Annotated in this window: 59 protein-coding genes, 1 rRNA gene, 1 pseudogene and 1 other annotated feature (1 of these 62 running past the window's edge); of the genes and pseudogenes, 12 read left to right on the top strand and 49 right to left on the bottom strand. The window is 36.0% G+C overall.

Annotated features, from left to right (window positions below):
* The 9 genes from PGC35_RS00005 to PGC35_RS00045 all read right to left on the bottom strand — a co-directional run.
* A 16S ribosomal RNA gene (locus tag PGC35_RS00005) occupies positions 1–349 on the bottom strand; the annotation flags it as partial.
* A gap of 752 nt (positions 350–1,101) precedes the next feature.
* On the bottom strand, positions 1,102–1,341 hold the full coding sequence (locus PGC35_RS00010; protein WP_375218260.1) for a DUF4274 domain-containing protein: 240 nt from the start codon (positions 1,339–1,341) through the stop codon (positions 1,102–1,104).
* Between the two features lie 35 nt (positions 1,342–1,376).
* Positions 1,377–1,748, bottom strand: a complete 372-nt coding sequence (locus tag PGC35_RS00015; protein WP_375217739.1) for an immunity 22 family protein — start codon at positions 1,746–1,748, stop codon at positions 1,377–1,379.
* Positions 1,749–1,873: 125 nt separating this feature from the next.
* Positions 1,874–2,128 carry a hypothetical protein gene (locus PGC35_RS00020; RefSeq protein WP_375217740.1) on the bottom strand — a complete coding sequence of 85 codons (255 nt, stop codon included), beginning with the start codon at positions 2,126–2,128 and terminating at the stop codon, positions 1,874–1,876.
* A 528-nt stretch (positions 2,129–2,656) separates the two neighbouring features.
* Positions 2,657–3,100 carry an SMI1/KNR4 family protein gene (locus PGC35_RS00025; protein WP_375217741.1) on the bottom strand — a complete coding sequence of 148 codons (444 nt, stop codon included), beginning with the start codon at positions 3,098–3,100 and terminating at the stop codon, positions 2,657–2,659.
* 14 nt (positions 3,101–3,114) lie between these two features.
* Complete coding sequence (locus PGC35_RS00030) at positions 3,115–3,189, bottom strand: hypothetical protein (protein WP_375218261.1); 75 nt, start codon at positions 3,187–3,189, stop codon at positions 3,115–3,117.
* A 79-nt stretch (positions 3,190–3,268) separates the two neighbouring features.
* A complete protein-coding gene (locus tag PGC35_RS00035; protein WP_375217742.1) occupies positions 3,269–3,814 on the bottom strand; it encodes a hypothetical protein in 546 nt (181 codons plus the stop codon).
* 144 nt (positions 3,815–3,958) lie between these two features.
* Positions 3,959–4,447 carry an immunity protein YezG family protein gene (locus tag PGC35_RS00040; protein ID WP_375217743.1) on the bottom strand — a complete coding sequence of 163 codons (489 nt, stop codon included), beginning with the start codon at positions 4,445–4,447 and terminating at the stop codon, positions 3,959–3,961.
* The gene (locus PGC35_RS00045) at positions 4,448–6,178 is read right to left on the bottom strand and encodes a T7SS effector LXG polymorphic toxin (protein WP_375217744.1); all 1,731 of its coding nucleotides are present in this window, start codon (positions 6,176–6,178) and stop codon (positions 4,448–4,450) included.
* A gap of 370 nt (positions 6,179–6,548) precedes the next feature.
* Here PGC35_RS00045 and PGC35_RS00050 point away from each other — a divergent pair, with 370 nt between their 5' ends.
* Positions 6,549–6,773 (top strand): hypothetical protein, encoded by a 225-nt coding sequence (locus PGC35_RS00050; RefSeq protein WP_375217745.1) that lies wholly within the window; start codon positions 6,549–6,551, stop codon positions 6,771–6,773.
* Between the two features lie 129 nt (positions 6,774–6,902).
* Here the strand turns inward: PGC35_RS00050 and PGC35_RS00055 are convergent, their stop codons facing one another.
* Positions 6,903–7,739 (bottom strand): YitT family protein, encoded by an 837-nt coding sequence (locus tag PGC35_RS00055; protein ID WP_053590048.1) that lies wholly within the window; start codon positions 7,737–7,739, stop codon positions 6,903–6,905.
* 78 nt (positions 7,740–7,817) lie between these two features.
* Positions 7,818–8,720 carry a LysR family transcriptional regulator gene (locus PGC35_RS00060; RefSeq protein ID WP_053590049.1) on the bottom strand — a complete coding sequence of 301 codons (903 nt, stop codon included), beginning with the start codon at positions 8,718–8,720 and terminating at the stop codon, positions 7,818–7,820.
* Between the two features lie 256 nt (positions 8,721–8,976).
* Between PGC35_RS00060 and PGC35_RS00065 the strand changes: the two genes are divergently transcribed.
* Positions 8,977–9,279: a YciI family protein gene (locus PGC35_RS00065; protein ID WP_375217746.1), complete on the top strand. Its 303-nt coding sequence runs from the start codon at positions 8,977–8,979 to the stop codon at positions 9,277–9,279.
* Between the two features lie 88 nt (positions 9,280–9,367).
* Here PGC35_RS00065 and PGC35_RS00070 read toward each other — a convergent pair whose 3' ends face one another.
* Entirely contained in the window at positions 9,368–10,303 is a 936-nt protein-coding gene (locus PGC35_RS00070; RefSeq protein WP_375217747.1) for a Gfo/Idh/MocA family protein, read from the bottom strand.
* 25 nt (positions 10,304–10,328) lie between these two features.
* Complete coding sequence (locus PGC35_RS00075; protein ID WP_375217748.1) at positions 10,329–11,189, bottom strand: alpha/beta fold hydrolase; 861 nt, start codon at positions 11,187–11,189, stop codon at positions 10,329–10,331.
* Positions 11,190–11,666: 477 nt separating this feature from the next.
* On the opposite strand from PGC35_RS00075, the gene PGC35_RS00080 reads away from it, so the two are divergent.
* Together PGC35_RS00080 and rraA are read left to right on the top strand one after the other, a co-directional pair.
* On the top strand, positions 11,667–12,560 hold the full coding sequence (locus PGC35_RS00080; RefSeq protein ID WP_375217749.1) for a YgaP family membrane protein: 894 nt from the start codon (positions 11,667–11,669) through the stop codon (positions 12,558–12,560).
* A 169-nt stretch (positions 12,561–12,729) separates the two neighbouring features.
* A complete protein-coding gene (rraA, locus tag PGC35_RS00085; protein WP_375217750.1) occupies positions 12,730–13,212 on the top strand; it encodes a ribonuclease E activity regulator RraA in 483 nt (160 codons plus the stop codon).
* A gap of 73 nt (positions 13,213–13,285) precedes the next feature.
* Here the strand turns inward: rraA and PGC35_RS00090 are convergent, their stop codons facing one another.
* The 3 genes from PGC35_RS00090 to PGC35_RS00100 form a co-directional block, all read right to left on the bottom strand.
* Positions 13,286–14,008: an exonuclease domain-containing protein gene (locus tag PGC35_RS00090; protein ID WP_375217751.1), complete on the bottom strand. Its 723-nt coding sequence runs from the start codon at positions 14,006–14,008 to the stop codon at positions 13,286–13,288.
* 116 nt (positions 14,009–14,124) lie between these two features.
* A complete protein-coding gene (locus tag PGC35_RS00095) occupies positions 14,125–15,084 on the bottom strand; it encodes a DUF294 nucleotidyltransferase-like domain-containing protein (protein ID WP_375217752.1) in 960 nt (319 codons plus the stop codon).
* A gap of 67 nt (positions 15,085–15,151) precedes the next feature.
* Complete coding sequence (locus PGC35_RS00100) at positions 15,152–16,414, bottom strand: ammonium transporter (RefSeq protein ID WP_375217753.1); 1,263 nt, start codon at positions 16,412–16,414, stop codon at positions 15,152–15,154.
* A 656-nt stretch (positions 16,415–17,070) separates the two neighbouring features.
* On the opposite strand from PGC35_RS00100, the gene PGC35_RS00105 reads away from it, so the two are divergent.
* The 5 genes from PGC35_RS00105 (at position 17,071) to PGC35_RS00125 (ending at position 22,594) form a co-directional block, all read left to right on the top strand.
* The gene (locus PGC35_RS00105; protein WP_375217754.1) at positions 17,071–17,577 is read left to right on the top strand and encodes a hypothetical protein; all 507 of its coding nucleotides are present in this window, start codon (positions 17,071–17,073) and stop codon (positions 17,575–17,577) included.
* Positions 17,578–17,796: 219 nt separating this feature from the next.
* Positions 17,797–18,879 (top strand): CotH kinase family protein, encoded by a 1,083-nt coding sequence (locus tag PGC35_RS00110; protein ID WP_375217755.1) that lies wholly within the window; start codon positions 17,797–17,799, stop codon positions 18,877–18,879.
* A 55-nt stretch (positions 18,880–18,934) separates the two neighbouring features.
* Positions 18,935–19,306, top strand: coding sequence for an SET domain-containing protein (locus PGC35_RS00115; protein ID WP_375217756.1), 372 nt, complete (start codon positions 18,935–18,937; stop codon positions 19,304–19,306).
* Positions 19,307–19,857: 551 nt separating this feature from the next.
* Entirely contained in the window at positions 19,858–21,246 is a 1,389-nt protein-coding gene (locus PGC35_RS00120; protein ID WP_375217757.1) for a TldD/PmbA family protein, read from the top strand.
* A gap of 4 nt (positions 21,247–21,250) precedes the next feature.
* Entirely contained in the window at positions 21,251–22,594 is a 1,344-nt protein-coding gene (locus PGC35_RS00125; protein ID WP_375217758.1) for a TldD/PmbA family protein, read from the top strand.
* Positions 22,595–22,675: 81 nt separating this feature from the next.
* Here the strand turns inward: PGC35_RS00125 and psiE are convergent, their stop codons facing one another.
* Together psiE and hprK are read right to left on the bottom strand one after the other, a co-directional pair.
* Positions 22,676–23,152 carry a phosphate-starvation-inducible protein PsiE gene (gene psiE / locus PGC35_RS00130; RefSeq protein WP_056827339.1) on the bottom strand — a complete coding sequence of 159 codons (477 nt, stop codon included), beginning with the start codon at positions 23,150–23,152 and terminating at the stop codon, positions 22,676–22,678.
* Between the two features lie 203 nt (positions 23,153–23,355).
* The gene (gene hprK / locus PGC35_RS00135) at positions 23,356–24,285 is read right to left on the bottom strand and encodes an HPr(Ser) kinase/phosphatase (RefSeq protein WP_056827340.1); all 930 of its coding nucleotides are present in this window, start codon (positions 24,283–24,285) and stop codon (positions 23,356–23,358) included.
* Positions 24,286–24,479: 194 nt separating this feature from the next.
* On the opposite strand from hprK, the gene PGC35_RS00140 reads away from it, so the two are divergent.
* Positions 24,480–25,151 (top strand): DUF421 domain-containing protein, encoded by a 672-nt coding sequence (locus PGC35_RS00140; RefSeq protein ID WP_375217759.1) that lies wholly within the window; start codon positions 24,480–24,482, stop codon positions 25,149–25,151.
* Positions 25,152–25,219: 68 nt separating this feature from the next.
* Here PGC35_RS00140 and PGC35_RS00145 read toward each other — a convergent pair whose 3' ends face one another.
* Complete coding sequence (locus PGC35_RS00145) at positions 25,220–25,528, bottom strand: hypothetical protein (RefSeq protein WP_053590065.1); 309 nt, start codon at positions 25,526–25,528, stop codon at positions 25,220–25,222.
* 348 nt (positions 25,529–25,876) lie between these two features.
* Here PGC35_RS00145 and PGC35_RS00150 point away from each other — a divergent pair, with 348 nt between their 5' ends.
* Positions 25,877–26,608: a hypothetical protein gene (locus PGC35_RS00150; RefSeq protein ID WP_056827345.1), complete on the top strand. Its 732-nt coding sequence runs from the start codon at positions 25,877–25,879 to the stop codon at positions 26,606–26,608.
* 42 nt (positions 26,609–26,650) lie between these two features.
* Positions 26,651–27,850 carry a polysaccharide deacetylase family protein gene (locus tag PGC35_RS00155; protein ID WP_375217760.1) on the top strand — a complete coding sequence of 400 codons (1,200 nt, stop codon included), beginning with the start codon at positions 26,651–26,653 and terminating at the stop codon, positions 27,848–27,850.
* 75 nt (positions 27,851–27,925) lie between these two features.
* Here the strand turns inward: PGC35_RS00155 and PGC35_RS00160 are convergent.
* The 30 genes and pseudogenes from PGC35_RS00160 to PGC35_RS00305 form a co-directional block, all read right to left on the bottom strand.
* Positions 27,926–28,183, bottom strand: a pseudogene (locus PGC35_RS00160) (hypothetical protein); the annotation flags it as partial.
* Between the two features lie 217 nt (positions 28,184–28,400).
* Positions 28,401–29,033: an orotate phosphoribosyltransferase gene (gene pyrE, locus PGC35_RS00165; protein ID WP_375217761.1), complete on the bottom strand. Its 633-nt coding sequence runs from the start codon at positions 29,031–29,033 to the stop codon at positions 28,401–28,403.
* Positions 29,030–29,740 carry an orotidine-5'-phosphate decarboxylase gene (gene pyrF, locus PGC35_RS00170; protein ID WP_056827354.1) on the bottom strand — a complete coding sequence of 237 codons (711 nt, stop codon included), beginning with the start codon at positions 29,738–29,740 and terminating at the stop codon, positions 29,030–29,032. The genes pyrE and pyrF overlap by 4 nt, the downstream gene beginning before the upstream one ends.
* Positions 29,737–30,651 carry a dihydroorotate dehydrogenase gene (locus PGC35_RS00175; RefSeq protein ID WP_375217762.1) on the bottom strand — a complete coding sequence of 305 codons (915 nt, stop codon included), beginning with the start codon at positions 30,649–30,651 and terminating at the stop codon, positions 29,737–29,739. Before PGC35_RS00175 ends, pyrF begins: the two co-directional genes overlap by 4 nt.
* A complete protein-coding gene (locus tag PGC35_RS00180; protein ID WP_375217763.1) occupies positions 30,648–31,424 on the bottom strand; it encodes a dihydroorotate dehydrogenase electron transfer subunit in 777 nt (258 codons plus the stop codon). Before PGC35_RS00180 ends, PGC35_RS00175 begins: the two co-directional genes overlap by 4 nt.
* Entirely contained in the window at positions 31,421–34,618 is a 3,198-nt protein-coding gene (gene carB, locus PGC35_RS00185) for a carbamoyl-phosphate synthase large subunit (RefSeq protein ID WP_056827361.1), read from the bottom strand. The genes PGC35_RS00180 and carB overlap by 4 nt, the downstream gene beginning before the upstream one ends.
* Positions 34,611–35,711: a carbamoyl phosphate synthase small subunit gene (locus tag PGC35_RS00190; protein WP_053590074.1), complete on the bottom strand. Its 1,101-nt coding sequence runs from the start codon at positions 35,709–35,711 to the stop codon at positions 34,611–34,613. The genes carB and PGC35_RS00190 overlap by 8 nt, the downstream gene beginning before the upstream one ends.
* Positions 35,708–36,988, bottom strand: a complete 1,281-nt coding sequence (locus tag PGC35_RS00195) for a dihydroorotase (RefSeq protein WP_375217764.1) — start codon at positions 36,986–36,988, stop codon at positions 35,708–35,710. Before PGC35_RS00195 ends, PGC35_RS00190 begins: the two co-directional genes overlap by 4 nt.
* A 1-nt stretch (position 36,989) precedes the next feature.
* Complete coding sequence (locus tag PGC35_RS00200; protein WP_375217765.1) at positions 36,990–37,868, bottom strand: aspartate carbamoyltransferase catalytic subunit; 879 nt, start codon at positions 37,866–37,868, stop codon at positions 36,990–36,992.
* 265 nt (positions 37,869–38,133) lie between these two features.
* Entirely contained in the window at positions 38,134–39,426 is a 1,293-nt protein-coding gene (locus PGC35_RS00205; protein WP_375217766.1) for a solute carrier family 23 protein, read from the bottom strand.
* Positions 39,427–39,454: 28 nt separating this feature from the next.
* Positions 39,455–39,994 carry a bifunctional pyr operon transcriptional regulator/uracil phosphoribosyltransferase PyrR gene (gene pyrR, locus PGC35_RS00210; RefSeq protein ID WP_053590078.1) on the bottom strand — a complete coding sequence of 180 codons (540 nt, stop codon included), beginning with the start codon at positions 39,992–39,994 and terminating at the stop codon, positions 39,455–39,457.
* Positions 39,995–40,198: 204 nt separating this feature from the next.
* Positions 40,199–41,125: an RluA family pseudouridine synthase gene (locus PGC35_RS00215; RefSeq protein WP_053590079.1), complete on the bottom strand. Its 927-nt coding sequence runs from the start codon at positions 41,123–41,125 to the stop codon at positions 40,199–40,201.
* The gene (gene lspA / locus PGC35_RS00220) at positions 41,125–41,601 is read right to left on the bottom strand and encodes a signal peptidase II (protein WP_053590080.1); all 477 of its coding nucleotides are present in this window, start codon (positions 41,599–41,601) and stop codon (positions 41,125–41,127) included. Before lspA ends, PGC35_RS00215 begins: the two co-directional genes overlap by 1 nt.
* A gap of 955 nt (positions 41,602–42,556) precedes the next feature.
* On the bottom strand, positions 42,557–45,319 hold the full coding sequence (gene ileS, locus PGC35_RS00225; protein ID WP_275790246.1) for an isoleucine--tRNA ligase: 2,763 nt from the start codon (positions 45,317–45,319) through the stop codon (positions 42,557–42,559).
* Positions 45,320–45,394: 75 nt separating this feature from the next.
* Positions 45,395–45,619: a binding site (T-box leader), on the bottom strand.
* A gap of 52 nt (positions 45,620–45,671) precedes the next feature.
* Complete coding sequence (locus tag PGC35_RS00230; RefSeq protein WP_053590082.1) at positions 45,672–46,181, bottom strand: DivIVA domain-containing protein; 510 nt, start codon at positions 46,179–46,181, stop codon at positions 45,672–45,674.
* A gap of 97 nt (positions 46,182–46,278) precedes the next feature.
* Positions 46,279–47,067, bottom strand: coding sequence for a YlmH family RNA-binding protein (locus PGC35_RS00235; protein ID WP_275790251.1), 789 nt, complete (start codon positions 47,065–47,067; stop codon positions 46,279–46,281).
* Between the two features lie 48 nt (positions 47,068–47,115).
* Positions 47,116–47,376 carry a YggT family protein gene (locus PGC35_RS00240; protein WP_053590084.1) on the bottom strand — a complete coding sequence of 87 codons (261 nt, stop codon included), beginning with the start codon at positions 47,374–47,376 and terminating at the stop codon, positions 47,116–47,118.
* A 19-nt stretch (positions 47,377–47,395) separates the two neighbouring features.
* Positions 47,396–47,878 carry a cell division protein SepF gene (locus PGC35_RS00245; RefSeq protein ID WP_056827369.1) on the bottom strand — a complete coding sequence of 161 codons (483 nt, stop codon included), beginning with the start codon at positions 47,876–47,878 and terminating at the stop codon, positions 47,396–47,398.
* A complete protein-coding gene (locus PGC35_RS00250) occupies positions 47,875–48,567 on the bottom strand; it encodes a YggS family pyridoxal phosphate-dependent enzyme (protein ID WP_275790256.1) in 693 nt (230 codons plus the stop codon). The genes PGC35_RS00245 and PGC35_RS00250 overlap by 4 nt, the downstream gene beginning before the upstream one ends.
* Positions 48,568–48,643: 76 nt before the next feature.
* Positions 48,644–48,883 carry a PRC-barrel domain-containing protein gene (locus PGC35_RS00255; protein WP_053590087.1) on the bottom strand — a complete coding sequence of 80 codons (240 nt, stop codon included), beginning with the start codon at positions 48,881–48,883 and terminating at the stop codon, positions 48,644–48,646.
* A 95-nt stretch (positions 48,884–48,978) separates the two neighbouring features.
* Positions 48,979–49,764, bottom strand: a complete 786-nt coding sequence (sigG, locus tag PGC35_RS00260) for an RNA polymerase sporulation sigma factor SigG (protein ID WP_053590088.1) — start codon at positions 49,762–49,764, stop codon at positions 48,979–48,981.
* Between the two features lie 91 nt (positions 49,765–49,855).
* Positions 49,856–50,563 (bottom strand): RNA polymerase sporulation sigma factor SigE, encoded by a 708-nt coding sequence (gene sigE / locus PGC35_RS00265; protein WP_053590089.1) that lies wholly within the window; start codon positions 50,561–50,563, stop codon positions 49,856–49,858.
* Positions 50,563–51,405: a sigma-E processing peptidase SpoIIGA gene (locus PGC35_RS00270; RefSeq protein ID WP_375217767.1), complete on the bottom strand. Its 843-nt coding sequence runs from the start codon at positions 51,403–51,405 to the stop codon at positions 50,563–50,565. The genes sigE and PGC35_RS00270 overlap by 1 nt, the downstream gene beginning before the upstream one ends.
* Before the next feature lie 815 nt (positions 51,406–52,220).
* Positions 52,221–53,378 carry a cell division protein FtsZ gene (ftsZ, locus tag PGC35_RS00275; RefSeq protein WP_056827375.1) on the bottom strand — a complete coding sequence of 386 codons (1,158 nt, stop codon included), beginning with the start codon at positions 53,376–53,378 and terminating at the stop codon, positions 52,221–52,223.
* A gap of 42 nt (positions 53,379–53,420) precedes the next feature.
* Positions 53,421–54,713, bottom strand: coding sequence for a cell division protein FtsA (ftsA, locus tag PGC35_RS00280; RefSeq protein ID WP_056827377.1), 1,293 nt, complete (start codon positions 54,711–54,713; stop codon positions 53,421–53,423).
* Positions 54,714–54,824: 111 nt separating this feature from the next.
* Positions 54,825–55,175 carry a small basic family protein gene (locus tag PGC35_RS00285; protein ID WP_053590094.1) on the bottom strand — a complete coding sequence of 117 codons (351 nt, stop codon included), beginning with the start codon at positions 55,173–55,175 and terminating at the stop codon, positions 54,825–54,827.
* A gap of 4 nt (positions 55,176–55,179) precedes the next feature.
* Positions 55,180–55,899 (bottom strand): DUF881 domain-containing protein, encoded by a 720-nt coding sequence (locus tag PGC35_RS00290; protein ID WP_056827379.1) that lies wholly within the window; start codon positions 55,897–55,899, stop codon positions 55,180–55,182.
* 23 nt (positions 55,900–55,922) lie between these two features.
* Positions 55,923–56,642, bottom strand: coding sequence for a DUF881 domain-containing protein (locus PGC35_RS00295; RefSeq protein WP_053590096.1), 720 nt, complete (start codon positions 56,640–56,642; stop codon positions 55,923–55,925).
* Entirely contained in the window at positions 56,620–57,417 is a 798-nt protein-coding gene (locus PGC35_RS00300) for a cell division protein FtsQ/DivIB (RefSeq protein WP_053590097.1), read from the bottom strand. Before PGC35_RS00300 ends, PGC35_RS00295 begins: the two co-directional genes overlap by 23 nt.
* Position 57,418: 1 nt before the next feature.
* Positions 57,419–57,671, bottom strand: partial view of an FtsW/RodA/SpoVE family cell cycle protein gene (locus PGC35_RS00305; RefSeq protein ID WP_275790332.1) — the end only. 824 nt of this gene lie beyond the right edge of the window; the window shows 253 of its 1,077 coding nt (coding positions 825–1,077); its start codon lies beyond the right edge, outside the window; it ends in the stop codon at positions 57,419–57,421.

The raw sequence follows: 57,671 nt of genomic DNA on the forward strand, positions 1-57,671 counted from the left end.
AGTCTGGGCCGTGTCTCAGTCCCAGTGTGGCCGATCACCCTCTCAGGTCGGCTACGCATCGTCGCCTTGGTGAGCCGTTACCTCACCAACTAGCTAATGCGCCGCGGGCCCATCCTGTAGTGACAGCGAGATGCCGTCTTTTAACATTCCCCCATGTGAGGAAATGGATTATTCGGTATTAGCCCCGGTTTCCCGGAGTTATCCCAATCTACAGGGCAGGTTGCCCACGTGTTACTCACCCGTCCGCCGCTAAATCAGAAGAAGCAAGCTTCTTCATCATCCGCTCGACTTGCATGTATTAGGCACGCCGCCAGCGTTCGTCCTGAGCCAGGATCAAACTCTCCATAATAGAGAACTTAAAAAGCTCATTTTGTTTTGCTGGCATCATCATTAAATGATGTCAAAATTGTTTGCTATCCGACTAACCGAAGCTAGTCTATCAAGCTATATGTCTTAACGTTTTGCATGTTCAGTTTTCAATGTTCATGTTTAAAATTTATTACGTTGTCGTTTTGGCGACTTTAATATCATACCAAATCTCGTTATCTATGTCAATAACTTTTTTATTTTATTTTCGATGTGAATCAGTAATAAAATTGACAACTTGATTACTATACCACCCTTTTAAACTTATGGCAAGTCTTTTTCTCGAACTTTCTAAATGAAAATGCTTGCATCATCAATCACTAATACTTAAGTAAAATAAAAAGTAACAGAATATAGCTAAACGTTTAGGAATTGATGTGCTTTACAAAATGGCTAAAGGTTACGTTTACTAAAATCTATATTATAGAAGAAACTCTAATGATGTTGAAAATATTTCTTATCAACAATTAAAGAACAAGTAAGAAAAAAAGTTATTGATAAAAGCACTTGTTATTTAGCAAATAGTATATCCCGTTGGTACTGAGTACTCTCACAATAAAAGAAACCTTGATAAAATAGCCATTCAAGTTTTTTTGCTAATTCTATATTTCTTGCTTAACTAAATCTAATAAGAAATCACCAAAGTCGTTAGCAATTATTTCATATGATTGACTCTCTAACTTAACTCCAGGTACAAAAGATACTACTTTAGGTTCTCCTTTATCATCAAGTTGATTATAAACAAAAAATTTCATCACTTCCAGTATCATAAAACATTAATAATCCCGTTCCTAAATCACAATGCTCATTATTAAGAAGTGCTTTTGGAACATTAAACCTATTATTCCAATTATAATTTGCCGCAAAAAATTGGAGGAATAAAGGGTTGTCAATTGTACTTAACCGTCTTATTGTATTGTCTTTATCTGTACCATAACGCATCTCTTCTAGAAAAGTAATCTCTGCGCTATCCATCAACTAAAGCTATTCCATTCTTATTAAGCGTATTCTTACTCATAATTTGTAGCAGTAATAAAATCAAAAGAACCAGCTGAAATAATTTCATAGTTATACTTAAAGTTATACATTAGAATTACTGCATTATAAGATTTTTTTAAATCTATATTTTTCTTAATTTTTGGGATGATAATTTCTTCATACGAACACCCATCTAATAATGTGGAAATATCACTACAACTATTCTTATAGACTGCTTTTTCTATAGTATCCTCATCTGTTTCATCCATATCAATATTAAAATCGATAAAAAATTTAGAAGGAACAGACTCGCCATCCTCATCATATATTAAATCTAAATTCTCTCCTGTAGAGTCTTCTTCGATATTACCTAACCAGATAGAAACCCATCCTTGTTTTTCCATTATCGTATCCTCCTACTTTAATCTACACTTACTTATGCGCCCTCCTTTATCAATACGAGGTTTGCCATTCTCTTGTGGAAATATAGTTCGAGTAGTAAGTGTGGTAGTTTTATCTTAACGTCACTTTAACCATTCTTGTATGTTTCTTTACAAAAAACCTTGAAAGGCCTATTACCAATCAATTTTTTAAGTATATCTAGTAATTCAAAGGGTACATACTCTTCCCAAAAAGGTCCTGCATACTCGTTATAAAATTCTTGGAAAGTATCTGATGCGTCTACACCTAGCCTTATTAAAGCATCCTTTACTAGATTGCTATCTTCGCTTTTATATATTTCTTCTCCAAGAACTACATCTAGTCCATCAGGCAAAATACTCATATTATTTTCCTCCATAAGCTTCTTCTCCTCGTATTTTCCAATAATTAATAGAATCTACTTTTTGAAACGCTCCTCTAGTTGTCTCATCCATTGGATAAAATGGGTTTAATTTTCCTTTATAATTATGTAGTGGAGCTCTTTTAGCATAACTGATAATATGGCACCTAGTTGAAGCTTCATATAAAGGTCCAACCTTTTAGTTGTGAATGATAATAATTATACCTTTTATTTTACCCATTGTTTATCGCCACGAGCTTGTATGATCTCGTTTGTTTATTACCAATGCCCTGTCATAAGACCCTCTGCCATGTAAAATGTTTTCTCGCACGGTTTATCGTACTTTTCATGCTTTCCAAATATTAAAAAATAATGCGTTAATGGTACAACCATCATAAGTTATGAATTTCACGCAAGCATTTTTTATGTCGTCCATAGTATAAATTACTCGCAAAAAACACTTGTTGTCTATTTGACAATCAAGTGCTTTATAGTTAGCTGTATAATGTAATTCATTGCTAATACTTCTTTTTATTCTTCAGTGTCCTCATATAAATTATCCAAGAATTCATCAATATCATTTGCTAAAAAATACATACTCATATCATCAGGATCTTCTGGTTCTTGCTCATGATCCCAAAAATAAATCTTATCATAATAAGGAACCTTGGTCCCTAAACATATAACATTTCCTGATGGGTCATCTCCAATTGGAATAAATCCTGATGGTAACCTTTCATCCATTATATCTATAAAATCTGTCAAATTATCATACATATCTTCAATACCATAAAAAACATTCAAAACACTTGGTCCTTGCTCATCAGATATCATAAATAAATTAGGTACTACTCCCCCATTCCATTTCAGTAAAGACCTCTTATATAGTTCTGTTAATTTAACATTATTTTCAATTTCGAATTCTTCTATTTGTTCTAACGAAAGATTATCATGTGAACCAAAAATTTCCGCCATATATATCCTCCTAATTATTTTCCATTAATGACGCTAACTCCACCTGCATGAGTAAATTCTCTATGAATTTTTTTATCAAGAAGAATCATTGTTTTTCCATTTTGATGATGATGCCAAGTATAACCTTCAGGCGCTTCATTTAAAGAAGCAACTGGTGGGTCAGAATCTTTATTTAATCGCGCCCCTTATATTTGCGTTCTTATAATCTAAAGCACGATTCGTTGGACTTGCAATTTCAATTTCTACCGGCTTAACAGTTGGATGAGCGTATTCAGTGAAATCTGGATAACCATCAGGATACCTTACAGTCAGTCCCTTCTTATTTGTATATACCCAAGTTCTATCTTCATCTATTTTCACAGTCCCACCTTTTTTTATCCATTTCTCTGTAATAGGCGAGTATAGTGGTGTAGTAGCAAGCTGTTCCTTTGTAAATTTTACTTCTAGAGTATCCTTACCCATACCCTTACCAGCATCCTTAGCATTTTCCCCAGCTTTCAATAAATCATGGCCAGTATCCGCGACTTTTAAAGGTTTGACGAAAGTAAAGGCAGCTGCTTCTATCCGTTCGTTTACTGTCGCTTCAGGTCCCACGATGGTTGCAATGTCTCCTAAAAAGAAGTCATAGGAGGCCATTGTAAATAGCGCTAAACCATCTGGTGTTCCTGATCCACTTCCGCCCATAACTTTTCTTTTGCCTTCGAAAGTGACCATAATTGATATCAATCTCTAATGTCTGCTTAATATTGATTGTAATATTGCTTATTTTAATCATAAATGCCTTTAACAAAAAACCTTGAAAAGCATATAGCCAATCAAGGTTTAAATATCATTATATTTTTATTAACGTAGGTATGTTTAGTTAGTATTATTGTTAATATTTTTTTTATACTCTTCAATTATCTTGAAATCTCGTTGTCTATTCTCGTTTGGGATGATGCCTAATTTTTCATATTCCCAAATTACTTGTTGCTCATAACTGTCATCATTTTCTAAATTTCTATAATTATAGTCAATATTAAATTTTCCATTTGAAGTTAATTCAAATGTTAAATTAGTCCATTGTTCTTGTTTTTGATTTTTAAATTCAAACCATAATTCTCTTAGATATTCATATAATTGGTGTAATTGCCTATTAAATTCGTCCTCATTAATATTATCCATATCTTCAATATCTAAACTATAAATAGGTGTTTCTTTTTTATGAGGATAGTAGTAGAAATAAGTTCGATTACTCCACTCTGTTACTTCGGAATATAATAATACTTTATCCCAAGATTCAGGAATAATAAAATTTAAGTGTTGTCCTATTTTTTGATATAGTTGCTCCATTTTTTCTTTATTCATTTATTTACCTCCATATATGTTTTCCAAGACTTCCACAGATTTTTTACCATCAATTTTATACTTTATTTCAAATCTACTTGGTCGTAAAGACTGACCTTCATATATTGGTTTTACATCTACCGACACTTGTTGACCTTCTTTCAAAGCTTTTGCCCAAGAATATTCAAGTTTTTTATAAGCACTTACATTAACATTCCCATTCATTGCAACTATATTATCAATTAGAGGAGAACCATTAAATTGAGTACCGATTAAATGTCCTCCATGATCCCCTTTAGTACTAGGAGCTTTAACCCTATCCTCTCCTCCAGCAGCTAACTGATGTTTGGTATCACGTACACCCTTCTCCAACGCTAATTCTCCTGAAGCCCTCTCAATTCTTCCTAAATCGTCTGTTTGATATCGATATCCATTTGTTTCATATTTTACATTCGGCTTTAATTTAAGTTCATCTAAAAAATGACTATCATCTTTAATAACATTATTAACAATCTTACTACCTTCACCCGTACCCTTACGAGCATCCTTAGCATTTTCCCCAGCTTTCAATAAATCATGGCCAGTATCCGCGACTTTTAAAGGTTTGACGAAAGTAAAGGCAGCAGCTTCTATCCGCTCGTTTACTGTCGCTTCAGGTCCCACGATGGTTGCAATGTCTCCTAAAAAGAAGTCATAGGAGGCCATTGTAAATGGCGCTAAACCATCTGGTGTTCCTGATCCATTTCCGCCCATAACTTTTCTTTTACCTTCGAAAGTGACCATATAATCGCCTGTAATCGGATCAATCGGATTATCAGAATGGTAATTGCTTAGCTGAGGTTGCTTAGACAACTCTGCATAGATCATCTCCAGTTCCGACATACTTTCCTTATTACTTAGTATAATTGGTGCTGTTATACTTGAAAACGCTAATATGTTATGACCCAACAGAGTGCTTGGTTTAATTAGTCCTCCATAACCAAACCGGATAGGACTTGCTCCAGCTAAAAATAATTGAAGCATCGTCTTCAAATGATTTTTTCTATCTGTCATGGTGGATAGGTCAGCTAGTGTGGTTGTACGTTGCGACAAGTCTGTCTTTAAAAAGTTGTAAGATGACAAGGATGCCCACAGATTTGTTTGAAAATGTATATCTGTTAGTCCGTCCTTATACAAGCCCTCTAAATCCGAAAGCCAAGTTTCCATTGTCTGAATGCCCTGTTCAATTGGACTTAGTGCGGTCGTTTGGGTTGCATCAAATTCGTGAAGCCGCGCGACCGTGTCATCACGCTTCCTCTTTGAATTAATAACTCCCTCCTGTACTCCACTATCATCTAGGTGAGGCAGTCCAACAATGTCTCTCACCTGATCCATGATGCTGTTTGTCTCGTCCGTCAAATTAGCTGTCAGCTGGCCGATCAGTGTAAGTCCCTGTTCCAGTTCACCTTCTAGGAATTGTTCTACTATGTAGCCTGCCGAATCAGGTTCAAGTGAGTAAAGAGCTGCCTCCATCTGGTGAAGCACTTGTTTGAAATGCTCGGAAAAAAATTGGAAATATTGAAGAAATGGCAAATGACATTCCTCATAAAAGGAGCGAATGGCATCTCCACCTTCTCCTTTTAATTGATCCTCCAACTGAACTAATCCTTTCACTGCACGGTGAATCACTTCTATTTCACTGCGTAACCTGTCTAACATAGAAATATTGCGTTGTAGCCCTTCTTGAAATAAATCTACGTCCAATACTTTCATAGGCAATTCCTCACAGAGAGTTTAGAAATAGCCACTTTCGAATAATACCAATACTCTTTATTATACAATAATACCCCACAGGTGAACATTCTTCTCCTCCTCTATTAACCTATCAATAGTTATAATATTCCATTTTTAAAGAAGGAGGTAAAGAGAGAAGTTATAATTTTTACAAAAATAATTCCTAAGAATTACAATGTAAAAAACAGTCCATGACTCTTACACTACCAACAAAGGAAAATAGTGGTTATATAGATAGTATTGAACACAGTTTTAAATTAAGTCCTATCTTCTACTTATTGTTCTATTTTTTCATTAGAATCATAAAATAAATAGATTCTAACTTTTAAAGTGCAAAGGGGACAAGTAGATGTTTGCTGTATTTTTTTATGAAAATAATTCTATTGTATTAAATCAAGCTTTAAGAAAAATACCTTCTATTGATGAAGATATTAGAATTAAGGGACGTAAAGGAAAAGTTACTGGTGTTCAGGAGATGGAAGAAAACATTATTCATGTACAAGTAGAGTTTGAAAAAGTAGTGGACAAAAACAAAAATGCTCTGAAAGATCTTGGGAAAAATAAAAAGAGATAACTCACATTGAAAAACGTATCCACTCATTAATCGGAAAAGCCCTCACGTGCTTAATCACTGAGGGCTACAAACATTATTAAGTTTCGAAATTACCATGATAAATTATTTAAGATTAAGTAATCTTGAATATTAGCTAGTGCTAAAACTACTACCTAATACGTCACGAACTTCATGGACGACAACAAATGCCTGATCGTCAACATTGCTGACGGTCTGTTTCAATTGGACTAATTCCTGTTGGTTGATGACAATATAGAGAACATCTTTTTGGTTCTGGCTATAACCCCCACGACCTTCCAAAATCGTCACGCCGCGTGTCATATTATCTAAGATAAATTGACGAATCGCTTCTGAGTGCTCTGAAATGATCGTTACTGCTGTCCGGTTATTCAGCCCTTCAATTACATAATCGATTACTTTAGATCCTAAGAACACCGCTACAAGGGTATACATCGCTTTTTCTTGACCGATAATGAATACCGAACCCGCAATAACAATAATATCAATTACGAGGACACCCTTCCCCAGACTCCAGCCTAAATATTGATTGGCTAAACGTGCTAGAATAGCAGATCCTCCTGAGGTTCCACCTGCCCTAAACATCATGCCGAGACCCAGACCTACAAACACTCCTGAGAATAAAGCGGCAAGCAATGTATCTCCATTCAACTGATGGCCAACGTCTTCCGTTATGAACAGAAAAAATGATGAAAAAATAATCCCGAGTACTGTATAAATCATTGTTTTTTTATCGAAAAACTTATAACCTACTGCTAAAAGAATTGCATTGATCAGAAGGTTCACGATACCAGGTGACCAATCAAATAAATAATGAGTAATCACCGTGACCCCGATGATGCCTCCTTCGGATAATCGGTATGGGATTGCGAAATAGTTAATACCGATTGCGAATAATAGAGACCCTATAACAATTAATAATATTTCCTTGATACTTTTCTGTGTCATTTAATTCCTCCTACAAATTGAACCCGGCAAAAAATAGGGCGTTTAGCCGCGATTCGGCCAAACGCCACGTTATGTAGTTTACTGTTGGTCTTCCAGCTCCCATTTCTTTGCATGTTTCTGAATTATTTCCATTAATATTTTCATTGCTGGCGTCACCCACTTATCCTTATGAAACGCAAGTTGAGTAGTCACAAATTCCTCATTGTGCACCCAAGGCAACGCAACCAGACTGCCTCGTTCCAGCTCATCTTTTACAGTCATCAAGGGTAAATAGGATAGACCTAATCCGCATTTGACTGATTGCTTAATGGCCTCGATATTCCAAAAAGTGATACGCGAACAGCTTACTCCCTCTTCTTTGATCCATCTTTCAAGCAAATCTCGATAACTGCCCGACTCCGTAAGAAGTAACACTTCTCCCTCCAATTCGGTTGGAGTAATTACTGCTTTGTCACATAAACGGTGACCTGGTGGAGCAATCATCACCAAAGTCTCTTTAACTAAATCGCTTGTGACAATATCTGGACCTAATTTTTCAGGATTTGTAAATAATGCTAAATCAAACTTTCCGGATTTCAATTCATTGTTAAGTTCCTGGCTTTCGGATGGTTGCAAAATAAGATGGACATTTGGGTAAGTTCTCTTAAACTCGTACAGTATTGTTGGCAATCTGTATACCATTAACGATTCATTTGCACCAATCAAGACGGTACCAGAAGGCTCCATATTTAAGCGTGAAGAATCGATTGCTTCCTGATAAAGCTGTAATATTTCCTTTGCATACGACGCTAGATGTGTCCCAGCATCCGTCAAAACAACAGTTTTTCCTAGCCGGTCAAAGAGACGATTCCCAACAGCTTCCTCCAGTGCCCTAATATGATTAGTAACCGTGGATTGTGTATAACCCAATTGTTCACCAGCGCGCGTAAATCCACCACACTCCGCGACAACTAAAAAGGTTTTTAGGTTACGAAGCTCCATAGTTATTCCCCCTATACGAATAATATTCTTCATATTGTATAGGAATCAGATCGGAAAGACGATATTTTTTACTCCCAACGAATAGTATAATATTCGAATCTAAATTAATGAAATGAATTAATTTAATTAAAATCATTCAAAATTTTAGGGTTAATGTTAAGATATTTAATACGAATTAAAAATTTTTTGAAATTAAACTATTAAAGATAAGTTTTTGCTACAATAGCCTTTAAATACTTTATTAAGGAGAACCACAATGGAAAAATTACAGTTTTTGTATCAACTTAAACTTATTCCTTCCTTATTAGATCAAGCAAATTGGACTGAAAAAGAAAATTCAATCGTCCAACAGCATTTTGAGGTGCTACAAAATCTACAAGAGGAAGGCAGGCTCCTGTTAGCTGGTAGAACTTTGAACTTAGACCCAATTGGAATTGTTATTTTAGAAGTTGACACAGAGGAAGAAGCAATTGAACTTATGCATAACGACCCCGCTGTCAAAGAAGGAATAATGGAAGCACAACTATTTCCTTACCGAGTTGCTTTATATAAAAAGTAAAAACAATGAATAAATCGGCATATTAACGAGAAAGAGCCCTCCTTTTTATTACCGGAGAGCTCTCTTTGTTTTATAATTAATTCCAACGTCATTTCAACAATTCATCAATCCATCTTTGTACTTTCAAACCTTCCTCAAACGAAACAACTAGGGACTCCCTACCGTTTAACAAGCCATGACATGCGTCCAGAAGACTCTGTGGCTGATTGTCAGGTACAACTTGAACAGCTTCTTGGTCCTTTTCACTTACCCAGAGTTCTGACCAATTTCGGATTGTCATTACTTTTTTTGTTCCCATAACCTTAAATTCTAGAAGTTCTTCCTGTCCAATTCCTGACAGGCTATTTAAAACAATCGGTATCCCACTTTCTGTCTTAGCAATTGCAGACACACCTGTTTCACATAGATCCTCATTTTCTGGGTAGGTTGTATAGTGGGAGGAAATCGTAAAATTACCGAAAAGATGATACATAAGTTGTAAGTAATGTGGAAATATTTCTCTTATGAAGCCTCCTTGTTCTCTTGAAGCAATCCAAGGATTTTGTTGCCATTTCCTTGGCCAATGCGGAAAATATGTATGCAGCTCTATCTTAACAATATCACCAAGAGAAGCTGACGTAATCTCTTTTTTAAGACTTTGTATAGCAGGACTATACATTAACGGAAAATGCATCGATGTCTTAATATTTGCTTCCTCTGATGCTTTTACCATTTTGCATCCATCGTCCGTATCATGAGCAAGAGGTTTTTCAGAGAGAATATTTAAACCTTGCTCAGCTATTAGCTCAGCTAGTGGAGCATGACTTACCGGTGGTGTCCCGATATATACCCAATTTGGTTTTGTTTGTAAAAGCTCGTTTAACGATTCAGCCATCGGAAGTTTGTATTTTGTTGATATTTCCTTTAGTCTTATCTTGTTCTCATCGAAAATGGAAACAATTTCGCAATTAGGATGAGCCAAAATCTGATTAATAATACGCTCCCCAACGATTCCTGTCCCAATTAACGCAAATGTAGTTTTCATAAAATTACTCCCTTTCTTCCTTTACTTATTTATTTTCACTTTTTTCCTTTATCCATTTCTTCACTTCATTTGTTGTTCGATTCGGTTCATCCCACTGGAGCATATGCCCTGCACCTTCCATTGGTATCACAGTTAGATCATCTATATGATCCTTTAATCGCGAAATCCCAATTGCTCTTGCATCATCCAAATTTTCAGGATTAGTAGCATGAATTAACAGGAGTGGAACCTTAATAAAAGGATAAACTTCCACAAAAGGTTCTTCAAAAAATGCTTTTATAATGGATAAGACAGTGAATTTAGAAGCGACTAGCTCAAATCGTACATCTTTCTTTTTGAATAGAGATGCGACATACCTCTCTTTGTTTTCATCCCATTTTTTCGTATATGTATTATACTCTTCAAAGATACTCTCTAAATCAGTAAACACAGAACGATCCATATAATCATTCCATCTAGCAATCGCATAGTCAAATTCCATTTCAAGTTGGTTTTGCGGAAAGGTGAAGCCTCCATCCAACAGAATAGTCCCTAATACATCAGAAGGATTATGCTTTGTAAAATGGAGGGCTAAATCTGCTCCCCATGAATGCCCCATTATATAGAAAGGTTTTGGTAAGATTTGTTGAATTACTTGCCGATACCATCTTGCTAATGCAGAAAACAAATAATCACTTTCTTTATCGAATGAGGATGTTTTCCCATGACCTGGACTATCAAAGATGATAAGATGAAAATCTTTTTCTAAGAGAAATGCTATATCTGAAAAACTATAGAAGCCATTGCCTACAAGCCCGTGGAAACATATAATCGTTAAATTGTTTTTATTACCAAATTCAAAGTAATTAACAGTGCACCCACTCTTTGTTAGATTGTAATTTCGCAAATTAGCTCACCCCTAATCTTTCTCGCCCTTCTATCCCCTATTTCATACAACAGACATTCTCCTATTGTTAAAAAGCATTAGAAATTAATCAGGAGGAAATACTGTCTAAAAAATTTGTATATTGTTTGACATTTTTATTCTGATTTCATTACCTTCCCTAATAGTTTTTTTAGAATCGTAATCGCAACTTGTTAAAACGAATAATCAGCAAACGATTGGGGATTCTAATGTTGAATTGGAATAAACATGTGGCTCAAATAAGTTATAAAAAATTAATCAATCACATGTTTACATTAGATTTTTGAACTTCTTTCATTTCTTGCATAAATGATACGGAACCAAAATCTATATATTCCATTTCACAAGAATTAATATGATGCATTCACTTGTTGTAGTTATCTTTAATCCAATAGTAGCATATCTACCGTATTACTAAAGCTCATTTTTGATAATTCAGATAGGAGGAATTCCAAACAAATGACCAATAAACCACAACAAAACATCGGTTCAAAAAGTGCATTTACTCGTTTCATGATGGGATCAGTGATGACCGCATACGGTACTGCACAACTAATGCGAAATCCTAAAAGCAGAAGCGGTCAAATGCTCATCATGTTTGGTGCAATGACAGCTGCGGAAGGTGCAACTAAATATTGCCCGTCAAAAGCAATGGGTTCAACCATGTTGAATAGTAACATGATACAAAAAATGATGAACAAAAATGCTTCTCTAAGTACATTAGCTGGGGCCGGCGCTACTAGCGGAACTCAATCTTTGCAAAGTTCTACAAGTGGAAATACTACTCAAGCAAGCGGAAACATCATGCAAATGATCGGAAATATTGCACAAAAATTAACTGGCGGAAATGCTGCTCAAAATAATAAGGCAGGAACTCAAAACATGAGTAGTGGTAATCAACAAAATGGCCAGAGTGGCAACATTGCTCAGACAATCGGAAATGCTGCCCAACAAATGACAAGTGGAACTGCTGCTCAAACTATTGGTAACATTGCTCAAACCGTTGCACCACAAGTTGGTCAAATGATGAATAGCGCGGCTAGTATGACTGGATCACAAAATCCTGCTGGAACGAATAATGTTAAGAAACAAGCATCTGCTACAGGTGGAGCATCAAAGACGAACGGTAATGCAACAAATGGGACATCTAATGTACAGAAAAATGCTTCTGCCAAATCAACTAATAGTAATAACAAGCAAGCTACATCCTCGAATGGGAACAACAACCAAAAAACGAATGCAACAAAACCTCTTTTAGACGGTGCAGCCAATAAAGATATTGCAGCTTCATCGGTCATAAATGCTTCAAATTCAACTGACAAAAGTACAACTTCATCAAATATTTTGCAATAATTATAAAACCTGTCACCACACATATTGTGGAGACAGGTTTTTAGTATGTATAAAAAGTGTAATAAACAAGATAATAGGAAACAAAAAAACTTAATTTTTTGACACTTCAATACTATAATGATAAATATGTAATACTTGTAATCTTTTATTTTTACTAGGAGGCGGAATAATGAACTTTAAAACGACTGATTTATGTGATGATTTTTCAAATGAGATTCAAGTAATCGGTTCAGATTTTATATCATACGGTAAAAAGAAAAGTTTTTCAGGACCTATTAGTACTGTCAAAGTATTTGAAGACAATGTCTTAGTAAAGCAATCTCTCGAAACTATACCATCAGGAAATGTTTTAGTAGTAGACGGCGGAGGATCTCGCAGATGTGCTTTATTAGGAGATCGTCTTGGTGAAATCGCTCAAGAAAGAGGATTAGCTGGAGTCATTATAAATGGTTGTGCACGAGATACTTCAGAACTATCCAAATTGGAAATTGGCATTTTTGCATTAGGAAGCAACCCATTAAAAAGTCAAAAAGCAGGAAAAGGTGAACAAGACGTAGCTGTTCAATTTTTAGGAGTCGAATGGAATCCAGGTTACTTTGTATACGCCGACGAGGATGGTGTCATCATTTCTAAACGAAAATTAGTAGATTAATAAAAAAAATCAACTATTAATAAAAATTATCAAATAAGACCTGCATGAACATTTCATGCAGGTCTTTCAAGTTTCACATTCTTGCAAACCGATTATAAACATCATGCAATGTTTCACATCCAATTAATTGCGCTTTTTCTAAGTAAATGCTCCATAGTTTTGCGGTCATTTTCGCATCACCTAATGCGTGATGACGACTTACTACAGGAATGTTGTTATGACTACATAAATCTTCTAACGTCGTCATATTCATTTTAGGTTCAATTATTTTAAAGAGAAAAGATGTATCTACAATTCGATGTTTGAAAGGTGTGCGAAACAATAGAGAACTTGCAGATTGCAAGAAGTTCCTTTCATGAGTAGCGTGATGAGCAACTAATGTGCAGTCTTGTTTATATTCAAGAAATTTTATAAAAACATCTGCTAATGGCTTCGCTTCTAATACTTGTTCATTGGTAATGCCAGTTAATTGCACAATATGCTCTGGTATTTCCTTTTCATAACGGACTAAAGAATAAAAATTATCTTCTTCGAGAATGGTCGTGCCATACATTTTCGTTGCACCAATGGAAAGTATGCCATCTCCTTTTTCTGGAGAAAAGCCAGTTGTTTCTATATCAAACACGACGACATTTAACTCATGTAAGGGTATATTTAAAGCATCTTCTTGATTCATTTCTTTCTGCAAATGTCGTAAAAAGGCCATTTGTTGGGTATTTCGTATATCCCCAATACCGATGTTCGTCCGCTTTCCTTGAAGCCCACGTAAAATTTGCATAAATGGTTCAAATGCCATCTCTAACACCCTTTTTCTAATCAAAAACACCTTAGCGTATTTGTGTACAAATTCATGCCACCATACTATTACTATTCAAAATTCGTTACTTCCTCTGTAACAGTTAACATGAATCATTATTTGGATAAAGTGAAAGCTATCACTTCATCATGAAGCCTTTTACCATCCTTTATTATTCTCTTTATTCCTTTACGCTCTTCTTTAGATAATTTTTCTATATTTAAATAATGCGTATCTGTATAAGTTTCAGCTCGAAATAAAGACAAACGATAGTTTAATAAGTCTGCAAAATTTTTTTCACAATTATGCAGAAGTTTTTCATAACCACTTTGGCGGATCAATGTGTTCATTCGGGTTAATGTAGAATTTTCATAAATCCCCTCTTTAATAGAGAGTAATCGAACAGAGTTAACATAAGGTAAAAAGGCTGCATACTTCAAATTCACACATCCTTGATAAACACCATGTTGCTCCACTAAAATTTGCCCAAATGGTCCTATGACATTTTTTACATGCATAACATTAGCGATAAAACGATGGAAGAGATTCGGGCTTTGCAATTGATATTGATAAATGAAGTATTTTAATCGATGGATATAGCCGAGTTTACCGTGTAATACTCTTGCATCAAAAAAAATTTGTAAATACCTAATATTCTCCCAGCTTTCATTTTCCATCCATTCCCGAAGTTGTGTATGCCAGCCTTGAAATGACTTGCACCAGATTGGATTAGAGCTCATAATATTCCCTTGACAATACGGATAACCAGTAATATTAAGTCCATATGATAGTTCTTCACCAAGCTTTTTAAAGTACTCATCATTTTCTTCATTCGATATTGCATAAACGATACCATGATCCTGATCACTTATAACGCCCTGTTCAAATCGTCCGCCACTCCCTGTTATAAACCATGTAAAGTCGCATGGAGGATTCTCACTTTTCATTTTGCATTTGGCTATTCCCATTACTTTGTGCATCACAAGATCATGAAAATCATTGAGAGAAACAGTATCATCTAGAAAGGTAGTAATATTTTCATCCTTCCATTCTCTAATAGATTCATACGTTTCCACAATAACACTTCCTTTTATGCAAAAAGCCCCTGTTACAGAGGCTTTTTATTGTTGAGTTATAATTATTTTATGATTTCGATTCCTCTAAAATCATTTGTTCTGGATACCCATAATTACCGTGTTCGCTCATATCTAAGCCCATGATTTCTTCTTCTTCAGAAACACGAATGCCACCCATTACTTTTTTCATTATAAATAAGATAGCATAGGAAACTATGAAAGCAAATAGACCACAAGCGACAACCCCCATTAATTGGACCCCTAATTGTTCCAATCCACCACCATAAAATAATCCTGGTTTACCAACACTTGCAAGCTCTGGTGTGGCAAAGAATCCTGTTGACAAAGTACCCCACACACCCGCCGCTCCATGTACTGATAGCGCATAAATTGGATCATCAATTTTTCTCTTTTCAAAGAATCTAGCGCTGTAGAATACAAGTACTCCAGCTATAAAACCAATAATAACAGATGCCCAAACATCTACAAATGCACAGGAAGCTGTAATGGCAACTAAGCCTGCTAATGCACCATTTAATATAGTTGTAATATCTGATTTTCCTAATACGACCCAAGAGATTAACGTTGCAGCAACTGCGCCTGCACCAGCAGCAAGTGTAGTATTTAAAGCAACAAACCCAAAGAATGCTCCATCTACTGATACTGTACTTCCTGCGTTGAATCCAAACCAACCAACCCAAAGGATTAATACTCCTAATGTCGTATAAACTTGGTTATGACCTGCAAGATTATTAGCTGATCCGTCTTTGTTGAATTTGCCGATTCTCGGTTTAAGCAACATTGTTGCAGCTAACGCTGCCATTGCCCCAGTTAAATGAACTACAGTGGAACCCGCAAAATCTTGCTTACCGTGCTCCGCTAACCAGCCACCACCCCATACCCAGTGAGCAATAATAGGATATACGATAATTCCGAAAAGAATGGTAAAGATCACATAAGCTGAAAATTTTGCACGCTCAGCAAATCCCCCAAGAGCAATTGTCACAGCAATGCCTGCAAAAGCTAGTTGGAATACAAAAAATACAGTTGTGGCAAGACCAGCATCTTCGATAAGACTCCCATCGTAGAAAAAGTCTGACATTCCAACAAAGAAATTTGCATTACCCCCAAAAATAAAACCGTAACCTAGTGCCCAAAACACTAATGAAGCTAAACCAAATGTGAAAATGGTTTTCCCCGCAACGTGACCCGCATTTTTCATCCGTGTAGATCCAGCTTCCAGAAGGATAAATCCTCCAACCATAAAAATAACTAAAATTGCAGCAACCATCGTCCATAAACTGTTCATCAAAAACATGACTTCTTCCATTAAATTTCTCCCCCTTTTTATAATGTTATGTTATATAACATATTTGTGTTAGGAAACATAACATTGTTTATATAATAATTATTTTACTTGTATTTTTCTTTAAGTCAATACCATTATCAGAATTTATTTTATTTTATGTCAATAAAAGTGACATACGAAAGAGTTACTAGTCCACTTAACTTTACTAAGGATTTTAAAGGAGGGATAAAAAACGAAAAATATTGAAGCTTACTTCATATCATTCTCTTTTCTTTGTTTGTTTTAGGTTGTGGATGGGTTGGTCGATCCGTGGACTTGCAAGTGAGAACAACTAATCGGGAGATGCGATTGTCGATCCTCTATAATGTCTAAGAGTTCGTCCAGAAGGCATTATAACGATTGTGATATAACAGCCATTGTCGCTTTATGGCTGTACACAAGGAATAAGGAAGAGTAATCCCTTTCAATAATTTTCTATAAAAGGACTACATCCAAGTCGAAGCATTAAGCCATTAGGATAGTCATTCTTGGAGGGGAAATAATTATGTCACTAAATAACAACGAAATGCCTTATCCCTGATTAAGGCATTTGTCCCTTCAACAATAAATACGTTGCGTATTATAATCTAAATCTGTTATTAAGGAGGTGCCTGTTATGGGAGGAAAAAAAGGAAATAGTGGTAGTTCATCTTCTGGAAGCTCGTCTACTGGTTCTACATCTTCAAGTCACTCTTCAAGTAGCTCTTCTAGTCGCTCTTCAAATCATTCTTCAAGTAGTAGCTCACATGGCAAAAAAGGAAATAGTAGTAGTTCGTCTACTGGTAGCTCGTCTACTGGAAGTTCATCTACTCGCAGCTCGTCTTCAAGTAGCTCTTCTAGTAGTAGCTCACATGGCAAAAAAGGAAATAGTAGTAGTTCGTCTACTGGTAGCTCGTCTACTGGAAGTTCATCTACTCGCAGCTCGTCTTCAAGTAGCTCTTCTAGTAGTAGCTCACGTGGTAAAAAAGGAAATAGCAGTAGTTCGTCTACTGGTAGCTCGTCTACTGGAAGTTCATCTACCCGCAGCTCGTCTTCAAGAAGTTCTTCAAGTAGTAGCTCACTTGGCAAAAAAGGAAATAGTAGTAGTTCGTCTACTGGTAGCTCGTCTTAAAGTAGCTCTTCTTCATAAACCACATTTACTATAAACCCATTTAAAAGAAAAAGTTAGAAGCCTTCCTTTAATCAATTTCCATTAGGTTAAGGGAAGCTTTTAATCCTAAGTAGTTGATTAATGCTAAATTCTATTCATTTTACTGACTACTAACATAGCCCTCGTAAAAAGAAAAGTACTAAGGCTATGTTAGTAGTCAGCTCCAGCCATAGCATAGCATTTTACTAGCCATTAAATAGCAGGAGGTGATTACATGTCAAATCTAATTCCTTCTTATTTCTTAAAGATTAAAGAAGAAGACCTAAACCGTTTAAGAAAGAATCTAAGAAATGATGACTCTGTTACCAGCAAGTTGAAGGTTGATAAAACCGTTTATGATATAAACATTGCCTATCGCGGTGCTTATACACGAAAGTTTCGAAAACGATCCTATGTGATTGATTTCGATTCTGAAATGTTTTTTGGAGCTCGTAAAATACATCTTAATGCAGAATACAGAGATCCGTCTCTTATTCGAAATAAACTATCGCTCGACTTCTTTCAAGACCTTGGTGTTCTTTCTCCAGAAAGTCAGCATATAAACTTTTACAGAAACGGAACTTTTAAAGGGGTATATCTTCAATTGGAATCCGTAGATGATCTATTTTTGAAAAAAAGAGGGTTACCAGCTGGTCCCATTTATTATGCCATCAACAATGATGCGAATTTTTCCTTTACGAGAGACGAGAAGCCAAAGGAATCGCTTTTAGACGGCTATATACAAGCGTCAGGAGATCCATCAGACGATGACTTTCTTCATGATTTGATTACCATCGTAAATACGACGCCACAATCTAAATTTCTCGGGGAAGTCTCCCAGTATATTAATATGGACAAATACTTGCACTGGTTGGTCGGGGCAATTTGCACAATGAACAACGACGGTTTTACTCACAATTACGCCCTTTATCGCAATAGTGAGACACGTATGTTCGAAATACTCCCTTGGGATTATGATGCGACTTGGGGTCGAAAAGTCAGCGGTGGAATCATGGAGCATACTTACGTTCCTATTGAAGGCAAAAAAGGAAATCATCTATTATATCTTCTCATCCAATTACCGGAATTTCGAAGGCTTTATAAAGAAGTATTAGAAGAAATCTTGGAAACTAAGTTTACGGTTAAGTACATGGAAAATAAAGTACTAGATTTACATCAATTAGTCCGTCCCAACCTCCTTCTAGATCCTTATAAAAATAATAAGATTGAGATTTTTGATAATGAGCCAAAAATCATTTTTCAATTTATTCGTGACCGAAATAATTATTTAAAAGAGCAATTAAAGAATCTTAAATAAATAATATTTATATAGTTTTGATACACTTTTAATATTACAGAAAGGAGTTTTCACAGTGGGACCCTTTTGTATTAAAGAAACGGGGAAGTATGGAAAAGGATTATTTGCTACACGTGACATTAAAAAGGATGAACTTATCGAGGTATCACCTGTTATAGTTTCACCTAGAAAAGAATGGAAATATATGAAGAAAACCATACTTTTAAATTACTGCTTCCATTGGGGTAAACGTACTGCAATCGCACTTGGATATGGAGCACTTTTTAATCATTCCTATACTCCTAATGTAAGATTTGTTAATAATAAAAAAAGTCTATCCATTGACTTTTATGCCATAGATGATATTAATAACGGGGAAGAATTAACCATTAATTACAATGGGGACCCCGAAGATAAATCAAAACTTTGGTTTGAAGTAATTGAGTGATATACATTCTGCTCACAAACTATCCATAAACATTATTTCTATTAATTCATAATTTAACATTAGCCCGTAATAACTCATTTACTTATGAAGCGGAATCTCCGTTATAAGTAAAATGAGTTTTTTTTGCCTGCCCCAAAGCGACTTAGAATGAAAAGAAAGATATATTTAATAAATTAAAGCTATCCCCTTCTCTTGATTTATTTTGAAAAAAATTTAATTACTTGATGAATAATAATTACTGATGTAAGAGAGTGGGAATCCCACTCTCTTCATTTATTTCGCCACTACTACAGGAGGTTTTGGACAGGATACATAACCACTAAATAACTCGATAAGTTGATCGTTATATACACACCCCAAGCGTCAATGATCAAACATTAAAAGAAATAATGAAAATAAGAATATTCTCGGCTACGTTTCATACATTAATTGTGCTCGCAATGATTTACTATTTTTTTATCAGAAATCACAAAAAATACTAAATTATCAAATTTATAAGTGTATTTACAAAAATCATACGCTATAATCCAAAGTAGAAGGGGGATAGAAAATTGATAAAACAATCAGTTATAGAAAATGTATTGGAAGCTGCTCTATCGACGGGCGGTGATTTTTCGGAAGTTTTCATTGAAGATAAGTATGTGAACAGAATGGAAATGCAAAGTGGAAAGATAGAGAAAAGTATTTCCGGTCGTGATTTTGGAGTAGGTATCCGAATATTTTCAGGTTTTCAAAGTATCTATACCTATACGACTGACTTTACGGAAGAAGGTTTGCTATTAGCTGCAAAGCGTGCAGCACATGCCATAAAAGGGGGATCCCACGGAATTATTCACCCGCTACAAAGAGAGCTGTATAATCCGATTCACCAAATTGCACAAATGCCACAAACGGTTGAACATGCAAGGAAGGTCGCAATCATTCGGAAAGCAAATGAAATCGCTAGAAATTATGATGAACGCATTCAACAAGTTGGTCTTCGCTATTTCGATGAGGAACAAAATGTACTGATTGCAAATTCGGAAGGTAAATTTGTTGAAGATACCCGAGTTCACAGTAGACTATCTATTCAGGCTACTGCTACTGACGGAGTAGAAATGCAGACCGGCTTTTATGGGCCAGGTGCGCATGCAGGGTTTGAATTTATCGAAAATCTTAATCTTGAACATTATGCAGGTGAAGCTGCACGAATCGCTGTAACTATGCTTGGAGCGGATGAATGTCCAAGTGGTAAATTTCCGGTAATTATTGACAATGAGTTTGGAGGGGTTATCTTCCATGAAGCATGTGGACACGGATTGGAAGCGACTTCTGTAGCAAAGAATAATTCAGTTTTTGCTAACCGTATAGGCGAGAAGGTTGCACCAGATATCGTGACTTATATAGATGATGGTACCCTACCAAACGAATGGGGATCTCTCAATATAGATGATGAAGGTGAAAAAACACGCAAAAATGTATTGATTGAAAATGGTATATTAAAGGGCTATTTAATTGACAAGTTTAATGCACGCCGTATGAAATCAGAAGCAACTGGTTCTTCTCGTCGTGAATCTTATCGTTTCAATCCAACTTCTAGAATGACTAATACGTATATTGCACCTGGTACTTCAACACCTGAGGAAATTATAGCTACCACTGAGTATGGACTTTACACAAAATACATGGGTGGAGGTCAAGTAAATCCTGCAACAGGTGATTATAATTTCGCAGTTATGGAGGCGTACCTTGTGAAAAACGGGAAAATAGATCGTCCGGTTCGAGGTGCAACACTCATTGGTAATGGCGCTAAAACATTACAGCTTGTAGATCGTGTTGGAAATAATCTTGCCCATGGTGCAGGAATGTGCGGTGCAACAAGCGGAAGCCTTCCTGTTAATGTCGGGCAGCCAATGATACGTGTCAGTGAAATAACAGTTGGTGGTACGAAGGGAGTTTAGAAAAATGAATATTACTGAATTTCAAGAAGAACTTCTTAATAAAGCAAAAAACGTTGGTTTCACCGAAGCTGAAGTATATTATGAACGATCTGAATCCTTCCAATGCATGATTTTTGAGGGAGAAATTGATAGCTATGAAACTTCGGAAGACGCAGGATTTGGTCTACGAGGTCTATATAACGGGAAAATGGGGTACGCGTATACAGAAAAAGTGGATGAAAACTCTATTCTATTTTTAATAGAAAGAGCGAAAGAAAATGCCGAAGTACTGGACGATAATGATGGTACAGATATTTTTGAAGGTAGTAATGAATATGCTGGCCATAATTTCTATAGTGAAGAGCTAGCATTAGTCCAAATTCCTGACAAAATTGATTTTATCAAATCAATTGAAAAGAAAGTATTGGCATACGATCCTAGAATCATCACGTTAAACTATTGTATTTTGCAAGACTTTTCTGGAGAGAGATTGTTAACAAACAGTAAAGGCCTCTCATTGAACGAAAAAAAGAACGGACTCATCATTTTCATTTCTGCTGTTGCAAAAGATGGTGAAGAAATGAAGACAGGTAGTTACATTAAAATGACTCGAGATTTCCACGCTTTGAATGCTGATGACATCGCAAAAATGGTAGCTGAGGAAGCTCTATCTAATCTTGGCGAGAAATCAATTCCTGCAGGTAAATACCCAATTATTTTGCGAAACGATGCAGCAGGGTCACTACTTGCCACATATTCACCGATTTTCTCGGCAGAAAACACGCAAAAGGACCAATCACTTTTAAAAGGCAAAGTTGGACAAAAGGTCGCAAACGATTTATTCACATTACTTGATGACCCTTTCCATCCAGAAGCAGTAGCAGGCTCAAATTTTGATGGAGAAGGAGTGGCGACCAAAAGACGCACCATTGTTTCAAATGGAATACTCGAGACTCTTCTGCATAACCGTAAAACCGCTAAAATGGAAGGAAGCGAAACAACCGGGCATGCTCATAAACCATCTTACAAAAGCACCCTGACCGTTGCCCCTTTGAACATGTATATTGCACCCGGAGAAAGAGCAAAGGAAGACCTTATATCTTCCCTTGCAGAAGGTGTTTTGATAACAGGTTTGTCAGGGCTTCACTCAGGGACAAATGTAATTTCAGGAGATTTCTCCGTAGCAGCAACTGGTTTTCATATTAAAGATGGAAAAATATCATCTGCTGTCAAACAAATGACTATTGCAGGTAATTTCTTTGATTTAATAAAGGGGATAGAAGAAATTGGAACCGACCTCCACTTCCTTCCAGGCGGATATGGTTCACCTTCATTACATGTAAAAGAGCTTTCTGTTACGGTGGATTAAATAAAGTATAAGAAATTATCAACAATCCAACGATTTACAGAAACGAAGAATTCAAGCGTTTTTTAACAGAATGAGGCATCCTCAACTAGGGAGGGTGCCTCTTTTTATTTCCTCCGTATTCTTAAAAAACCAGTGACGATTCGGTCTTTCTAAAGGAGTAACATTCATAATAAAATATCCGATTATTAATATTAAAATAACTAATGAATACAGTAATGTGTCTATAGGGTGGTCATGCTCTACAATAATGAGTCGAATCATAGCGGTAATTCCAACATACAAAAAATAACGTAGCGGAAAATGGTAGTCTTCTTTAAAATATTTTACAATCATTGTTATAAATTCAAAATACAAAAAGAAAATGAGGATATTTGCGAGGAATTGCTTGTAGTCATTGCTCCCTTCCACCATCAACATCTTTACAAAGATAGTGAGCTCTTTGATGAGGAGGAATGATAATATTAGCGCCAAAAGCACTAAACAGAAATTCAAAAAAATTTGCAACACTTTAGGTATAACCTCTAGTACATCTGATAGCCCTACTCTTTTCTTAGACATTCAATTCCCCCATTCATTTTTCTTCACATCGAATGATATGATTAATAAGTATATGTTAGGTTTTCTTACATGTCTAGAATTATTTATGTGAAAATTCAAAAAGAAGACCCTTTTATTATACAAATATATTGTAAACGAGGTGTTAAATTAATAAAACCATTCCTCCCCCACCAGGTAAAAGTGGAGATAAGAATGGTTTTAAATTAATTTGACTTTGGTTCATCAAAATCTTTCTCGAGTCGTTTTACAAACTCTTCTGCAGCACTATACCCTTGTTGTTTTAAATACCAGTTATTTGCTGCTGCTTCAATTAAACCAGCAACATCACGTCCAGGCTGTAGCTGAATTTGAATATGCGGGATTTGAACCCCCATGTAATCAATAAACTTCGTCTCCAGCTCTAACTCATTATTCAGCGCATTATGCTCCCACTTTGTTAATTCAATATCAAGTGCAATCCTTGTTTCTTCTTGAAACGCCTTTCTTCCATAAAGACGAACAACATTTAGTAATCCGATACTGCGTAACGCCAAAAATTCCTTGTTCTTTTCATTATGTGATCCTAATAGGGTTTGAGGACTTAACTTTTTCAATACGACAATATCGTCTGCTACTAGACGATGACCTCTACCAATCAACGTATGGGCAGTTTCGCTCTTTCCGACCCCTGATTTACCACGTAGTAAAATACCCATTCCCGAAACGTTGACACATACACCATGGATAGCTATTTCGGGTGCCATCGATTTAATGACAAAAGCATCAATTTTCTCACTGACTTCACTTGTAGAGTCAGCAGTGCGTAATACAGGAATTTTCTCCTCCACACAATAGGAGATTAAACCAGGTGGCTCCTCTTGATTGGATGTTATAACGATACATGGTGGATCATAACGTACAATATTCCCTATGCGTAGCTTTGATTCGTTTTCAGAAAGAGTATGTAAATAGTTTATTTCATTTTTCCCCAATATTTGTACATGATCTGTCGCTATAAAATCAAATTTATCCATAAATTCAAGACCAGGACGTCGCACTTTAGATTGCTTTAATACGCGGTTTAAGTGACCATGTCCACTTAACACCTCAAACGAAAACCTGTGGACAATATCTTTTACTGTCATTGTTTTCATAGTTATAACACTCGCCTTCTAAATATCATCGTTAATCGTGCTCTTTTCAGCATTTTCAGATGGTAAAACATAAGATTATATGTGTAATGACAATTCATTATACTATGAGAATTCATCGGATGAAACTAAAGAATGCTTAAAATAACTAATAAGGGGTATATTCTTGTAACATTGCTTCACGGAGGTGTACAAGTATGTACCTTGATATAGTTATCAAAATAGTTGTTGGTCTTTTAGCGTTGATGACTGTAATCCGCATTCTAGGTAAGAAAGAGCTAGCTCAGCTAACTCCATATGATGTCATATATACACTTGTATTAGGAGGAATTCTTGAAGAAAGTATTTTTGACGAAAAAGTGAAAATTTCTCATTTCCTTTTGGCTATAACAACCTGGGCACTATTAATATTTTTAATTGAAAAAGCGACTAAAAAATGGGACCCTATTCGAGTTCTATTAAAAGGAGAACCTGTTAAGCTCATCAGTGATGGTAAGCTTGATATGAAGAAGTTTAATAAAAATCATTTAGAGATGGAACAATTACGGTCTGCCTTAAGAAAACAAGGTGTGTTTTCTCTCCGCGAAGTAAAGGATTTGTTTTTAGAACCTGGAGGCGATTTAACTATTAATAAATACATTCAATATGAGCCAATAAAAAACGGAGATTTTCCAACAAAGGCAACTGATCAAGATCCAACAGTGCTCCTAATAGATGAGGGTGTAGTAAAAGAGGATATCTTAACTTATATAGGTAAAGATAAAAAGTGGTTATTAACAAAGCTTTCTGAACAAGGGTTTACTGATATCAAGAAAATTGCTTATTGTGAATGGTCGGAAACAGAAGGTTTATTTGTACGAAGCTATTAGAAGACAAACAAATTTAAAATTGCAAAAAGGCGTCTATCATGTTGATGGACGCCTTTTCACTTGTAAAGTCACACAAATTGGTTTTCTTTATTATCTGATTTTGATGCGTCAATCATTAAGAAAATAGCTGTAAGTATATGCATGATCATTCCAACAAAGGGAATCCACGCGATACAGGATGTAACTATTCCCAATATGCTGCCAGTAGTAGACCCTCCTTCCTTATTAGTAATTACTAGAGTAATAATATGTAGGATTAACATCACAAATAATGGTATCCATAAAAATGAGAGTACAATTGTTGCCCCTAGAATAGGAATTCCTAAAATTGCTTCAAGGCCACCGGTGACCCACTTTAAAACTTTTGAAGATGACATAAAATTCCCCCTGTTTATTTTTCTGAAATCTTATAATAACGTTAAATATACCACATTTTCCAAAATATATCTGTCAATTTATGATATTGTTCCTATGTCAATTAACTTATATTAATTTAATTTGAAAATTTTTCGACAGTTATTAAACTTCTTTTCAGTACATTCTTTACAATATTCTATAAAGTTACCATATTATGTTGACATTATTCTATGGAATCATACAATAGAATTAGGACATAAGTAGTTTTGAATGTATTTTTATTATTTTTAACCAATTACCTTTGTATCATTTTTTACGAAGAATTATTTTTTTGCAATATTATTAAAAAATTATTAGGGGTTGAAATTATGTCAAGTGATAACAAAAATAAGTCAATGGGTTGGTTGAAGGGAGTTCTTACAAATCAAAATCATTTTCCCGAAACAGAACAAAAAGGAAAAGAAGAAGTCTCTATTCAGCTAATAGAAGAGTATAGTAATATGGAGGATTCCTTTCCTCCAGAACAGCCTAGTAAAAAGTACATATTATCAAAAGATAACCAAGATAAGTTATCTTTAGATTTAATTGTTTCGTTAGAGAACCTACTAAATGATCGCCAATTGATGTTTTATAAAAATGAAGGACTCGAAGAACAATTACAAACTGCAAATGAATCAAATAGTCGTTTAAAGCATGATTTGGTAAAGAAAGAACAACTTGTTCAAGACAAAAATAAAGAAATACGTACACTTGAAAGTAATCTTACAAACAAACAAATGAGCTATGATCAGCTCCTAGAGGATTATAAGGAGTATCAAAGCACTTCAAGCAGTGATTTTGACAATATTTCAATTCAACTTGAGAAAGAGATCAATAAATACAACATGCTTAAAGAAGAGTCCTCCAATAATCAGTATCAAAACATGCTATCCATTAGAGAGCTGGAAGAGAGAATAAGAGAATTGGAAGTTGAAAATCAAAAATCCATTGAACAATATACACAAGTACTAGAGGAAAAAACTGAATTAATGAAAACAATCAATGATTTTACTGAGAGAATGTCTTTTTCATTCACTACTAAAGTAACTAACAAAGATTAAAAAAGGAACTCTCCATTCACTAGTAGAGAAAGGAGACAACTTATGTCAGTCTATCTAGTAAAATTAGTAGAATTAATATCAATCAATATAGAATCAGATCAATCATTTTTGCATATTAAATTTACAACTGAAAAAGATGTAGAATTACTTTGGAAAATTGATGATTTTACAGCTGAGAATCTGAAGGCATTGACTGTGTTTGGTGAACATCATAAATACAGACTATCCTTTTATAGCTCATGGGATTCAACTAAAAATCAATATATTAGTTATTTAACAAGGACTTTCCTAGATCAAAGTGAAAAAATCTATTTTGCTTGTTCAGAAGCATACGTAAAAGGATTAAAAGCTATTAAAACTGACGAAGTAAATAGCCAGATTCTTTTACCGTCGATTGCCAATTCTTTATCTATTGAACCTGAAAAAAAGAAACATAAAAAATCTTTGCAAAGTTTTGCCTGGGTATCCTTAGTCTTTATGAGTGTATTGACGATCGTTCTTGTGGCAAATTCACTCTTATCTATGGCAGAAACGAATGAAAATAGTAAAGAACTTAAAAAAAATAAAACGCAAGAAATAGAAATACCTATCGCTAGTTTGAAAGGAAAAACCGACTCTTTTCAAAAAACTAATATTCCCGAACAAGAATCGGTCCTGCCTTTAGTAGAACTAAGTGAGAACGTTAACTTTAGCATTCAGGAAGGAAATGTTGCCCTGACTTTTGATGATGGCCCTTCCAAATTCACTAAAGAAATTACAGATATTCTAAAGGAACATGATGTTGGTGGAACATTCTTTTTTATTGGAAAAAATGTAGAGAAGCATCACGATTCTATTCAATATGTCAAATCCAATGGGTATTCTATTGGAAGCCATTCTATGCATCATCACAATTTTACTAATCTATCTGTAGAACAACAGGAATACGAACTCTTACATACAAACAAATTAATTGAAAATATAACTCAGGAGAAAATAACTCTTTTTAGACCACCATACGGCTCTAAAAATGAAATTACAATAGAATTAATGGATAAAACGAACACCAAGATGGTACTTTGGAATGCTGATACGGAAGATTGGAAAAGTCAAAATGCAAACGAAATTGTTAATTATGTTGTCAATTCTAAAACCTCAGGGTCAATAATCTTACTTCACGAATCACAGGCAGTTATAGAAGCATTACCAAGAATAATTGAGCATTTGAAAAATCAAGGTTTACATATTGTTAGTCTAAACTAAAGATAAAATAATATATAAAGGAGCTGCCTTTCAAACTAAAGGCAACTCCTTTATTAGTCACATTTAATAATACCTTTACCAGCCAAATACGGACTTCATGTCGCTTATACTTTTCTCTTGTTGTTTTAAGCTTTCTAAATATTCTTCTCCAGTTGTCGTGTTTACTTCCATACCTAAGTCATCAATACGCTTGATATGCTCTGGATCTTGAGCTGCTTTTGAAATTGCATCTGCTAGTTTTTTGGCTATTTCTTCATCTAGACCTGCTGGAGCACCTATTCCTCTACTTAACATACGATCAATTTTTGTTCCTGCAATTTCGTTCAAAGTTGGAACATCAGGTAGAAACTATCATCATTCTTAATGAAAAAATACTTTACATTTTAAAGTATGCTTTTAATATTAGTAGGAAAAATCATCGCTTTAGTTGAGATATATTCATATATTGTTGGAAAATCAGCATATGTAGTTGGGATAATGGAAATTTGTCGCAAACAATTTTATTCCAGACAAAAAAGGAGTTGTCCCTTATCGGACAACTCCTTTTTGATTATTTCAACAAGCCTTGCTTCAAATCACTATGCCACTTAGTCAGCAGTGGTAAATCTTCTTCTGCGATTGTTCCAGCTTCCTTTGCTGCATACACGAGTGCATCATAATTTGTTAAACTTACGAAGGTTATTCCTGCTTCTTTGAATGCTTCCTCTGCTTTAGGAAGACCGTATGTAAAAATACTCACAACTCCTAGAACATCCAAGCCTTCTTTTTGCAGTGCTTCCACTGCAACTAAGCTGCTTCCACCTGTAGATATTAGATCTTCAATTACAACTACTTTTTGTCCAGGCACAACTTTACCTTCAATTTGATTGCCACGACCATGCTCTTTGGCTTTCGAACGAACGTACATCATTGGTAGTTCTAATACGTCGCTAACCCATGCGGCATGTGGAATTCCAGCTGTTGCTGTCCCAGCTACCGCTTCTGTTCCTAGAAAGTTTTTTTCAATTGCTTCTGCTAACCCTTTTGCAATTTCTTTTCGGATTTTAGGAGAAGACATCGTAATGCGGTTATCACAGTAGATTGGAGATTTAATACCGGAAGCCCATGTGAAAAGGTCATTTGGCTTTAGCTCTACAGCTCCTACTTGAAGTAATGCTTTTGCGATTTTATTTTCTAATGTCATGCGTTTTCCTCCCACATGTTTAATACTTTTTCATACGCGAATACTGGATTTTCTGCTTTTGTGATTGCACGGCCTACTACAATGTGAGATGAGCCAAGTACTCTTGCATTTGAGGGAGTAGCAACACGAACTTGATCGTGTGTGTCTCCTTCTGCTAAACGAATTCCTGGTGTCACACGTAAGAAGTCATTGCCGCAAGCTTCTGCAATTTTTTTTGCTTCTAAAACGGAACAAACGACACCGTCGAGATTTGCTTGTTTTGCTAGTTTTGCATAGTGAACAACAGACTCATCAATTGTCGCTTGAATGAGTTGTTCCTCTTGCATTTGCTTCTCAGAAGTTGATGTGAGTTGCGTTACTGCAATAATAGAAGGTCTTCTATTTCCAGCAGCTGTACCTGCTTCTAACCCCTCTCTTGCCGCACTCATCATCGCTTCTCCACCAGCCGCATGGATATTAACGAGGTCTGCTCCAAGTCGAGCAAGTCCTTTCATCGCTTGTCCTACAGTGTTTGGGATATCATGCAATTTTAAATCTAGAAAAACATCATGACCCATTTCTTTTAACTTATAAACAATGGAAGGGCCTTCTTGTAAATATAGCTCCATGCCTACTTTAACAAATAGTGTCTGTTCAAAAGGAGACAAGAATTGATATACATCTTCTGCAGTAGCAAAATCTAATGCAATTATCGGACTGTTTTTCATAAACGATGACTCCTTCCAACTAGTTCAGATACCGTATTAAAACCTAATTCATCTAATTTATTTGGGAGCTGGTCAATTAGAGTCGGGCAAACAAAAGGATCTACAAAGTTTGCTGTACCTACTGCAACAGCACTAGCCCCTGCACTTAAGAAGTCAATGACATCTTCAATAGTAGCAATTCCACCCATACCAATAATCGGAATAGATACTTGCTTTGCTACATCATATACCATTCGAAGTGCTACAGGTTTAATTGCTGGCCCTGATAATCCTCCAGTTACATTTGCTATTACAGGTCTTCCTGTTTTAGTATCTAATCGCATCCCGAGCAGCGTATTAATCATCGTTATTCCGTCTGCTCCACCTGCTTCCACTGCTTTTGCAATGTCATTTACATTTGTAACATTAGGTGAAAGCTTTACATATACCGGAACGGAAGATACTGCTTTCACTGCTTTCGTTAATTCTTCCGCCACTTTCGGATCTGTCCCAAATGTAATACCACCTTGTTTTACATTCGGACAGGAGATATTAAGTTCCAGTGCATGAACATTTGGTGCTTTGGAGATTGCTTCTGCAACTGTAACATAATCTTCTGTAATATAACCTGCTACATTTGCGATAATAGGCACATCATATTGCTCTAGCCAAGGGAGTTCATTTTCCATTACTTTCGTTAAGCCTGGATTTTGTAAGCCAATTGCATTTAACATTCCAGCAGGTGTTTCAGCTACACGAGGAGTTGGATTTCCTAATCTCGTTTCTGGTGTAGTTGCTTTAATCATAATTGCTCCAAGCTTAGAAAGATCATATAACTGCGCATATTCTTTTCCAAATCCAAAGCAACCCGAAGCTGGCATTATCGGATTTTTCAAGGAAAGGCCTGGTAATTCGACTGCTAATCTATTCATACTCGAATCACTCCTGACTCAAACACTGGTCCATCTGAACAAACTTTCACATAATCAGCATCTGTTTTTTCTGTAGTTTCGCACACACACGCAAAGCATGCACCTATGCCACAACCCATTCTTTGTTCAAATGATAGATATCCTTCTTTTTCTGGATACATTTTCTCAATCGCAGCAAGCATAGGCGTTGGACCACAGCTATAATACACTGAAAAATCATCCTCTAATGTTTCAAGCACATTTGTAACAAATCCTGCATGACCAAAGCTACCATCAGCTGTTACGATAAATGTTTCACCGAGTTCCGTAAATTGTTTCTCATAGAAGACTACATCTTTTGTTTGGAAACCTAGCACATGAATTGGCTGTACTCCTTTATCAACCAATCTTTTCGACAGCTCATAAAGTGGAGGCACTCCAATTCCACCTCCTACAAGTAAAGCTTTTTGACCCGCTTGTATTTTATCAATTGAAAAACCATTTCCAAGAGGTCCAAGTACATCAACCTGGTCCCCTTGTCTTTTTTCAGAAAGAAGGATAGTCCCTCTTCCATCGGCGCGGTAAATCATTGTAAATTCTAATGTTTCTTTGTTAATAGAAGATATACTGATTGGTCTTCTAAGCAAAGGTTCCATTTGATCAGACACACGTATATGGACAAATTGACCTGGCTGATTCATTTCTAATGCGAGCTGTCCACTTAATGTTAGTTCAAAAATGTTCGTCGCAATTTGTCTTTGGTTTACGACTTGCATTTGTTCTTGTCTGATCATGCTCGAACCTCCTGTTTCTGCATTATTTCTGTAGAGAATGTCATAGACTCAATTACTCTCAACATTGCTTCTGCTGTATCTAAAGAAGTTAAACACGGTATACCATTTTCTACTGATTCACGTCTAATGCGGAAGCCATCTCGTTCTGGTTGCATGCCTTTAGTTAGAGTATTAATAACAAACTGTGCATTTCCTTTTTGAATGACATCTAGAATTGTTGTGCCTTTTGAGCCAATTTTATCTACAATATCAACTGGAATGCCCGCTTTTTGGATTATATCTGCTGTTCCTTCTGTTGCTATAATACGGAAGCCTATATTATAAAATCTTTTTGCAATCTCAGTAGCTTCTTCTTTATCTTTATCTGAGATGGTCATTAGGACAGAGCCATGATCTTTAATTTCCATTCCAGCTGCTACTAAACCTTTATATAAAGCTTTTTCTAAGGTAATGTCTTTCCCCATTACCTCCCCGGTCGATTTCATCTCTGGTCCAAGTGTAATATCCACTCGGCGAAGTTTTGCAAAACTAAATACCGGTACCTTTACGTATACTCCTGGGCTATTTGGAGCAAGCCCTGGTTTGTATCCTTGTTTTACAATGGATTGACCTAATATTGCTTTTGTCGCAATGTTTGCCATTGGAATTGATGTAATCTTACTTAAGAAAGGTACTGTACGACTTGAACGTGGATTTACTTCAATCACATATACTTCATCTTTTGAAATGACGTATTGAATGTTCATTAACCCTACAATATTTAATCCTTTAGCAAGACGAGTTGTGTAATCTACCAGTGTATCGATATGTTTTTGTGATAGTTTTTGCGGTGGATACACAGCGATTGAGTCACCAGAGTGAACTCCTGCTCGTTCAATATGTTCCATGATTCCCGGAATGAGTACATTTTCCCCGTCACAGATTGCATCAACTTCGACTTCTGTTCCAGTTAAATAACGGTCGATTAACACTGGTTTTTCTGGACTTGCTTCTACCGCATTTTCCATATAATGTTTGATTTCATCTTCGTTATATACGATTTGCATCGCACGACCACCAAGCACATAGGAAGGTCTTACTAATACTGGATAACCAATTTCATTTGCGATTACAATCGCTTCCTCTACAGAAACTGCAGTTTTTCCTAATGGTTGTGGAATTCCGATTTCGTGCAGGGCAGCTTCAAACTTATTACGGTTTTCCGCTCGATCAATATCCTCTAGTGTAGTACCTAGAATTTTAACTCCTCTTTCTTCTAATGCATCAGCTAGGTTGATAGCTGTTTGTCCTCCGAATTGAACAACAACTCCTTTTGGTTGCTCTAGGTCCACGATATGCATTACATCTTCTATTGTTAATGGTTCGAAGTATAATTTGTCTGAGATAGAGAAGTCAGTTGAAACTGTTTCCGGATTATTATTAATAATGATCGCTTCATATCCTGCTTCTTTAATTGCCCATACAGAATGTACAGTTGCGTAGTCAAACTCTACCCCTTGCCCAATACGTATCGGACCAGAACCTAATACAATGACACTTTCTTTTTCCGAACGGATGGATTCGTTTTCTTCTTCATATGTGCCATAGAAGTAAGGTGTTTCCGATTCAAATTCTCCTGCACAAGTATCAACCATTTTGTATACTGGTACAATTCCATGTTCTTTTTTGAAGTCATACACTTCTATTTCTTTTACATCCCAATATTTTGCGATTGTTTTATCAGCAAATCCCATACGTTTTGCTTTGTATAATACTTCTTGATTGAAAGGATTTTCTTGAATAACCTTCTCATATTGCACAATGTTTTGTAGTTTGTTTAAGAAAAACATATCGATTTGGCTCCACTCATGGATTTGCTCTACCGATACGCCTCTACGCAACGCTTCTCCGATGAAGAACAAACGCTCATCACCTGCACGTCGAATACGTTTTTTCATCCACTCGTCTGTAATGGATTCACTGTTTTTCATTTCTAAATGGAAGTGTCCAGTTTCAAGAGAACGAACTGATTTTAAAATTGCTTCTTCAAACGTACGACCAAGTGACATTACTTCACCAGTTGCTTTCATCTGTGTTCCAAGATTACGTTTTGCAGATTCGAACTTATCGAATGGCCATCTAGGAATTTTAGCAACAATATAATCGAGAGCAGGTTCGAAGCAAGCGTATGTTTTTTCTGTTACAGGATTCATCATTTCATCCAATGTTAATCCGACAGCTATTTTTGCAGCTAGTTTTGCTATTGGGTAACCAGTTGCTTTTGATGCAAGCGCTGAAGAACGACTAACACGTGGGTTAACTTCAATAATGTAGTAGTTAAAGCTATGTGGATCAAGTGCTAGCTGAACATTACATCCACCTTCAATTTTTAATGCACGAATAATTTTTAGCGATACATTTCGTAGCATTTGGTTTTCACGATCTGATAATGTTTGAGTTGGTGCAACTACGATAGAGTCCCCTGTATGAATTCCAACTGCATCTACGTTTTCCATATTACATACAACAATTGCATTATCCGCAGAGTCACGCATTACCTCATACTCTATTTCTTTATATCCAGCAATGGATTTCTCAAGAAGACACTGCGTTACTGGGCTATATTTTAATCCGCTTGTTACGATTTCCAATAAGTCTGCATCATTATGACAGATTCCACCACCTGTTCCTCCTAGGGTGAATGCCGGGCGCACGATTACAGGGTAGCCAATTCTTTCAACAAATGCTTTTGCTTCCTCTAAATTATGAATGATATCACTTTCTGGAACTGGTTCATTTAATTCATTCATCAATGTACGGAATAAATCACGATCTTCCGCTTTATGGATTGCCTCCAGTTTTGTACCTAGAATTTCAATACCTAGTTCATCCAAAATACCTGATTCATCCAGCTGAATGGCCATATTCAGACCAGTTTGACCACCTAGTGTTGGAAGTATTGCGTCAGGACGCTCCTTACGAATAATTTTGCTTACAAAAGGTAGAGTGATTGGTTCGATATATACTTTATCTGCTATTTCTGTGTCAGTCATAATTGTCGCTGGATTAGAATTTACAAGGATTACTTTATATCCTTCCTCTTTTAATGACATACACGCTTGCGTTCCAGCATAGTCAAACTCAGCTGCTTGACCGATTACAATTGGACCAGATCCGATAACTAAAATTGTTTCTATATCTTTACGTTTAGGCATTTGAATTCTCCTTTTTGTCTCTAGCATTCATTAATTCGATAAACTGATCAAATAGATGAGTAGAATCTTCAGGTCCCGAAGATCCTTCAGGATGGAACTGTACACAGAACACTGGGAACTTTTTATGTCTTACACCCTCAACCGTACCGTCATTCAATGCAACATGTGTAATTTCTAAATCTGTATTTGCAATTGAGTCTGCATCAATTGCATAACCATGGTTCTGAGAAGTTAACTCTGTTCTTCCAGTAGTTAAATCTTTTACCGGATGATTCCCTCCACGATGTCCAAATTTTAATTTAAATGATGTTGCTCCACTTGCTAGAGAAATAAGCTGATGACCAAGACATACTCCGAAAATCGGAACGTTTCCAATAATTCCTTTCACCATTTCGATAGCCTCTGGAATATCGGTTGGATCTCCAGGTCCATTTGAAAGCATTACACCATCTGGATACATACCTAAGATTTCTTTTGCGGAAGTGTTATATGGCACAACTATAATGTCGCAATCGCGTTTGTTTAATTCTCTTAAAATACCGTGCTTCATACCAAAATCTACTAATACTACTCTTTTTCCGCGTCCTGGACTTGGATATGGACGTGTTATGGAAACCTGTTCTACAACATTTCTTGGTATTTCAGTAGATTTCAATGTCTGAACTATTTCTTCTACCTTAACTTCTTCTCCAGCTTTTGTTAGCTGCCCTTTTAAGGACCCGTGTTTACGAATAATACGGGTTAACTTTCTTGTATCGATTCCTTCAATTCCTGGAACATTTTTTGCTGCTAAAAATTCACTTAATGAGCCAGCACTTCTAAAATTAGATGGTTGTTCTGCAAGCTCTCTAACAACTACACCAGAAAGTCCAATCTCAATAGCTTCAAAATCATCAGGGTTGACACCATAATTACCAACCATTGGGTAAGTAAACGTTAATATTTGACCACAGTTGGAAGGGTCGGAAATAGATTCCTGATAACCGGTCATAGCCGTTGTAAATATTACCTCACCAATTGTCCCTTCCTCACTTCCAAATGCATTTCCTTTAAATACAGTGCCGTCTTCTAATATTAAATATCTTGTTTTCATGCGTTCTCCTCCTGCCATACGATTTCTCCGTTGAAAATAGTTACTTGAGGCCATCCATTACAAGCCCAACCGTCAAATGGTGTATTTTTACCTTTTGATAAAAATGCTTCTTTATCAATCGCTTGTTCTTTTTCTAAGTCAATCAAAACTAAATCAGCAGGTGCCCCCTCTTCTAGTTTTCCAAACTCAAATCCAAAAACCTCAGCAGGCTTTATCGTTAAGTAATCTAATAACTGTTTCAAAGTCCACTCACCAGTTTTCACAAAATGTGTATACAAGAGAGGAAATGCTGTTTCTAGTCCGACAATTCCAAATGGTGCTTTTTCGAATCCAGTTGCTTTTTCTTCTTCTGTATGAGGAGCATGATCTGTTGCAATAAAATCTAGCGTGCCGTCGAGCAATCCAGACCGAAGTGCAAGCATATCTTCTTTCCCTCTTAATGGTGGATTCATCTTCCAAACGGCATTATTCGATGGAATATCATCCTCGTTAAGCAATAAATGATGAGGACTTACTTCTGCTGTCACTTTTACTCCAGCTTTTTTAGCATCTCTAATTACACGGACAGATTCTTTCGTACTAACGTGACAAACATGATAATGTGCCCCCGCTGCTTCAGCGAGTAAAATATCCCGGGCTATATGTACTGATTCTGAAACGGAAGGGATCCCTTTTAGTCCAAGTTCTTCATTTCGTTTTCCTTTGTGCATAACTCCACCGTATATAAGTGAGTTATCTTCACAGTGAGCTACCACAGGAATTTGAAAATTTGCTGCTTCCTCCATCGCTTCTAGCATTGTGCCAGCTGCTTGCACGCCTACTCCATCATCTGTTAAAGCAAATGCTCCTAGCTTTTTCAATGCTTCAATATCTGTTCTTTCTTTTCCAGCTTGGCGAATAGTGATAGATGCATACGGCAACACTCGCACAAGTGCATTTTTCTCTATTAAGTCTAAAACATGGGTGAAGTTTTCAACTGTATCTGGTACGGGTCTCGTATTTGGCATTGCACAGATGGTTGTATATCCACCTTTAGCTGCTGCTTTCGTTCCACTTTCAATCGTCTCCTTGTGCTCGCCACCTGGCTCACGTAAGTGAACATGTACATCGATGAAACCAGGAGAAAGTAACATACCTTTACCATCGATTACTTGTGCATCATTTATAGTTTCATTCGTCCCAATTTTAGTGATTACTCCGTTTTCTATCACAACTGAAGTGTTTTCTAAATTTCCTTCATTGTTAACTATTTGAACGTTTTGAATAATTTTTGTCATCCTATTCTCTCCCTTTCAAAATCATTTCAATGACTGCCATCCGAATGAAAACACCATTTTCTATTTGCTTAAAGATTCTTGAACGATCTACTTCAGTTAGTTCACTCGCTATTTCAATATCTCTATTAAATGGACCTGGATGCATAATGATTGCATTTTCCTTCATCCTTTTTTCTCTTTCTACAGTCAATCCATACGCTGCATGATAACTTTCATTTGTAAAGTATGATTTTCCATCATGTCTTTCATGCTGTACACGAAGCATCATCATTACATCACTTGTCTCAATTATTTCATCCATATTGTTGACAGCATCAAATTCTGCTTGCCACTCGGGTGGGCATACAAAATTAACTTTCGCTCCAAGTCTTATAAGCGCATCTGCATTTGAACGGGCAACTCGGCTATGTGCAATATCTCCAACTATAGTTATTTCCTTATTTTCAAACGTCCCGAATTCTTGTTGGATAGTCAATAAATCAAGAAGACTTTGTGTAGGATGATTCCCTGTTCCATCTCCACCGTTAATAATGACAGGTTTTACTTTTTCTATTAATTCATCAAAGAAGTTATTTTGTTCATGTCTGATTACAACCGCATCAACCCCAATTGATTCCAAGGCTTTCACCGTGTCATATAGTGTTTCTCCTTTTAAAGTGCTAGAAAAGCCAGCCTCAAATGGAAGTACATTTAAATGTAACTTTCTCTCGGCCATTTCAAAGCTCATTTTTGTTCGTGTACTCGGTTCAAAAAATAAGTTAGCCATTGTGTAGTTATGTTTTAACGTGGATTGTTCGCCTTCACGAAATGCTTGAGCAAGTTTTAAAATATCCATAATTTGTTCTTTAGATAATTCTTTCATCGATACTAAGTTTTTCATCTATATCCCCCTATATTAAATGCATGTTGGCATATTTGCGTTCAGATTTTTATCGATTTAGCTCGATAAATTCCTCGAAAGATCTATGACATCCGCCGGAGGATTTAACTTTATTCAGAAATTTGTCTCAATGAAGTTAAAAACCTTCTCGAAAAGTCTCGAGAAGGTTCGTTTTTGCATAGACAAGTAAAGGATCTTATGGAAAATCCCTACTCTTCTAGCCGAACCTTTTGTTGACTCTCTGTTCAACTTCTTAAAAGGTTAATTATTCTTTTTGTTCCATACCTGCAATTGGTTCTTCTTTTCTTCCTGGAAGCACTAGGTTTAAAATAACCCCAATAATCGCTGCTAATGCCATTCCTTCAATACTTAATGATTCTGATACAACAAACTTCGCACCACCGATACCTATTACTAAAATTACAGATGCAATTACTAGATTACGATTATTACCGAAGTCAATATTGTTTTCTACCAGCATTCGAAGACCACTTGATGCAATAATTCCGAATAGGAGTATGGAAACTCCACCTAGAACTGCTGTTGGAATCGATGCGATCACTGCCATAACTTTTCCAAGGAATGAAATAGCTATCGCAACGACAGCTGCACCTAAAATTACATATACACTATATACACGTGTGATGGCCAAAACTCCGATGTTTTCACCATAAGTCGTTTTAGGTGGACCACCAATTAGTGAACTAACAAATGTTCCTAAACCATCACCTAGTAAAGAACGATGTAAACCTGGTTCTTTTATATAATCACGTTCAACTACTTTACCAAGTACTAATTGATGACCTATATGTTCTGAAATTGTTACAATTACGATTGGAACCATAATTAGCAACAACTTAGAAGTTATTACAAAATCATAATCTATTCCTGGAATTAAGAAGTCAGGAACTTCAAACCACTGCGCTTGTTTTACTGCTGTGTAATCAATAATCCCAATGGCAGCTGAGTAAATATAGCCTACTATTAAACCGATTAAAATTGGCATAGTGCTTAAAATGTTTTTAAAATAAATGGTGCAGAAAATCGCTGTAAATAATGTTACAAGAGCAGCAGAGAAGTGTGTAAAGCTATATACCGAGTTACCATCTACTTTTATATTCATCGCCATATCTACAGCTACTCCAGCAAGTCCTAATCCAATAACCATGATTACGGGACCAACTACAATTGGGGGTAGTAGTTTCATAATCCATTTATACCCGCTTTTCCAAATAACCAGGGCAACTATTCCGTACGTAATACCAACAAACATCCCACCGATCATTGCACTTCCGGCTCCACTAACATTTGTTGCTAAAATAATTGGAGCAATGAATGCAAAGGATGAACCTAAGTATGCTGGTACTTGAAATTTCGTGATTAAAAGAAAGAAAATCGTTGCTATACCGCTAGTAAGTAATGCAATTGCAGGACTTAACCCAACTAGCTGTGGCACTAAAATAGTGGAACCAAACATCGCAAACATATGTTGAAAACTTAATGTTATAAGTTGTCCTCCTGATGGCTTTTCGTTTACGTCTAACACTGCATTTGTCATGGGATTTTCCTACCTTTTTCCATAAGATTTATTCAAAAATGGTAACTGCATCAACCTCATCTGTTTCTACTACTTTTACAACAATTCTTTCACTACTTGATGTCGGAATATTTTTACCAACATAATCCGCTCTAATTGGAAGCTCACGATGCCCCCTGTCAATTAATACCGCTAATTGAATTTGAGCAGGTCTACCTAAATCCATCACTGCATCCATAGCAGCACGGACCGTTCTTCCTGTGTATAACACATCATCTACTAAAATAACTTTTTTATTTGCTACGTCATGCGTAATGTCCACTTGTTGAACGAGTGGCTCATTCGATTCATTTTTTAAAGATAAGTCATCTCTGTATAACGTAATATCCAGTTCTCCAGTTTTTATTGCATTCCCTTCGATACTTTCAATTTTTTTAGCAAGCCTTTTTGCTAGAAAAGCACCTCTTGTTTTTATCCCTACTAGAATACATTCTTCAATTCCTTTATTACGTTCAATTATTTCATGTGCAATTCTTGTCAAAGCCCTATTAATAGACTGTTCATCTAAAATGCTAGCTTTCTCCGCCATATGTACCCTCCTTTTATTGATAAAAAATAAAAAACCTCTTGAGCTAGAGATGCCCAAGAGGTTGTATGTGCGTAATAAAATAGGGTGCACCCACAAAATAAGTCCGCAGACAAATAGTGAGTCACTTTCACATGTACCTTCTCAGCCTCTCTGGACTGTTATTAAAGGTGAAGCTATTTACTTTTCTTTGCTTAGTATAAAGCATTAATCTTCTTTAATCAATGATTGTTTTCGTAAATCCTGTAATAAATTTGTGAAATCCTCTGGAAGTGGGTATGAAAACTCCAAATATTCACCTGTTTTGGGTTGAATAAACCCTAGTACCCCTGCATGTAAAACTTGTCCATCAAAATCGATTGTTTTCTTTGGACCGTACTTTGGATCTCCTGCTAGTGGATAACCAATATACTTCATGTGTACACGAATTTGATGCGTTCTTCCAGTTTCTAACTGACATTCAACTAATGTAAATTTATCAAAACGTTCTAAGACACGGAAATGCGTAACTGCATGTTTTCCATTGTCTACAACTGCCATACTTTGTCGGTCTTTTTTGTCTCGACCAATAGGAGCATCAATTGTTCCCTTGTCATGAGGGATACGACCATGTACAACTGCAGTGTATTTCCGTGTTACTGTTTTCTTTACTAGTTGATCAACTAACGAAACATGCGCAACATCATTCTTTGCTACCATTAATAATCCAGTTGTATCTTTATCGATACGGTGAACAATTCCTGGACGTAAAACACCATTAATTCCTGATAAATCTGTTATTTGATACATTAGACCATTTACAAGAGTACCAGTTACATGTCCTGGAGCAGGGTGTACAACCATACCACGTGGTTTATATACAACTGCAACATCTTCATCCTCATAAATAATTTCTAAATGTAAATCTTCTGCAACAACATCAAGTTGCACTGCTTCAGGAGGAGTTACGACAATTACGTCTCCTTCCTTCACTTTATAGTTCGATTTAGCAGCCTCTGTATTCACAAGTACATGTCCATCTTTTATAAGATTTTGGATTTGTGTTCGCGACCATTCTGTGTCAAATGATGCTATCGCTTTGTCGATTCTCTCTTTTGCAAGTTCTTTTTCAATAATAAACGTTAATTCTTCCATTACTTCACCTTTTTCTTTTCAGCTCGTTCTTCTTTCAGTATAAATAATATGACAATTACAACACCGATTGTTAATGCTGCATCTGCAACATTAAAAATAGGAAAATCATAATTAATGATTGGGATTAAGACATCAACAAAGTCCACTACTTCATTTCTCCAAAGTCGATCGATAAAGTTTCCTATCGCTCCACCTAATAGTAGCATTAAACCAGACTGAAACATTGGTTTACCTTTTGCTTCTTTATGAAAGTAATAAATAATACCAATTATGACGACAATCGTTACGACTGTAAATAAACCAATTTGGCCTTGTAACATTCCCCAAGCGGCTCCACGATTTCGATGAGAAAGTAATCCAATATAAGGATCCAATATTGGAATTCGTTCTCCTAATTCCATATTTTTAACTATTAACCATTTAGTCCACTGATCAAGCGCAATTACTAACGCTGCCAATCCATAAAATTTCCACACAACAATTCCCCCGCAATCAAATTCACCTTGGCGTTTTTACACCAGATTTTATCGAACAAAAATCTGTGGTATTTCCCCCGAAGGTTTTAACTTTATTGATCTTGTGCATAGTAAGACCTACCCAATAAAATTAAAAGAATCTACAACAGTTTACCATACATTCTATATATACGTAAAAGATGACCTATTAAGAAAAGCGCAAGCGACTATGTCAGCCCCGACAAGCAAATGTTCTTCACACAAAGAAGTCGCTCTTTGACTTCATTGTGTGAAGGTTATTTGACCTCGAGGGGCTAGTCGCTGGAGCTAGACAGCATAAGAAAAGCGCAAGCGCAGAAGGAATACAGTCTAAGTTCGCGACATCGTGTCGCAACGACTGTATGACCCACTTCCTGTGGGCCTCCGACAAGCAAATGTTCTTCACACAAAGAAGTCGCTCTTTGACTTCATTGTGTGAAGGTTATTTGACCTCGAGGGGCTAGTCGCTGGAGCTAGACAGCATAAGAAGAGCGCAAGCGCAGAAGGAATACAGTCTAAGTTCGCGACATCGTGTCGCAACAACTGTATGACCCACTTCCTGTGGCCCTCCGACAAGCAAATGTTCTTCACACAAAGAAGTCGTTCTTTGACTTCGTTGAGGGAAGGTTATTTGACCTCGATGGGCTAGGCGCTGGAGCTAGACAGCATAAGAAGAGCGCTAATACCCCTTTAAGACATTACCTGTTCTCAATCGATATCGGAGTGCTTTGGACAGACTTCGGCTACATGACTACCGTGAGATTATTTTGAAGGGGTGGTCGTGACTGTCGTCACGACCACCTCTTCTTTTTTCGATAATCTTGTACTAGTCGTCTGATTCAACGCACAGAATATTTGCTGGAATACTATTTATAATAGTTTAGACTTTCTAACTGAAAAAAATGTGGTCCTACTATTACGGACCACATTGATTTTATTAGATATAATGTTGCTCTACAACATCTGCACAACGAGTACATAATGTTGGGTGTTTTTCGTTTGCTCCCACTGTTTCAGAAATTGTCCAACAGCGTTCACATTTTTCTCCATCTGCTTTTTCCACCAAAACAGAAGCATTTTCAAGAACTAAGCTAGCTTCTGTAGCATCTTGTTGAGAACCTGCAAGTTCAAATTGAGATACGATAAATAATTGAGCAAAATCAATTGTATCAGTATCAAACAATGGTTTAAATTCATCTTTCACATATAACGTTACTTTAGCCTCTAAAGATTTACCAATTGTTTTAGCATTTCGTGCTTCTTCTAATGCTTTTAATACATCATCACGTAAATCCATGATTTTACTCCACTTAGCAGCTAATGCTTCATACTCTGGGTATTCAACTGCGTCTGGCATATCTGTAAGTTGAATGCTTTCTTCAGTTTCATTCTCTAAATAAGACCAAAGCTCATCTGCTGTATGAGGTAAAATTGGTGTCATTAATTTTAATAGGGAAAGAAGTGTATCATACATAACTGTTTGCATTGCACGACGATCTTTATGATCTTGACCATAAATGTATACTACATCTTTTGCAATATCCAAATAGAATGAGCTTAACTCACCTGAAACAAAGTTATTTACTGTATGATAAACGCTAGCAAAGTCGTAACGTTCATAAGCAGCTCTTACTGTTTTAATGACTTCTTGAAGTTTCATGTATACATATTGATCTACTTCACGAAGATCTTTAAATTCAACACGATCATTCACTGGATGGAAATCGCTAATATTACCGTGTAAGAATCGGAATGTATTACGGATTTTTCTGTAAACCTCTGTCACTTGTTTAAAGATTGCATCCGATACTCGAACGTCTGCTGTGTAATCAACAGAAGCTACCCAAAGGCGAACGATATCTGCACCAAGTTGGTTCATCACTTTAGAAGGCACAATAACATTACCTAATGATTTACTCATTTTACGTCCTTCACCATCTAACGTAAATCCATGGCTTAATAACCCTTTGTAAGGTGCATGACCATATACAGCCGTGCTTGTAATTAATGAAGAGTTAAACCATCCACGATATTGGTCTGAACCTTCTAGATATAAATCAGCAGGGAATACTAAATCGTCACGTTCAACTAAAACTCCTTGATAACTAGAGCCAGAGTCAAACCATACGTCCATAATATCTGTTTCTTTTGTAAAGATTCCATTTGGACTTCTTGGGTGTGTAAATCCTTCTGGAAGTAATTCTTTCGCTTCTTTTTGGAACCAAATATTTGAACCATGTTCTCGGAATAATTTTGATACATGAGAAATAGTTTCTTCAGTAAGGATTGGCTCTCCATCTTCCGCATAAAACACAGGAATTGGAACACCCCAAACACGTTGACGAGAAATACACCAGTCTCCGCGATCGCGAATCATATTGTATAAACGAGTTTCACCCCAAGTAGGAGTAAAATTAGTATTACGAATCGATTGCAATAATTCATCTCTAAAAGCTTCAATTGATGCAAACCATTGTGCAGTAGCACGATAAATAACTGGTTTTTTAGTACGCCAGTCATGTGGGTATGAATGCGTAAAGAATGTAAGTTTTTCTAAAGCCCCAACTTTATCAAGAGCTTCTGTAATTGCTTTATTAGCATTATCATAGAAAAGACCTTCGAAACCTGGAGCTTCTGCAGTCATAACTCCTCGGTCATCCACTGGACATAAAACGTCTAAACCATATGCTTTACCAACATAAAAGTCTTCTTCCCCATGACCAGGCGCTGTATGAACACAACCTGTACCAGATTCTGTCGTTACATGTTCCCCAAGGATAATTAAGGAATCACGATCATAAAGTGGATGTTTTGCAACAAGACGATCCATTTCTTTTCCAACTAATGTACGCTCAACAGAATATTCTTCCCAACCTAGCTCGGATGCAACAGATTCCACTAAGTCTTTTGCAACAATAAATTTTTTATCTTTTACTTGAACTACCGCATACTCTACAGATGGATGAAGGGAAATTGCTAAGTTTGCCGGAATAGTCCAAGGTGTTGTCGTCCAAATAATAAATTTAGTTCCTTCTTCTAGAACGCCTTTTCCTTCTGTTACTGAAAAGCTTACATAAATAGAAGGCGATTTTTTATCTTGATATTCAATTTCTGCTTCTGCTAGAGCAGATTCACTAGAAGGTGACCAGTAAACTGGTTTCAAACCTTTATAAATATACCCCTTCTTCGCCATTTCTCCGAATACCTCGATTTGACGAGACTCAAATTCTGGTTTTAGCGTAACATATGGGTTTTCCCAATCGCCACGAACACCTAGACGTTTAAACTGATTGCGTTGGTTATCAATTTGCTCGTAAGCATATTCTTCACAAAGCTTACGAAACTCTGCTAAAGTCATTTCTTTTCGTTTTACACCTTTATTTGTAAGTGCCTGCTCAATTGGTAATCCATGTGTATCCCAACCTGGTACATAAGGTGCATGAAATCCAGTCATTGATTTATGTCGAACAATCATATCTTTTAATACTTTATTTAGTGCATGCCCCATGTGAAGATCACCATTTGCATATGGAGGACCATCGTGTAACACGAAAAAAGGACGTCCTTGTGTTCGTTCTTGTACTTTTTTGTAAATATCCATTTCTGCCCATTTTGTTTGGATATCTAACTCTTTAACAGGTAAATTTCCACGCATTGGGAAATCGGTTTTTGGCATTAATAACGTGTCTTTGTACTCCATTTTAATTCCTCCTTATTTTTGAAAAAGCGTAAGGTGCTAGAAAAGAGCTAGAAAATAAAAAAAACCCTCATCCCAAAAAGGGACGAGAAGTTATAGCTCGCGGTACCACCCTACTTGCGATTTTCTAGAAAATCGCCGCTTAGTATGTCATAACGGGACATAATCCGAAGACACTTACTAGTTAACTTTCAGTGCCTTTGCTCAAAAGGGATAATCTAAAAAAGTTTCATTGCCTGAGCTCTCACCATCCTCAAGTCGCTTTACGAAATCTAATTTAGAAGTCTTTTTCAACGCATATTTATATGATATGAAATTATTATAGGAAAAGTAAGTGCATCAGTCAAGAAATGTATTAGTCCTCTTTAATAGATATGCGATCTATTTCTGTTGTATCTACGTCATATTCCATTAAATGATTCCAATCATCTGTATTAATTAGGTCTAGCTGTGCTTCTACAAGCATTTTAAAACGATTACGGAAGACTTTCGATTGTTTTTTCAGTTCTTCAATTTCTAGCGCTATTCTTCTCGCTTTCGTAAGTGCTTCATTAACAATACGATCCGCATTTTTTTCTGCTTCTTTAACAATCAACTTAGCCTCTTTTTGGGAGTTACGACGAACTTCTTCTGCTGCCTCTTGTGCTACAACGATAGATTTATGTAAAGTCTCTTCAATCGATGTGAAATGTCCTACTTTTTCGCTTGACGATTTCAGTTGTAATTCAAGTTCTTTTTTTTCTTTCATCACAATTTCAAGGTCTTTCATAATTTGGTCTAAGAATTCATTTACTTCATCCTCATTATACCCTCTGAAGCCTTTACTAAATTCCTTGTTATGTATATCAAGTGGGGTTAGTGGCATCTATTCCATCTCCTTTACTATCCTATCATTCTTTCCCTCTATTATACATTTAGAAGAGAGGGAAAACATCAAAATTCGAACATAATTTATAGATTATTTAATTTTTTACATCTAAACGACCAATTTGTAGTCTAATTTTGTCTTTTTTTGTACGACCTTCAATCATTAAAAGTTTAACTCTTCCCAAACCTCTTATAGAAATTAGGTCTAATTCTTGTAACTCTAAAGAAATTTGATCTTTCTCCGTCCAGTTTACTTTCACTTTTCCACTCTGAATAAGCGAGGAGGATTTTTGTCTGGATATGTTAAAAACAGATGAGATGACAGTATCAAGTCTTAATGAACTGACAGTTAAAGTTTCTGAGGACCATTCCTCCTGTTGTACAAAATAATTAGTAGGATCTTCTACTATTTCAATATGCACTTTTACTTTGCCAATCGCAGTAAAGTTGGCACGTACATAGTCTAACACTTCAGTAGCTACCACAAATTGTATAGAACCATCTTGCACTCGAATATCTCCAAATTTGCTACGATCAATTCCTAAAGACATCATAGAACCAAGGACGTCTTTATGTCGTAATGTCACAAACTTTTTAGGATATTGAACTTCCACTACAGTCATCATGAAGTCTTCTAGAGAAGGCACAAAATAGGATGGGTATAAAAGTAATCTTTTACGTTCTACTTTATCTAAAGCTCCATTCGACGCTACATCTATATCTCCATATTGTCTTCGAATAGAGTCTACAATAAATTGCTGTCTTGGATCTAAAAAATCAGTTAGCTTTGGAGCATACCGATCCTCTACTTCTCGCATCATATTCACTACCTGTTCAATGAAAGGCTGCTCTTCTCTTCTAAAATGCTGCAATACATTTTCCATATAAAAAATTCCCTCTCAGATATAGTAAAAACCTCACGAATGTGAGGTTTAAAATAAGTATACTAATGATACTATACCTCTAAGTGCAATATTTAACACAAAGATTGCAACGATAGGAGATATATCGATCATTCCAATTGGTGGAATAATTTTTCTAAACGGTTCTAAGTATGGTTCACAAATTCTTCCTAGTAACTGACCAAAACTCGATTGTTGAATACTAGGAACCCATGACATTAATATATAAATAATCAATGCATATGTGTAATATTTAACAACATAACTTAACAAAATTAAAACTATGTCCATAAGATTGTTTACTCCTCTATCAATTTAGGTCATTATAATAATAATCCGATATTGCACCAGCAACTTCTACTGAATCGGGTGCACAGAGGAATATATCTGTACCTATTCGTTGAATGTCTCCTCCTAAAGCGTACACTGTTCCACTTAGAAAGTCGATAATTCTGATTCCCTGATCTTTATCAATCCGTTGTAAATTCACAATTACAGCTTTTTTACTTTTTAAGTGTTCGGAAATATCTTGAGCTTCTGCATAAACACGTGGCTCTACTAATATAACTTTAGAAGACTTTTGCACATTTTGAATACTTACAAGATTTGATGCTGCCACTTCTTTGGAGGCAGTATTAAATTTACGTTCTTTTGTAGTAGGTTTTATCGGTTGCTGTCTCATTTGATTTTCTACTTGCTGCTGTTGTTGTTGAGGTCTTGGCTGCTGTCCTGTTGAACTTTCTTCGTCCTCTTCTAAGTAGAAGAAATTTTTCATCCAGTTTTTCATGCTCATTGAATTTCCTCCCTCTCTTTACCGACTAAAGCTGTCCCTATTCGTACAAATGTTGCTCCTTCTTCTATAGCAATTTCATAATCTCCAGACATACCCATCGATAATTCAGTACACGGGGCATACGGCAGTTTTTGGAGAGCGATTCTTTCCTGTAATTGCTTTAACTTACGGAATACATTACGGATAATATTCTCATCTTCTGTATTAGGAGCCATCGTCATTAAACCAATTACTCGTATTCGAGAATATTTGTCTAACTCACCGATAAAGGATTCTACATCTTCCATCGATAAGCCATGTTTGGATTCTTCCTCAGATACATTGACTTGAACAAAGCAATCCTTCGTTGAAGTTGCCCTTTTTTCAATTTCTTCAGCTAAACTTATTCGATCTAAAGAGTGTAAATAGTCTATGTGATTTATTACTGACTTTACTTTTCTTGTTTGAAGTGTACCTATGTAATGCCATTTAACATCATTTTGAATGGCATCTATTTTTTTGTTTAATCCTTCTGGTCGATTCTCACCTAGGTGTTGTAATCCAGCTTCAATTACTTCAACTGTTCTTTCAACGGATACTTCTTTTGTAACAGCAATAATCGTAACATCAGAAGTTTCACGATTTGCACGTGTTAGAGCCTTATTCATTTGATCTTTAATTGTTCTTAAATTTTGCTTAACATATGTCATCGAAAAACCAACTTTTCATCAATTGTTTTTGTTTATTGTATCAATGAAAGGCTTATTTATCAATGATGAATACATACTAGAGTGTATTTTTTGATACAATTATAACATCTTTACCAATTATAGCTATATTTTGCACGGCAATTTTTTTAGTTTCGCTTTTTTTATTAAAGAATGCTGGATATGAACCTTGTGCTTCTACAATAAATGAAGTAATAAATCCTGTATCCTTATCAATTTCCGCATCAACAATATACCCCAATAATTGGCCACTTGTTGCTTCTATAACTTCCTTTTGTTGCGCATCAGAAAATTTCATCATCATCCTCCTTTCCCCATTATATGAATTGAAAAATAAAAAAACGCTTTTTCATTTGAGAAAAAGCGTTTTTTATATGAGAATGTTTTGTATTATTATTCTTTCGGATTTAACTGCCCTTGGATAATAGATAATGCGCTTTTCTCTAGCCTTGAAATTTGAGCTTGTGATAAGCCAAGATCGCTTGCTATTTCCGTTTGGGTAGCCCCGTAGTATATTCGTTTTGTTAGGATTTTCTTTTGTCTAGCATCTAACTTTTGAAATGTATCTTTTACTGTAAAATACGTTACCCATTGTTCTTCCGATACATCATTATCACATAATTGATCCATCATATAGATAGCGTCTCCTCCATCGCTAAAAATTGGTTCTTGTAACGATACTGGATCCTGAATCGCATCTAATGATAATAAAATATCTTCCACTGGAATTTCTAATATTTGTGACAAATCTTCAAGTGTCGGTTCTTGTAAATTATCGTTAATATACTGTTCTTTTGCTTTCATTGCTTTATATGCGATATCTCTTAAAGATCTAGAAACACGGACAGAATGATGGTCGCGTAAATGCCTTTTAATTTCTCCAATTATCATTGGTACGGCATATGTTGAAAAACGGACGTTATGCTTTAAATCAAAATTTTCAATTGACTTGATAAGACCAATACAGCCAACTTGGAAAAGGTCATCAGCCTGTTCACCACGATATGCAAATCGTTGAACAAGACTTAAAACTAATCTTAAATTACACATGACTAGCTCATCTTTTACAGATTCTTCGCCTGCTTGTAATCGAATAAACAGTTCTTTCATTTGTTCGTGGGAAAGTAAAGGAAGCTTAGATGTATCAATGCCGCATAATTCTACTTTTGTTCTCGTCATAGATCTTCCTCCGGACTCTTTTAATAGTTCTTAATCAGTTTGTCCGAGAGAATGAACTTTATTCGAAAGGTGCGACATCCAATTTCACCCATTAGGCTATTGGTTCATTTAAAAGCTCTTTTAAATCCAATATTATTTTCTTCTCTAAACGAGAAATATAAGATTGAGAAATGCCAAGATGATCTGCTACTTCTTTTTGAGTCATTTCCTCTTTTCCATTTAATCCAAAACGACATTGCATAATATATTTTTCTCGATTCCCCAATAGATTAATCGCGTCAAACACGTGTTGTCGCTCTAACTTTTTCTCGACATCTTCAATAATCAAATCTTCACTTGTTCCTAAAATATCTGATAGAAGGAGCTCATTACCATCTGAATCAGAATTCAAAGGTTCGTCAAAAGAAACCTCCGATTTCATTCGATTCGTTTTTCTCAAATGCATTAATATTTCATTTTCGATGCACCTTGATGCGTATGTTGCCAGTTTAATACCTTTATCCAAATTAAAAGTTTCCACCGCTTTTATAAGACCAATCGAACCAATACTTATTAAATCCTCTATATTCGTATTTGTTTGATCAAATCTTCGTGCTATATAAACTACAAGACGTAGATTTCGTTCTATTAAAACATCTCGTGCATATTCATCTCCATCCATAAAAGCAAGGAGCATCTCTCTCTCTTCTTCTCTTGTTAGTGGTTTTGGTAAAGATTCATTTCCACCAATGTAGTGTACACTACTCTTCCTTAGAGAGATTATCCAAAAATAGATTCGACGAAAAAACTTTAACAACATTAACTGACACTCCTTTTCTTTAGATGATAGTAGGAAGAGCTATGTAAGATTCCTTCAGCTCCATGTGGAAATTTATCACGCAACCTCGTCATGACTATATAACCTCTTGGTAAATTTTGTTCGTTCACTTTCCACTCATCATACTTCATCCCTATGACCCATGTTTTTTCTTGTTGAATCGTAGTAATTGGTATTAATCTTAATTTGCTTATGAACTCTTTTGGCAGGTTGTCCAAGCCAACTTTTCGATCGAACTCCCAATCACAAATTGCTTGAAACAAAGACTCTGGAAGAATATCTTGTAACATTTCTGCAGCAACAAAATGAACCGGTTCATTAGAAAGTGGTTCTTTGCAAACATTCCCTGAGTCTATAAAAAGGGTTAATTCCTTTGTTTGTCCAAACAAACGGAGATGTGAGGAGAATAACAGCTCTCTTTCTGAATTAGCAATATTAATATGCAATACATGCTTTGTTAATAAATACAAGCCTCCTGTGGCAATCAAAGCGAAGTTTACAAACATGAAGAGACTGCTACTGGTGTGATAGAGTGGAGCGATAGCTGTAAGTAAACCTCCAGCAAATAGACTTGCAAGTAAAGTAAGTGCAATAGCCTTAATGATTTGTGAACGTTTACGCCAAAAAGCTATACCGATCATAAGAAAGAAAGATAAGAAAACAGAAATGAAATAGTGTGAGAATGTGACTGTAATTGTTCCTGCGATAAAAGCGGATAAAAACAAATATCTTTTTTTGTTTTCTATCCAGCCAATACGATTTGCAAATGCCAAAACAGTGTAATTAAAAAAAGTATTGGTTGCAATCATTACTTCTGCATACATAGCTTCCCTCCTTTTGATTAAATCGTAACATGTCATTTGTAAGAAAAATGTCAAATCAGGGGAGAGAAATCATTCTTTTTTTACGACAAGAAGTGCTATGTAGAATAACTAAATTTAAGTGAAAAGGGTAATAGAAGAGAAAGAGGCAAGTTAAAAATATGAGGTTTGTTATCAAATTAGTGAAAAAGTAAGATACGAAAGGCAAAGTCACTATCTATAGGCTTTCGCGCTGGCCGCACGTCCGCATGAGCCACTGTATGCGCCTGCACAGACAACTGACATCAGCCGCTGACAAACGCAAATGCTAGTGACTCCTATTAACGTTACTATTTAATGAATTTCGAGTAATGGTCTCTGTTATAGTGAAATTGGTCTCGGTTATGCTGCGATTAGTCACGGTTGTCATTGAATTGGTCTCGGTAACGCTATAAATAGTCTCGGCTGTAACTTAATTGGTCTTGTTCTGACATTTGGCGTCATTTTTAGTTAAATATGAAACTAGCTAACTCACATAGAGATAACTCTTCGCTTATCATTAACAAATTACTTCTGACGAGGCTCATGCGTATGGTGCGGCAAGCGCACATCCGACTTTAAGAATTCAAAGTATCAATAAATAATATATAGAAGTATTGAAAATTTTCATCAATTCGTGCTGACCGTACGTCCGCAAGAGCCGTTGTTTGTGCCTTTGCACACTGCAAGCGCACATCCGCGTTCAAAATTATAAGGTACTGATTTGTTTTTGTTTTTCTAAACGCACATAATAAAAAAAGCAACCACCTATTCGTGATTGCTTCTCTGTTTTAAAAAAATTAGTTTCTTCTTTGACGATTTCTTAAGAATGTTGGTATATCTAATGCATCCTCTTGCTGGTGTTGTACATTCGGTCGCTCTTGGTGTAATGGTTGATGTTGTTCTTCTTTACGTTGCTCACGAAGTGGAGGAGGAGTAGTTGCCGCTTGTTGTGCACGTGCTGCTCCAAATCCAGTATTTCTTGGTTTATTTTGAGTAAGCAATTCTTCATTGAAACCAGTTGCTATTACCGTAACGATAATTTCATCCTTTAAATTATCATTAATAACCGAACCAAATATCATATTCACTTCTTCATCTGAAGCAGAAGCAACGATATCTGCAGCTTCCTGAACCTCAAATAGACTTAAATTTGATCCGCCTGTAATATTCATTAGGACTCCTGTAGCTCCATCAATTGAAGTTTCTAGAAGTGGGCTTGAAATTGCTTTTTTTGCAGCTTCAGCAGCTCGATTATCTCCACCTGAAATACCGATACCCATTAGAGCTGCACCTTTGTTAGACATAATCGTTTTAACATCGGCAAAGTCAAGGTTGATCAAACCAGGAACAGCGATTAGATCTGAAATACCTTGAACCCCTTGACGTAATACGTTATCTGCTTCTCTGAATGCCTCTAGCATTGGAGTATTTTTGTCCACAATTTCAAGAAGACGATCGTTAGGAATTACAATCAGTGTATCTACAGCTTCTTTCATCATACCAATACCGCCAATTGCCTGAGTCGAACGTTTACGACCTTCAAAAGTGAATGGACGAGTCACAACTCCTACAGTTAACGCACCAATATCACGTGCGATTTGGGCAATTACAGGAGCTGCTCCTGTTCCAGTTCCACCGCCCATACCAGCTGTAACAAAGACCATATCAGCGCCTCGTAATGCTTCCTCAATTTGCTCTTTACTTTCTTCTGCTGCTTTCTTACCAACTTCCGGATTTGCACCTGCTCCAAGTCCACGAGTAAGTTTTCCACCAATTTGTAATCTAACTTCTGCTTTAGACATGTTAAGCGCTTGGGCATCCGTGTTTACAGCTATAAAGTCAACACCCTGTACTCCATGTTCGATCATTCGATTTACTGCATTATTACCGCCGCCACCTACTCCAATAACTTTAATGATGGCTAATTGGTCATCGTTCGTTTCAAATTCTAGCATGCTATTGCCTCCTATATTCTTTCAACTATGATAATGGTTTTGTTATTCAAAAAACTTATCGAAAAATTTCTTGGCTTTGGTAATTGCACTTTCTTTGTTTTCATTGTTCCCGTTTTGAACGGTCTGTTTTTGTTTCTTAGGACTTGGTGTTGATTCAGTTTGTGCCATTTGTGATAATGCATGGCTGCTACCAATTTTACCATAGAAAAGATCTTCTTTATAGGCATATCTTATAAGACCAACAGCAGTTGTATATTGTGGTTCACGAACACCAATATAATCCGGCGTGTATAAACGTACTCTTGTTTGTAGAATATGTCTTGCAAGTTGTCCAATACCTTCTAGCTTGGCAACTCCACCAGTAATTACAACACCACCAGGTAAGTCTTGTAGACCCATTCGGTAAAATTCTTCTAAAACCAACTCGAAAAGCTCTTCTAAGCGAACACCAATAATTTCAGCTATATATCTCTGAGAATATTGTTCTTTCATATCTGCACCAATGACTGGTACTTCAAAAAGCTCATCATCTGATGCATCATCATAGAAGGCATGTCCATATTGAATTTTAATTTTTTCAGCTTGTTCTGTAGGTGTTTTTAATACAATCGATAAATCTTTCGTAATATGATCGCCACCTACTGGAATTACGGAAGTATTAATTAAATGTCCTTCGCTAAAAATGGCGATGGTGGTAGATCCTCCACCTATATCTATATAGGCAGTCCCGTGATTTTTTTCATCTTCGGTTAAAGCAAAATAACCACCTGCTAATGGCTGTAAATATATCTCTCTTATTTGTAACCCAGCTCGTTCCACACATCTTAACACATTATGTAAAATTGTTTTTGATGTAGTCATCATGATTCCATCCATTTCTAGACGGGTTCCAATCATTCCTCGCGGATCTTTAATTTCATCAAGATGATCGACGATAAATTGCTTAGGAGCTATATTGATCAGTTCACGTTCAGGAGGAATTGACATTACTTGAGCAGATTCAATCACTCTATCTAAATCTGTATCTGTAATTTCTCTGTCCTCACGATTAACAGCGACTACACCTTTTACGTTTTGAATGTTTGCTAGATTAGCAGGAATACCAAGCACTATTTCTTGAATTGACATCCCAATCATACGTTCAGCTTCACTAATAGCTTTCTTAATGGACTGCACGGTTGCGTCTATATCTACAATGGAACCTTTACGAATCCCATTTGATTTAACATTTCCTACACCAATAACATGCAGCGAGTCATCACTCATTTCACCGATTAAAACTTTAATCGATGACGACCCAATATCTAATGATACGTACAATTCTGATTGATTCAACCCGTGGCACCTCCTAAAAACTCTTTATTTATTATTCTATTGTAAAAAACTAATAAAGTCTAAAAATTTCTAATCAAATAGTCGATATTTCATGACTTTGCGCAAATATGACTATGTATTATTTCTTTCAGACCACTTTGTCAAAATTAACCGACGTATAACCGCAATATTTTGGAATAAACGAACTCCAAAAGCAAAGATTGCAGCTAAATATAAGTCAACACCTAAATGTACTCCTAAAAAAGCTAGGGCGGCTGCTAAAACTATGTTAAAGAAAAATCCAGAGACAAATACCTTATCATCATACACCCCTTGTAAATGGGCCCTAATTCCTCCAAATAAAGTATCTAATGCTGCAAGTACAGCTATAGACAAATAATTTTCATATATCTCCGGGATTTGTATATCTGTTAAAAGACCAAGTGAAATTCCAAGTATTAGACCTAATAACGGCAACCACATTTATTTACTCTCCTCCTGGAATTTCAAATAAAAATTGTTTATTGATTGATTGATCATAAGCACCTATGTCTAAATCGGTTACCGGTTCTCCAACTACTAGTTTTAAGTTATCAATGTAAAAGTCATCTCCGATAGTCGAAGCCTCTAATTGATTATACATTTTTTTAGCGTCGTCGTAAGTGGTTGTGCCAATTTTTATCGTAAATGGAGCCGTTTTTATAGCAAGATTATTAACGGTTGTCCTTCCATTCACATCCCTTATTGCTGAAGAATAAATCATCCTTTTTCCATCGACTTCAATCGCTTTAGCTTTGAAATGATTAATTTCATTTATAAGACGAACAAGTAAATCAGGAGTTATTCCTTCAATAGCTTGTCCAACAGCAATACTTTCTAAGGATGGTTCCACAGTTATTGTTAAGCCCGGGCCATTAAAATCTTTTAATCCAATGTCTTGTTTCAACTGTTCAACGGTTTCATTCAAAGCAGTTTTGGGACTTTCGTTTACCATATTTTCATATTTATCAATCGTTTGCTCCAACACACGCACTTCCGACAATAATTCTGAATGTAATTCAGTTTCTTTTGCAAGCTCTTGTCGTATTGCCCAAACATCCCTAGTATCTCGTTCCTCAGGTTTTTGTACAGTATTGTACTGGACTGCTAACATAAAGCCAACTATTAACAAAATTAATGTAAACCGAATATAGACGGTTTTTTTCATTTATTCGGCCTCCTTCACCTTGTTTAATTTTTGTCGTCACGTAAAGCAGGCATCGTTATTCTCCCTTTTTCCTCCACAGTTACGATAATGTTATCACTTGTTAATTGATCAACAACACCTCCACCTAGATTGACAGAAGCAAGTAATACCTCTGGATCGCCTACAGCCTCAATCGTAAAAGGTGCTGGAAACGTTTTACCGTCAACTGTAATAACTGGACCTGTACAACGAATATAGGAATTTGAATGGAGTCTTTGCCCATTGATAGATACAGCTTCTGCACCAGATATTTTTAACTCATTAATGACCTTAAATACATGGCTCTCATGGACAATATAATCATTTGGATTCTCTTGTGACGGGTTATAAGCACCATCTTGAAGAGAGACTGCAATTCCTTTTCCTTCGGAAGGAATGTCACCGATTAATAATCGTAACATTTCTGCCTCATCCACTAACTCTTCAACGTTCTCTTCACTATTCACAAAAGACTGTTCAAATTCTTTGATTTCATGCTGTTTCTCATTTATTTCATCCGAGAGCTCATTATTTCTTTCTTTTTGCTCGATTAACTCTTTTTTGTATTTTTCCTGTTCATTAAAATTTACTGAGTTTTTAGCTTGTTCTTTGTTTGCAGAAGAAATACTATACGAGTATGCGAGTATAAAACCTAACACTAAACTTACTAAAGAAATTAGTACTAGTCCTCTCGAAGGTATTCTAAGGAGTTTGTTCTTCTTCAACCTCCACCGCCTCCTCTTCAACAACATTGTTATACACTTCTTTATACGGTTGGAAAAAGGAGCCAACTTCAAGATCAATAATTCCTTTTATATCTGGTTCAAGCTGAGACACGATGGATGGATAGAAGTTCATTTTTTCAGAGAAAGAAGGAATTATAGCTTGAACCTCATTTCCATCATTCATAAAAACTTGAATCGAATATGGGTCATTCTCTGTCGGCTTATAATTAATTTGAGAAATAGTTAATAATACTTCGGAGTCCAAGTTTTTTAATTCTTTTATGAGCCTTACCCTAATTTTCTCTTTATTAAAACCTGATAGGATAGGGCCATCTATTGGTACTACTTGTCCTTCAGGTTCTATAGTCTTCCCATTCTCTAGAATAATATGAAGACCTTCACCGTTTTCCTCATAACCAACTTTTTTATATTCTTTTATTTGAATTTCTACACCAGTTAACCAAGTGCGTTTAACTTTAGCAGATTCCACCCAATCATTTTGTTCTATCATTTCTGTCACTTTGTTTTCTCTGAAGCCCCACATCGATTCTCCTAGTTGTAGTGTACTTTGTTCTATATATTGTTCATCAGACAATAAAGAAGCACCACTAACTGTGATTGATTGAATCTGACTGTAAGAGGATTGAAAATATAAAACTATCAATAGTGTAGTAACGAAGAGAAAAAGTAGAATGGAAAACTTTTTATTTGTTCTTCGTCGTCTACGTTCTTTAAAGGTTGGTATTCGATCTTCAATATCTATTACTTTTTCCATTCTACCGCCTCCCTTCTCTTATAGAATCATTTGCTAAGTTTAAGATAATACCAATTATCCCCCATGTGGTAACTAAAGAAGATCCACCGTAGCTGATAAATGGTAAAGTAACCCCTGTAACTGGTAGTAAACCTGTAACTACTCCCATGTTTAAAAATGTTTGTACTGCCAATAAGGAAGTGAAACCAATAATAGTTAATTGATAAGCACGTGTTTTGGTACGCGCAGCCATTGCAAAGCCAGTAGTAAAAAAT

The organism is Psychrobacillus sp. PGGUH221, assembly GCF_042055255.1.
In the GTDB taxonomy this organism is placed as follows: Bacteria; Bacillota; Bacilli; order Bacillales_A; family Planococcaceae; genus Psychrobacillus.

Coding starts and splice junctions, on each gene's coding strand:
- PGC35_RS00195 (WP_375217764.1), bottom strand. CDS start 36,988: ATGACAAAAATTATTCAAAACGTTCAAATAGTTAACAATGAAGGAAAT.
- PGC35_RS00215 (WP_053590079.1), bottom strand. CDS start 41,125: ATGGAAGAATTAACGTTTATTATTGAAAAAGAACTTGCAAAAGAGAGA.
- PGC35_RS00140 (WP_375217759.1), top strand. CDS start 24,480: ATGTACCTTGATATAGTTATCAAAATAGTTGTTGGTCTTTTAGCGTTG.
- hprK (WP_056827340.1), bottom strand. CDS start 24,285: ATGAAAACAATGACAGTAAAAGATATTGTCCACAGGTTTTCGTTTGAG.
- PGC35_RS00035 (WP_375217742.1), bottom strand. CDS start 3,814: ATGGTCACTTTCGAAGGCAAAAGAAAAGTTATGGGCGGAAGTGGATCA.
- pyrR (WP_053590078.1), bottom strand. CDS start 39,994: ATGGCGGAGAAAGCTAGCATTTTAGATGAACAGTCTATTAATAGGGCT.
- PGC35_RS00190 (WP_053590074.1), bottom strand. CDS start 35,711: ATGAAAACAAGATATTTAATATTAGAAGACGGCACTGTATTTAAAGGA.
- rraA (WP_375217750.1), top strand. CDS start 12,730: ATGAACTTTAAAACGACTGATTTATGTGATGATTTTTCAAATGAGATT.
- PGC35_RS00025 (WP_375217741.1), bottom strand. CDS start 3,100: ATGGCGGAAATTTTTGGTTCACATGATAATCTTTCGTTAGAACAAATA.
- PGC35_RS00090 (WP_375217751.1), bottom strand. CDS start 14,008: ATGGCATTTGAACCATTTATGCAAATTTTACGTGGGCTTCAAGGAAAG.
- PGC35_RS00270 (WP_375217767.1), bottom strand. CDS start 51,405: ATGTATGCAGAAGTAATGATTGCAACCAATACTTTTTTTAATTACACT.
- PGC35_RS00205 (WP_375217766.1), bottom strand. CDS start 39,426: ATGACAAATGCAGTGTTAGACGTAAACGAAAAGCCATCAGGAGGACAA.
- ileS (WP_275790246.1), bottom strand. CDS start 45,319: ATGGAGTACAAAGACACGTTATTAATGCCAAAAACCGATTTCCCAATG.
- PGC35_RS00250 (WP_275790256.1), bottom strand. CDS start 48,567: ATGACATATGTTAAGCAAAATTTAAGAACAATTAAAGATCAAATGAAT.
- PGC35_RS00300 (WP_053590097.1), bottom strand. CDS start 57,417: ATGGAAAAAGTAATAGATATTGAAGATCGAATACCAACCTTTAAAGAA.
- ftsZ (WP_056827375.1), bottom strand. CDS start 53,378: ATGCTAGAATTTGAAACGAACGATGACCAATTAGCCATCATTAAAGTT.
- PGC35_RS00145 (WP_053590065.1), bottom strand. CDS start 25,528: ATGTCATCTTCAAAAGTTTTAAAGTGGGTCACCGGTGGCCTTGAAGCA.
- pyrE (WP_375217761.1), bottom strand. CDS start 29,033: ATGACATTAGAAAATAAAATCGCAAAAGCATTACTTCAAGTAGGAGCT.
- PGC35_RS00150 (WP_056827345.1), top strand. CDS start 25,877: ATGTCAAGTGATAACAAAAATAAGTCAATGGGTTGGTTGAAGGGAGTT.
- PGC35_RS00290 (WP_056827379.1), bottom strand. CDS start 55,899: ATGAAAAAAACCGTCTATATTCGGTTTACATTAATTTTGTTAATAGTT.
- PGC35_RS00240 (WP_053590084.1), bottom strand. CDS start 47,376: ATGGACATAGTTTTAATTTTGTTAAGTTATGTTGTTAAATATTACACA.
- sigG (WP_053590088.1), bottom strand. CDS start 49,764: ATGACGAGAACAAAAGTAGAATTATGCGGCATTGATACATCTAAGCTT.
- PGC35_RS00010 (WP_375218260.1), bottom strand. CDS start 1,341: ATGGATAGCGCAGAGATTACTTTTCTAGAAGAGATGCGTTATGGTACA.
- PGC35_RS00175 (WP_375217762.1), bottom strand. CDS start 30,651: ATGAATAGATTAGCAGTCGAATTACCAGGCCTTTCCTTGAAAAATCCG.
- PGC35_RS00020 (WP_375217740.1), bottom strand. CDS start 2,128: ATGAGTATTTTGCCTGATGGACTAGATGTAGTTCTTGGAGAAGAAATA.
- PGC35_RS00050 (WP_375217745.1), top strand. CDS start 6,549: ATGTTTGCTGTATTTTTTTATGAAAATAATTCTATTGTATTAAATCAA.
- pyrF (WP_056827354.1), bottom strand. CDS start 29,740: ATGAAAAACAGTCCGATAATTGCATTAGATTTTGCTACTGCAGAAGAT.
- PGC35_RS00230 (WP_053590082.1), bottom strand. CDS start 46,181: ATGCCACTAACCCCACTTGATATACATAACAAGGAATTTAGTAAAGGC.
- PGC35_RS00245 (WP_056827369.1), bottom strand. CDS start 47,878: ATGAGCATGAAAAACTGGATGAAAAATTTCTTCTACTTAGAAGAGGAC.
- carB (WP_056827361.1), bottom strand. CDS start 34,618: ATGCCTAAACGTAAAGATATAGAAACAATTTTAGTTATCGGATCTGGT.
- PGC35_RS00055 (WP_053590048.1), bottom strand. CDS start 7,739: ATGACACAGAAAAGTATCAAGGAAATATTATTAATTGTTATAGGGTCT.
- PGC35_RS00065 (WP_375217746.1), top strand. CDS start 8,977: ATGGAAAAATTACAGTTTTTGTATCAACTTAAACTTATTCCTTCCTTA.
- PGC35_RS00060 (WP_053590049.1), bottom strand. CDS start 8,720: ATGGAGCTTCGTAACCTAAAAACCTTTTTAGTTGTCGCGGAGTGTGGT.
- PGC35_RS00180 (WP_375217763.1), bottom strand. CDS start 31,424: ATGATCAGACAAGAACAAATGCAAGTCGTAAACCAAAGACAAATTGCG.
- PGC35_RS00100 (WP_375217753.1), bottom strand. CDS start 16,414: ATGGAAGAAGTCATGTTTTTGATGAACAGTTTATGGACGATGGTTGCT.
- PGC35_RS00200 (WP_375217765.1), bottom strand. CDS start 37,868: ATGAAAAACTTAGTATCGATGAAAGAATTATCTAAAGAACAAATTATG.
- sigE (WP_053590089.1), bottom strand. CDS start 50,563: ATGTTGTTAAAGTTTTTTCGTCGAATCTATTTTTGGATAATCTCTCTA.
- PGC35_RS00045 (WP_375217744.1), bottom strand. CDS start 6,178: ATGAAAGTATTGGACGTAGATTTATTTCAAGAAGGGCTACAACGCAAT.
- PGC35_RS00080 (WP_375217749.1), top strand. CDS start 11,667: ATGACCAATAAACCACAACAAAACATCGGTTCAAAAAGTGCATTTACT.
- PGC35_RS00235 (WP_275790251.1), bottom strand. CDS start 47,067: ATGGAAAATGTATTGCAGCATTTTAGAAGAGAAGAGCAGCCTTTCATT.
- PGC35_RS00070 (WP_375217747.1), bottom strand. CDS start 10,303: ATGAAAACTACATTTGCGTTAATTGGGACAGGAATCGTTGGGGAGCGT.
- PGC35_RS00285 (WP_053590094.1), bottom strand. CDS start 55,175: ATGTGGTTGCCGTTATTAGGTCTAATACTTGGAATTTCACTTGGTCTT.
- PGC35_RS00040 (WP_375217743.1), bottom strand. CDS start 4,447: ATGAATAAAGAAAAAATGGAGCAACTATATCAAAAAATAGGACAACAC.
- PGC35_RS00015 (WP_375217739.1), bottom strand. CDS start 1,748: ATGGAAAAACAAGGATGGGTTTCTATCTGGTTAGGTAATATCGAAGAA.
- PGC35_RS00125 (WP_375217758.1), top strand. CDS start 21,251: ATGAATATTACTGAATTTCAAGAAGAACTTCTTAATAAAGCAAAAAAC.
- PGC35_RS00155 (WP_375217760.1), top strand. CDS start 26,651: ATGTCAGTCTATCTAGTAAAATTAGTAGAATTAATATCAATCAATATA.
- psiE (WP_056827339.1), bottom strand. CDS start 23,152: ATGTCTAAGAAAAGAGTAGGGCTATCAGATGTACTAGAGGTTATACCT.
- PGC35_RS00255 (WP_053590087.1), bottom strand. CDS start 48,883: ATGAAATTTTCTGATGCGCAACAAAAGGAAGTTATAGAAGCAACAAGT.
- PGC35_RS00110 (WP_375217755.1), top strand. CDS start 17,797: ATGTCAAATCTAATTCCTTCTTATTTCTTAAAGATTAAAGAAGAAGAC.